This window comes from Bradyrhizobium sp. DOA1, assembly GCF_001593325.1.
Classification (GTDB): domain Bacteria; phylum Pseudomonadota; class Alphaproteobacteria; order Rhizobiales; family Xanthobacteraceae; genus Bradyrhizobium.
Map to the genome: position 1 here is coordinate 4,452,224 of NZ_JXJM01000001.1, position 57,671 is coordinate 4,509,894.

Consider the following 57,671-nt stretch of genomic DNA (forward strand, 5'->3'; position numbering starts at 1 on the left):
CGCCCCTGCGCGATCTCGAAGCCGCGACCTTCGCCGAGCAGGATGTTCTCGGCGGGCACGCGCACGTTCTCGTAGACGATCTCGGGGTGGCCGACCGGGGCGTCGTCATAGCCGTAGGTGAGCATGTCGCGGACGATGCGCACGCCCGGCGTATTCTTGGGCACCAGGATCATGGACTGCTGGCGGTGACGGTCGGGATCATCCGGCGCGGTCTTGCCCATCACGATCAGGATCTCGCAATCCTCGTTCATGGCTCCCGACGTGAACCACTTGCGCCCGTTGATGACGTAGTCGCCGCCGTCGCGCCGGATCTCGCACTGGATGTTGGTGGCATCGCTGGAGGCGACCTGCGGCTCGGTCATCGAGAAGCCGGAGCGGATGCGCCCTTCCAGCAGCGGCTGCAGCCAGCGCTGCTGTTGAGCGGGCGTGCCGTAGTTCGCCAGTACCTCCATGTTGCCGACGTCGGGCGCCGAGCAGTTGAAGACCTCCGGCGCCCAGAGGATGCGGCCCATGATCTCCTTCACGGGCGCATATTCGAGATTGGTGAGCCCGGGTCCGTGCTCGCCGGAGAGAAACAGGTTCCAGAGCCCCTGCTCCCGCGCCAGCCGCTTCAGGTCCTGAAGGATTTGCGGCGTCTTGTAGCGCGCGGCTTCCGGCTTGACCTGCTCGTAATAGAGATCCTCGACCGGTTCGACATGCGCCCGAATGAACTGGCGGACGCGGTGCTGGAGCTCGAGCGAGCGGGCGGAGTGTTGGAAGTCCATGGTGGTCTCCGGTTCGCGTTGGCTGACTGCACCTCTTCCCTTCTCCCCTTGCGGGAGAAGGTGGCGCGAAGCGCCGGATGAGGGGTCTCCATCGGCGCACTCGAAGCAGCTTGCTTTGCGGAGACATACCCCTCACCCGGCTCGCCGCTTTGCGGCGATCCACCCTCTCCCACAGGGGGAGAGGGTGCACCGTCTCCGCTGCACGTCAGGTCCCGCGCAGCAGCTCGCTCGCGATGACCCAGTCGTTGCCGTCGAACTGGAGCATGTAGCCGTCCTTGATCGGGCGGAAATCCTGCGGGGTGGTGTTGAGGGTGATGCCGGGCATCAGCAGCGAGAGCGGCACGTTCTTCATATTCGCCGCCTGCGCCATGATGTTCTCGCGCGTCAGATTGTCTTTGCACTGCTTCAGCAGCACCACCAGCGCCTCGGCGACGGTGTAGCCGTAGAGGCCGGCGACGTTGTTGACGTCGGCATTCGGCAGGCGCTTCTTCATGAAATCGATATAGGCCGTCATCGCCGGATCGTTCTTCGGCTCGGCGACGAACGGCTTGAGCGATCCGAGCGAGAGCACGCCCTTGCCGGCATCGAGGCCCGCCGGCACCATCACCGTCGCCTTGTTGGCGCAGCCGCTAGCCAGGAAGCGCGTCGGCTGCCAGCCGACCTCATGGGCCTTGCGGATCGCCTGCGCGCAGGCGCGCGGGGTCACCGAGTAGATCATGAAGACGTCGGCCTTGGTGTTGGCGAGCGTCAGCACCTGGGAATCGACGGTGGGATCGGCGACCTCGAAGCTCGATGCCATCGCGATCGCCTTGTCGGCGTCCGCACCGAGCGCTTCCTTGACGCCGCGCAGATATTCCTTGCCGGCGTCGTCGTTCTGGTAGAGCACCGCAAAGCGCGCGTTTGGGTTCTTGGCGCGGGCATAGGCGACGTCGATCGCGGCCTCGCTGGTGTAGTTCGGCGCCCAGGGCAGCGCCATCGACCACGGCATGTTGGCCGGATCGTTCCACTTCGAGGCCGAGCTGATCAGGAACAGCTGCGGCACCTTGTTGCTGTTGAGGTACTTCGCGATGGCTGAGCTCGGCGCGGTGCCCATGGTCGCGAAGATGAAGGCGACGCCCTCACCTTCGACCAGCCGCCGTGCCGCTTCCATGGTCTTGGGCGGCGAGAAGGCGTCGTCTAGCGAAAGCAGATTGAGCTTGCGGCCGTTGACGCCGCCCTTCTCGTTGACCTCGTCGAAATAGGCCGCGATCACCCGGCCGGTGATGCTGAGCGGCGAAGCCGGGCCACTATAGGGCATGGTATTGCCGATCTTGATCTCGGTGTCGCTGACGCCGGGACCGTAGGACTTTTGTGCGGCGGCGGGCGTGGACAGGCAGACGGCAGCGAGCGCTGCGGCCAGGACCAAAGCGGCTTTCATGGTTTCTCCCCGTGATCATCGCCGCACGAGACGATCACGCGGCGTGCTGCTTTTTGTCAGCGCGTCAGCTCACCGGAGTTCCACCAGTCGGTCTTGCGTCGAGTTGCTGATGGCTTTGCCTAGCCGCGCCGCTTCAAAGCAAAACCCAGGCTGATCCAGCCGGCGCCGGCCATGATCAGGTCGATGCCGAGAAACAGTCCGAGGATGTAGACACTGTTCACCGGCCAGCGAGCTACGATCAAGAGACCGAGCAGCAGCGTGACTGCGCCCGAGAGCGCGACCCACACCCACGGACTTTCCCGCTTCATGCTGAAGGCGAGAAACAGCCTGACGGCGCCAGAGGCAATCAGCGATGCGCCCAGAAAGAGCGTCAGCAGGACTGCCGCGAACAACGGGTTCGCGAAGGTCAGGAAGCCGGCGACCACGTAGAGCACGCCGAGCAAGGCCCAGATCAGGAACTTGCCCCAGCTCTTCATCTGGAACGCACCGATGATCTCGGCCGCGCCGGCGACGATCATCATGGCACCGACCACGATCACGCTCGCCACAGTCGCCATCACGACGCTGCCGAACGCGACAAAGCCGGCGACGACGTAGACGATACCGAGCGCGACGATCCAGCCCCATTTGGCATGCAGCGTCGCGCTGCCCGAGCCCAGGCCAAGACGCTGGGATGTATCCGAAGCACTTGTCATGACGCCACTCCTGCTGCGAAGCCCGGAGGCACAATCCAGGATAGCACGGGCCGTACCGGGACGATAGGCAGCAGAGCAGCCCCACCAGCAGCAACATTGACCCAAATCAAGATCGAATGCGGGTGTCAGGCCCGCGACCGCTCCATCTCGAGCTCAGCCTTCAGGTTGTCGAGATCGCGATAGATGGAGGCAACCGCCAGTACGCGTCCGGCCTTGCGGTATTTCAACAGGCAGTCCTTGGCGGAGATACTGCCGTCGATCGCGACGTCGTCAAAGCTCTCGGCGTGGCCGACATAGTTGATTGGCACGTCATAATGCTGCGACCAGAAGAACGGCACCGCGTCGAAGCGTTCGCGCCTGCCGATCATGTTGCGTGCCGCGGTCTGACCCTGCCGCTCCGCCACGACCCAGTGCTCGACACGGATGGTTTGTCGCGAATGCGGATCGGGCCAGCGCGCGATGTCCCCGGCGGCGAAGATGCCGGATATGCTGGTCTCCAGATACTCGGTTACGCTGACCCCACGATCGGCTGCGAGCCCCGCCTGCTCGGCGAGCGCAAGGCGCGGCTTGACGCCGATGCCGACCACGACGATGTCAGCCTCGATCACCGCGCCGCTCTTCAGCGTCGCCCGCATGCCGTCGAGACTTTCCACCGTGTCCTTCAAGTGAAAGAAAACGCCGTTCTCTTCATGCAGCGACCGGACGAAATCGCCCATCTCGGGGCCGAGCACCTTCTGCATCGGTCGCTCCTCGGGCGCGACCACGTGGACCTCCAGCTTGCGCGCCCGCAAGGACGCGGCGACTTCCAGGCCGATGAAACTGGCGCCGATCACCAGGGCGCGCTTCGCACTGTTCGCGGCCTTGATGATGGCGCGGCTGTCGGCGACGGACCGCAAGGTGTGGACATGCGGCTGGTCCGCGCCCGGAATCTGCAGTTTGACCGGCTCGGCGCCGGTCGCAAGCAGCAGCCGATCGAATGGCAGTCTGTCGCCATTGCCCAGCGTGACGCTTCGCCCCTTCGGGTCGATCGCGGAGACGGCTACGTTCAGCCTGAGATCGATGTCTGCATCCTGATAATAGTCCTCGCCGCGCAGCGGCAGCCAATCCTCCGGCGCATTGCCGGCGAGGTAATCCTTGGAGAGGTTCGGCCGATCGACCGGCATCGCGCCGTCATTGCTGAGCATGGTGATGGCCCCGGCGAAGCCCTCGCGCCGGAGCGTCTCGGCCGCCGCGAAGCCGGCTGCGCCGCCGCCGACAATGACGAATTTCTCCGGCGTCGGTGCGCTACGATGAGCTGATGTTGGTTTAGGCGCCTCGCGCTTGCGCTGCACGACGATCTTGTCCCCATCGCGCGAGACGTCCCAGACCGCCAGCGCATTCAAGGCCGGCGGGCGAGTGGCCTCGCCCGTCCGCAAGGAGAAGCAGGCGTGATGCCAGGGGCAGCGGATGGTGTCGCCGACCACCAGACCTTCGGCGAGCGGGCCGTGGTAATGGCTGCAAGATGGCTCGATCGCGAAGATCTCGTCGCCAGCCTGGACCAGGAGAACATTCTCTTCGCCGACATGGCCGAGCAATTTGCCGTCGTTGAACGCGGTCAGCGACACGCCTTTGGTCAGGTCGGGTCCGCTCGGCTTGTTGTCCTCGGCCATGGTGACGCCTCCTTGAACTCCGGCGGATCAATCGTCTGAATTGGCAAGCCCTAGCAGTTCCTGACGTGTCAGCGCATTGTCGCGGAACACGCCGAGCATACGGCTGGTCACGAGATCGGTCCCCGGCTTGTGCGCGCCGCGCGTGGTCATGCAGTGATGCGTCGCCTTGATGATGACGCCGACGCCTTCGGGGTTCAGCACGTCGTTGATCGTATTGGCGATCTGCGCGGTCATCTTCTCCTGGATCTGGAGGCGCTTGGCGTAGATGTCGACCACGCGCGCAAGCTTGCTGATGCCGACGACGCGCCCCCGCGGGATATAGGCGACCCAGGCGCGGCCGACGATCGGCGCGATATGGTGCTCGCAATGGCTTTCGAAGCGCACACCGCGCAGCACGATCATCTCGTCGTAGCCCTCGATCTCCTCGAACGTCTTTTGCAGGATCTCGGTCGGATCCTGCGCATAGCCTGAGAAATACTCCTCGAAGGCGCGTGCGACGCGATCAGGCGTTTCGCGCAGACCGTCGCGCGCGGGATCATCGCCGGCCCAACGGATCATGGTCCGGATCGCCTGCTCGACCTCCGCCCTGTCAGGCCGGTCGCTCGGCGCCTGCGCCACCGCAACACGTTCCAGCCGACGCGGTTGTGACTTCATCGAACGACCTCCCCTGCAACGGGCCGCAGACAATGGCGGCCCCACAGCTTGGACGGCTGCGATTGCAAAAGGTTCCCAGGATCGGGAAAAATCGAAAGGATCGGGCGTTGGCGGACGCGCTCCCCCTGGGACCTCAAGGTGAGGAGTCAGGCTATCGAAGATATGCCGGCCATCGTTCGGCACCTTTCCGAAGATCGAGCACAGCCTTTGCCCATTCGGCCGGCCGCTCCTGCGGCAGATTGTGACCGGCGCCCGCGAATACGCGACGCTCGAAGAAGCCCTCGAACTTGCGCGCATGATGCGCGGTGCCGGGATTGACGCCGTCGCTGTCGCCGTCGATGGCGATCGTGGGGACGCGGATTTGTGGCTGTGCGGCGAGCTTCGCCTCGATTCCCGCATAAGCGGGATCGCCATCAACCAGCGCATAGCGGTGCCGGTAGGAATGGATCACGACATCGACGTAATCAGGGTTGTCGAACGCAATCGCGCTACGCTCGAAGGTCGCGTCGTCGAACGTCCATTTCGGCGACCACATCGACCAGAGCTGGCGGGCGAAGCCGCGCCGGTTGCGCTCCAGCGCGCGGCGGCCACGCTCGTTGTGGAAGAGATATTGATACCAGAGCGCCGCCTCCTCCGGCGGCGAGGCCGGCTCCATGGATCGGGCGATGTTCTGGATGTTGTAGGAATTGCCGGAGACGAGTCCGATCACGCGCTCCGGATGGAGCGCCGAGACCACGCAGGCCGCGCGTCCGCCCCAGTCATAACCGCCGACGACGGCGCGCTCGATGCCGAGCGCGTCCATGAAGGCGAGAAGATCGGCTCCCAACGCCGCCTGCTCGCCGGAACGTAGCGTCTCGGGGAAGCGAAACCGTGTCGGCCCGTAGCCGCGTAGCCAGGGCACCAGCACCCGGGCGCCGGCCTGGGCAAGAATCGGTGCAGCCTCGGCATAGGCGTTCACGTCATAGGGAAAGCCGTGGCCCATGATGCAGGGCCAGCCGTCAGAGCCGCCATATTCGAGATAGGCGATGTCGAGGACATCGGTGGTGATGGATTTTGGTTGCATGCTTTGCTCACGATCTGATCGCGATGTAGCCCGGATGAGCGAAGCGACATCCGGGATCACGCATCGCCGGCCCCGGATATCGCTTCGCTCATCCGGGCTACGAGGTCCGCGAGAGCCTAGCCTATCTCTGCGGGCCGGACAGCGCGATATCGCGTTCGGCGCGGAACACGTTGCTGTAGAGATTGGCGATCCATTGCCGGCCGATCTCGGTCTTGTTGAGGTAGCCGATCTCGGTCTGGATGTGCGGTGCGACGCTGTTCCAATAGAATTGTGGATAGCGGTTCACGATGTCGGCGGGGGAGTCGTAGCCGAGTTGGCGGTTGATGCCGACCTCCTCGAACTCGTAATAGAGCGCATTGGCCTTGCGCAGATAGTTAGGATCGCCGAGCTGACCGATGAAGTCGGCCGCGCGCAGGATCGAGGCCTCGTCGTCATATTCCTGCCCTTCGCGGGCGGGAAAGCGCGTCCCCTCGATGGCGCGGGCGACGCGGTCCGGGTCTACCCCGCGAATGTGCCGCAGCCGCCGCGTCACATAGAGCTTCGAGCGATCGACATGATACATCATGAGACTCGCGTCCGATGCCCCGCGCGGCAGCGAGATCTTGGTGTCGGACGCGTCAATCACGAAGCCGTCAGAATCATCCTCCTCAAACAGGCCGCGTACATAGCCAATATCGTGGGCGAGGCAGGCGATCAGGACATGGACGTAATCCTCGGCCGAGAGATGGGTATGAAGGCTTCGGCCGCGGAGGATGGCCTGGGCGGCCAGCGTCACCAGCATCGTGTGCTCGATGTTGTGATAGAGCGCATCGCTGTTGCCGATGCATTCCATCGCGGTGCGCGTCGCGCTCTCGACGATGTTGGCAGAAGTCTCATCGTACCGGCGACGCATGAACTTTCCGAGGAATTCCTCCAGGGATTCAGCCGCCAGCCTCGGTAACGTCATCATGGATGCAGCCCCGCTCGTCGGTGGTGTCCCACGCCAGCTCCCGATGTTTCGTTCTTGTCCTCGGCGCAGCGGCCAGCATAGCCCATCTTGGGCCGAGGGACCAAATCCTGGAACGACAACACGAAAATATGTTGCAGGTGCGATCCGCCATATCGCGGTTGCAATAACGGCGCGATACAGCCTAAGGCGGCCTGTGTCCAGACCGCAAGATTGCGGTTATTCGACCAGCACCACGTCCACGGCGACGCCGAGCTTCTGTTTCGGCGAACCGACGATGATGCCGTCGATGGGCGAGACGTCGGAAAAATCGCGCCCCATTGCGAGCACGATATGGTCATCGGCGACCAGGAGATCGTTGGTCGGATCGAGATCGACCCAGCCGAGTTCGGCCCCGCACCACAGCGCGACCCAGGCATGGGTGGCGTCGGCGCCTTGCAGCCGCGCCTGGCCCGGCGGCGGAATGGTGCGCAGGTAGCCGCTGACATAGGCCGCCGGTAGACCGAGCCCGCGCAGTCCCGCGATCATCACATGGGCAAAGTCCTGGCAGACACCGTGACGCTTGTCGAAGACCTCGCCGAGCGGCGTCGAAATCACCGTCGCCTTGGGATCATAGCGAAACTCGCTGCGAATGCGACGCATGAGATCGACGGCGCAGGCGAGGATGCCCGCGCCGGGCGCAAAGCTCAAAGCCGCATAAGCACTGACCGGACGCAGCACCGGCACCAAGGGGCTCGCAAAGACATAGCCGACCGGCGAGGACGGCCCGAGGCTCGTGGCCTCGAAAGCGATATCGCGAATGGTCTCCCAGGCCGGGCTCGCGGCATCGCGCGCCGGCGGCTGGCGCGAGACGGAGACGCGCGAACGTGAATCGATCCGCAGATTGCGATGGGCGGCTTCGATCACCACGCTCTCGGTGAGCGTGCCGAAGAAATCGCGGCGGATAGTGCGCTCGGCCGGACGCGGACGGATCTCGACGCGGTGCGATATCAGCTCTTGGCCGCTGCCACTTCTCGGCTCCAGCCGCAGCGTGCAGCGGGCGAAGCTGACCGGGCTCTCATATTCGTATGTCGTGACGTGACGGATGTCGTAGATCACGCCAGCCCCGTCAGCTTTTCCGGCCGGCTGGCATTGGGGCCGTGCGGGAAGTAGTGCTGTCCGATCGCCTCGGCGAGGCTGAGCAGATCCTGCTCCAGCGCGAACAGCGTCTTGACCTCGAGTTTCTCGGCCTCCGCGGTCGCGAGCATCGCCTGCATCGCCACCGCAAGCCGCTGCGGCTTCTCGATCAGGCCGTGCTCCTTCAGGCTCGGCAGCGCGGCGATGTGCTCGTTCAGCGTCGTCACCTGGAACGCCACCGAACGCGGATTGTAGCCGTCGAGCACGGCGAGATCGCGCACCGGCGCCAGGATCGGCGCCAGCAGGTAACGCGAGCGATAGGTGATCTGGCAATCTACCAGCGTCAGCAGGATGTCGAGATCCTCGTCGCCGGCCTCGTCATAGGCGAATTGGCGCGTGAAGCGCGTGGTGTTGATGGCGCGCTCGATGCGGCGGCCGACGTCGAGAAAGCGCCAGCCGGCGGCGCGGTTCATGTTCTCCTGCGCAAGCCCTGCAAAGCTCGCCAGCTCCTGCAAGGTCAGCTCGGCCGCGCTCACGACGCTGTCGTCGTCCTCGACCTCGTAAGCGAGACGCTCGGCCATCTCGGTGATGACCTGCCAGGCATCGGGCGACAGGCGTTCGCGCAGCGAGGTCGCGGTACGCTGCGCCGCGCGCACAAGCGACAGCGCCGAGCCGAAATGCGTCTCGCTCTGCAGCGCTTCGGCAACGATGCGGCCCGGCGCGGTGCGCGAGGTCTGCGAGATCGCGCCCCAGGCCACCAGCAGGCGCTGGATGCGTTCGGCCGATTGCAGCGACGCGGCGGTGCCCTTATTAGGCCCGCTCGGCGAACCCAGCGCGCGCACCAGACGCAGCGTCGCCTCGGCGCGTTCGAGATAGCGGCCGAGCCAGAACAGATTGTCGGCGGCGCGGCTCGGCAGCACGCCGGCGATGCGGCGGATGCGCACCTTGTCGGTCGCCGGCAGCAGCGTCGCGGTCGAGACCTGTTTGTCCGAGACGACCCAGACATCGGCCGCGCGGGCGCCGTCGCCCATCGACACCGCGCGTGCATCGGCCTGCTCGGCGATCCGGCAGAAGCCGCCGGGCATGATGGCCCAGCCGTCGGGCGTGGCAGCCGCGAACACGCGCAGCACGAAGGGGCGCGGCGTGAGCTGGCCCTGTTCCCACACCGGCATGGTCGAGAGCCGCACCACCTCCTGGCCGACATAGTCCATGCCGCGCGCGGTGATGGCCTCGACCAGGCGCTGGCGCTCGCTCGGTTCGAGCTCGCTCGCGAGCACCGGACCGTTGCTGTCGAAGCCCGGCACGCCGCGCCGGTAGGCGCCTTCGATCGCGACCTCGTCGAGCCGCGCCAGCACTTCGTCTCGCGCGACGCGCTGACCGCACCACCAGGTCGCGATATGCGGCATCTTCAGCTCCTCGCCGAGCAGGCGGCGGCTGAGCGCCGGCAGGAAGCCGAGCAGCGCCCGCGCCTCCGGCACGCCCGAGCCCGGCATGTTGGCGACGACGACGCCGTCCTTGCGCAGGACATCGATCAGGCCGGGCACCCCCAACCGCGAGGAGGCATCAAGCTCGAGCGGATCGAGTGAATTGGAATCGACCCGGCGAAGCAGCACGTCGAGCCGCTTGAGACCGGCAACGGTGCGGATGTGGATGCGGTTCTCGCTGACGGCGAGATCATCGCCTTCGACCAGCAGGAAGCCGAGATAGCGCGCCAGCGTCGCATGCTCGAAATAGGTCTCGCTGAAGCTGCCGGGGGAGAGCACGCCGATGCGCGGCTCGTCGCGATCGGCCCGCGCACGCAGACTGTCGCGGAACGCCTCGAAGAACGGTGCGACGCGCGGCACGTTCATCGACTTGTAGAGATCGGAGAAGGCGCGCGAGAGCACGAGGCGGTTCTCCAGCGCGTAACCCGCGCCTGAAGGGGCCTGGGTGCGATCGCCGAGCACCCACCAGCGGCCGTCGGGGCCACGGCCGACGTCGGCGGCGTAGATCGAAAGATAGCGCCCGCCCGGTGGCAGCACGCCGCAGACGGGGCGGAGATATTCGGGGCTGCCCGCGATCGCGGCGGCCGGCAGCGCGCCCTCGGCGACGAGACGGCCCTCGCCATAGATGTCGCGGAGCACGAGCTCCAGCAATTCGGCGCGCTGGGTGATGCCGGCGGAGAGCTGCCGCCAGTCGGCTTCGTCGATCAGGAGCGGCAGATGGCTCACTGACCACGGCCGGTCGGCGCTGTCGCCGGGGGCGCGGTAGGTGACGCCGGCCTCGCGCAGATGACGGTCGGCCATGGCGAAGCGCCGCTCGACCTCGTCCGGCGCGAGCGCGCCGAACGCATCGAAGAAGCGGCTCCAGACCGCCCGCGGGGCGCCGTCGGGCCCGAGGAACTCATCGGGAATGCCGGGCAGGCGGCGATAGTCGCGGACCCATTGCGCGAGGCGGCGCTGGCCTTCACGCTGGCCTTTCGCCCTGCCCGCCTTGTCGTCCTGTTCGGCTGCGCCCTCGCCCATGCGCCTCTCCCTGCCCCACCATCATACTCATTGCAGGAGCGGGGTCCGCAAGTCGAGGGTCAGCGGAAACTCATTTGTGCGTTCCTCGGGCGGCGGCTGGATCGGCCCCGGCGTGTGGCCGTGGTCCTGGAAGCGCGCCAGCCGCCGCGCCTCGGCCTCGTAGGTGTTGACCGGCTTGGTGTCGTAGTTGCGGCCGCCGGGATGGGCGACGTGGTAGACGCAGCCGCCGAGCGAGCGGCCGTTCCAGCTATCGATGAGATCGAAGGTCAGGGGCGCATGGACCGGGATGGTCGGGTGCAGGCCCGAGGCCGGCTGCCAGGCCTTGAAGCGGACGCCGGCCACCGCCTCGCCCGAGCGTCCCGTCGAAGTCATCGGCAGGCGGCGGCCATTGCAGGTGACGATGTGGCGGCCCTCGACGAAGCCTTCCGCCTTGACCTGGAGCCGCTCGACGGACGAGTCGACATAGCGCACGGTGCCGCCGGCCGAGCCCTCCTCGCCGAGCACGTGCCAGGGCTCCAGCGCCTGGCGCAGCTCCAGCGTGACTCCGCCATGATGCACCCGGCCGAAGGCGGGAAAGCGGAATTCGAGCTGGGCCAGATACCATTCCGGCTCGAACGGGTAGCCGAACTGCTTCAGCTCGCCGAGCACATCGAGAAAATCGTCCCAGATGAAATGCGGCAGCATGAAGCGATCATGCAGTGCGGTGCCCCAGCGCACGAACTTGCCCTGTTGCGGCTCGCGCCAGAATTTTGCGATTAGCGCGCGGATCAGGAGCTGCTGCGCCAGCGACATGCGCGGATCGGGCGGCATTTCGAGCGCGCGAAATTCGACGAGGCCGAGCCGCCCCGTAGGGCCGTCAGGCGAATAGAGCTTGTCGATGCAGATCTCGGCGCGATGGGTGTTGCCGGTGATGTCGACGAGCAGATGCCGGAACAGCCGGTCCACCAGCCATAGCGGCGTCTGATAGCCTGGCGGCGGCACGTGCGAAAGCGCGATCTCGAGCTCGTAGATGCTGTCGTGGCGGGCCTCGTCGATACGCGGCGCCTGGCTGGTCGGCCCGATGAACAGGCCGGAGAAGAAATAGGACAGCGACGGATGGCGCTGCCAGTACAAGACCAGGCTCTTCAGCAGGTCCGGCCGGCGCAGGAACGGCGAGTCCTGCGGGCTCGAACCGCCGACCACGACGTGATTGCCGCCGCCGGTGCCGGTGTGGCGGCCGTCGACCAGGAAACGGTTGGCGCCGAGACGCACCTTCGCTGCGTCCTCGTAGAGGCCGGAGGTGATCTCGACGGCATCGCGCCAGCTCCTGGCCGGCTGGATGTTGATCTCGATGACTCCAGGATCGGGTGTCACCTTGATGACCTCGATGCGCGGATCGAACGGCGGCGGATAGCCTTCGACATGGACGGGGAGCTGCATCTCCTCGGCGGTGGCTTCGAGCGCCGAGACCAATTCGAGATAATCCTCGATGCGCTCGACGGGCGGCATGAAGGCGCAGAGCACACCGTCGCGGACTTCGATCGACATCGCGGTACGTACCGGGACGGAGGTGTTGAGATGCTCGGGCTCGAGCCGCGGCGGCGCTTCCGGACGCGCGGGAAGTGTGAACACCGGCAGCTTGCCCCGCGCCTCCATCGGGTCCTGCTCGACGACGTAGGGATATTGGTTGGGAGGGACGTAGCCGAGCGAGCCGATCGGCAGGCGCAAGCCGAGAGGCGAGTCGCCCGGCATCAGGAACAGATGGTTGCGCCGGAGCGGCCAGCGCTCGCTGCGCCAGCGCGGCGGGGCATTCCAGCGCTGGATCGGCAGCACGAAGCCGCGCGGCGTGTTGAGGCCCTGGTCGAACACCCGCGCCATCCGCGCGCGCGCTTCGGGATCCGACAGTTTGGAATCGGTCGGATCGACGTTGACCGGAAGCTCGGCCTCCTTCTGCAGCCAGTACGCGGGATCCTCATAGGCCGGCATGATGTAGCCGAGGTCGAGCCCGAGCCGCGCGGCGGTGCCTTCCATGAAGGCTTCGGCGTCAGTGACCTCCGGCCGTCGTGGGTGCGCGATCTTCGCGATGAGATCGGCGTTCTTCCAGATCGGCACGCCGTCCTTACGCCAGTACAGGCCGAAGGCCCAGCGCGGCAGGCTCTCGCCGGGATACCATTTGCCCTGGCCGTAATGCAGCAGGCCGCCGGGCGCAAAGCGCGTGCGCAGCCGGCGGATCAGATCGTCGCCGAGCGCGCGCTTGGTTGGGCCCACTGCTTCGGTATTCCATTCGCCGGCTTCGAGATCGTCGACCGAGACGAAGGTGGGCTCGCCGCCCATGGTGAGCCGCACGTCGGCGCTCGCGAGATCGCCGTCGACCTGCTCGCCGAGATCGTCGAGCCGCGCCCAGGATTCGTCGGAGAACGGCTTTGTGATGCGCGGCGCCTCGCGGATGCGCTTCACGCTCATGTCGAAGGCGAACTCGACCTCGGCAAAACCGGCGCCGCCGGAGATCGGCGCGGCGGAGCGATAATGCGGCGTTGCCGCAACCGGGATGTGCCCTTCGCCCGCGAGCATGCCGGAGGTCGCATCGAACCCGACCCAGCCCGCGCCCGGCAGATAGACCTCGGCCCAGGCGTGCAGGTCGGTGAAGTCGGTCTCCACCTCCGGCGGTCCCTCGATCGGATCGATGTCCGGACGGATCTGGACGAGGTAGCCGGAGACGAACCGCGCCGCGAGACCGAGATGACGCAGCGTCTGAATCAGGAGCCAGGCGGAGTCGCGGCACGACCCGGCGCCGGAGGCAAGCGTCTCCTCCGGCGTCTGCACGCCCGGCTCCATGCGGATGATGTAACGAACCTTCTTCTGCAGCTCGCGATTGAGCTCGACCAGGAAGTTGACGGTGTTCGGGGCTTCCTGTGGGATCGTATCGAGATATTGCGCGAACAGACGATCGGGCTTGATGGTCTCGAGATACGGCGCGAGCTCCGTCTCGAGATCCTTGGGGTACTCGAACGGAAAGCTGTCGGCATAGGGCTCGACGAAGAAGTCGAACGGATTGACCACCGTCATCTGCGCCGTGAAGTCGACCTCGAATTTCAGCTCGGTCGTCTTTTCCGGAAAGACGTAGCGCGCGAGCCAGTTGCCCTGCGGGTCCTGCTGCCAGTTCACGAAATGATTGGAGGGCGTGACCTTGAGCGAATAGCTCAGGATCGGCGTCCGCGTATGCGGCGCCGGCCGTAGCCGGATGGTCTGCGGGCCGAGGTCGATCGGGCGGTCGTATTTGTAGTGCGTGACGTGATGCAATGCGACGTAGATCGACACGGGGTGCGGTGCTCCAGCAGCATTTTTGAGCAGAACACCGCTAGTGACCTCGATCAAGCATTAACAACGGGCAGAGCGTGCCTACGGCACGGGCGAATAGTGAGTGGCGAATGACGAATAGACGTTCGAGCAGGCTATTCGCTACTCCCTATTCGCCATTCGCCCCACCTCACATCGTCGCGCCCAGCACCCAGGGCGCGAACTCGGCGCCGCCGAAATCGAAGCTCTCGCTCTTGGTCGGCTGGCCCGATGCGGTCTTGAGGATGAGCTCGAAGATGCGCTGGCCGCACTCCTGCACGCTCTCCTCGCCTTCGAGGATGGTGCCGCAATTGACGTCCATGTCCTCTTCCATGCGCTTGTACATCGGCGTGTTGGTGGCGAGCTTGATCGAGGGCGCCGGCTTGCAGCCAAACACGCTGCCGCGTCCTGTTGTGAAGCAGACGAGATTGGCGCCGCCGGCGACCTGGCCGGTTGCGGCCACGGGATCGTAGCCGGGCGTGTCCATGAAGACGAAACCCTTCTTGGTGATGGGTTCGGCGTAGCGTAGCACCTCGACGAGATTGGTGGTGCCGGCCTTCGCCATCGCGCCGAGCGATTTCTCGAGAATGGTGGTGAGGCCGCCGGCCTTGTTGCCGGGGCTCGGATTCGCATTCATCTCGGCGCCTTCACGCGTCGTGTATTCGTCCCACCAGCGCATGAGATCGACCAGCTTCTCGCCGACCTCGCGGCTGACGGCGCGGCGCGTCAACAAATGTTCGGCGCCATAGGTCTCCGGCGTCTCCGACAGGATCACGGTGCCGCCATGGCGCACGATGAGGTCACTGGCCGCGCCGAGTGCGGGATTGGCGGATACGCCGGAATAGCCGTCCGAGCCGCCGCATTGCAGCGCTACAGTCAGCTCGCTCGCCGGCACGCTTTCACGCGTGACCTTGTTGGCGTCGGCCAGCGCCTCGCGCACGAAGGCGATGCCCGCCTCGACAGTCTTGCGGGTGCCGCCGACCTCCTGGATGTCCATCGCGCGCAGGCGCCCGGCGAGCTTCTGCTCCTCCATCAGGCCGCCGATCTGGTTCACCTCGCAGCCGAGCCCGAGCACGATGACGTGGGAGAAATTGACGTGCCGCGCGTAGCCGCCGAGCGTGCGGCGGAGCAGCGCAAGCGGCTCGTTCTGCGTCATGCCGCAGCCGGTCTTGTGGGTCAGCGCGACCACGCCGTCGACGTTGGGGAAATCGGCGAGCGGATTGTCGCCGGTGAAGGGATTCTTCTTGAAGACGTCGGCGACCAGGCTCGCCACATGCGCGCTGCAATTCACCGAAGTGAGAATGCCGATATAGTTGCGCGTGGCGACGCGGCCGTCCGGACGGCGAATGCCTTCGAAGGTCGCCGGCAGGTCGAAGTTCGGCGTCGGCTTGACGTCGGCACAATACGCATAGTCCTTGGCGAAATCGCCCATGCCGCAATTCTGCGTGTGCACGTGCTGGCCCGGCGCGATGGCTTGAGTCGCAAAGCCGATGATCTGGCCGTAGCGCTTGACCGGCTGGCCCATTGCGATCGGCTTGATCGCGACCTTGTGGCCGGAGGGAATGCGCTCGACCGTGGTCACGCCGTCGGCGACCACCGTGCCCGGCGGCAGGCTCGCCCGCGCGATCAGCACGCCATCATCGGGATGCAGGCGGATGACAGGGCTGATGGTCATGGCAAATCTCCTTCGGAGGCGAATAGCGAATGGTGAGTGGCGAATGGAAAAAGGGGAGCAGCACTATTCGCTACTCCCCATTCGCCATTCGCAAGTGCTTAAGCCTTGCCGCCCGAATCCTTGCGGGTCGCATTCACCTGCATCTTGGCGTAGGTCGTCATCAGGCCGACCTCGTTCGAGAGCGTGACGAGCTTGAAGCCCATGTTAATGGCGCGCGCTGCGCCTTCGGCGCCGCTGCAATGGATGCCCGGGTTGAGGCCGCGCTTGCCGCACTCCTTGATGATCTTCTCGTAGATCGCGAGGATCTCCGGCTCACTGCGGTCGAGCTTCGGCTCGAGGCCGTAGGAGAAGCCGAGGTCGGACGGGCCGATATAGACGCCGTCGATGCCTTCGACGTCGAGGATCGCTTCCATGTTCTCGACTGCCGTCTTCGTCTCCATCATCGGCAGCAGGATGGTGTCGGCATTCGCGGTCTTCTGGTAGGAACCCGCGGTGCCGTACATGCCGGCGCGGATCGGGCCGTTGGAGCGCACGCCCTGCGGCGGATATTTCGAATAGGAGACCAGGTTCCTGGCTTCCTGCGGCGTATTGACCATCGGGCAGATCACGCCATAGGCGCCGCCGTCGAGGACCTTGCCGATGATGCCGGGCTCGTTCCAGGGCACGCGAACCATCGGCGTGACCGGATGCTTGTCCATGGCCTGGAAGCACTGGACCATCGACAGATAATCCTGCACGCCGTGCTGCATGTCGACGGTGACGCTGTCGAAGCCGCATTGCGCGATCATCTCGGCCGAGAAGCCGGAGGGTATAGCGAGCCACGCGTTGACCACGGCCTTGCCCGACTTCCAGATTTCCTTGACCTTGTTCGCCACGTTGCCTTCCTTCTTTGTTGTTTGGACCGTGTTATTTTGACCATCGTCACCATGACGAGCGCCGCGACAGCACGACCAGCTGTTACCGCGAACCGGGCCGCCGCGCTACGCTCGCAATGGCGCAAGACCTATGCGGTCGCGCTCTGGATGCTGACTTCGCTGATGCCGACCTCGCGGGCTGTGTTCACTATTGCCGCCCAGGTGTCATCCGGCAAGGGGATGCCGTTCCGGGTCCGATCGCTGCGGGTTTTCCGCTCGGGATCGCCGGGAATCAGCACCTGATCGACCCCAGCCATCGGCTTGGTGGCGCGGATGAAATCGACATAGCGCGAGACTTCGCCGTCGAACAGGTTGGAGGTGTCGACCACCTTCGGATCGACATAGAACGCCAGCATGCCGTTGGCAAAGCGTCGCCCGCCCGATGTCGCCCCGGTTCCGGTCAAGGCCCCGCCCAGGAGCTCGCACATGAAGGCTAGGCCCGAGCCCTTGTGCTCGCCGAAGGCGCGGATGGCGCCGGTGCCCTTGGTGTGATCGCGCGGCCCGTCAGGGGTGAACGGCCCGTAGAGCACGACCGGGTCCTCGCTCAAGGTCCCGTCGGAATCGACCAGCGCGCCCTTCGGCAGCTTCTTGCCGCCGCGGCTTGCGACCAGCACCTTGCCCTCGGCGACGACCGAAGTGGCAAAATCAAGCACGATCGGGTCTTGGCCTTCGCGCGGGATGCCGACGCAGTATGGCGCGGTCGACAGCCGCTTCTCGACGCCGCCGAACGGCGCCACCAGCAGCGAGCCCGCAGCGTTGACGAAATGGATCGAGATGAGACCTTCGGCCGCGGCCATCTCGGCCCAATCGCCGACACGGCCGATATGGCCGGCATTGCGCAATGCGACCGCGGCGAGGCCCGCTTTCCTGCACTTCTCGATGCCGATCCGGACCGCCTGTGGCGTCACGGTCTGGCCATAGCCGAACTTGCCGTCGACCACTGCGAGCGACGGCGTGTCGAGCACCACCTCCGCGTTCTGGTTGGGCACGACCGAGCCGGTCTTCTGCCAGCGGATGTAGACGGGCACTCGGATCACGCCGTGACTGTCGTGGCCGGTCAGATTCGCGGTGGTGAGATAGGTGGCGATGCGCCTGGCTTCTTCGGGTGAGGATTGCGCATGCGCGAAGACTTCGGTGACGAAGTCGATGAGCTTCTGGACCTGAATGGTGACCATGACGGCCTGCGTGCCTCCACTCGCGCCGATTTTTCAGAGATCGGCTTGGCAGCAAGTTGAGCGAAAAAGCGCACGAATGTCCATGGCCGTGGCCGCACGGGCGCGCATATCAGGTGTCACTCCTCGGCACTTGCCTCTTCGCTTGCGCCGAGGCCTGCGAGACTCTGTTCGAGCTCGCCAAGCATCTCCTGCAACTCGGCGAGCTTGCGTGCGCCAAAGCGTCGCGTGATCTCCGCATAGATCGCCTCCGAGGTCGGCGCCACCGAGGCCATCAGCTTCACGCCCTCTTTCGAGATCGAGACCATGCTGCGGCGCTGGTCCGCCTTCGCCGTCTTGCGCTCGATCAGATTGCGCGCCTCGAGGTCGCGCAGGATGCGCGACAGGCTCGGCCCCAGCAGGAACGCGGTGCGCGCGAGTTCCGTGACTTCGACCGCCTCGATGGAAGCGAGCGCGCGCAGAATGCGCCATTGCTGCTCGGTCAAGCCGTGCTCGCGCAGCGAGGGGCGGAATTGCCGCATTACCGCCTCGCGCGCCCGCAGCAGCGACATCGGCAGAGAGCGCGAGAAATCGCGCATCGGCACCTGCCGTGCGACAGGTCCGCCTCCATTCGCAGGATCAGCCGGTCTCTTCACCATGACGCCCTTTCATGCCGCCAAACGTTTGCACTGCAGCAAGCCGAATTTGTGTTTGACGCATTCACTTAACATGTTAAGTATCTCCGGGCACCACGATCTGTAAGATCACACGCCTTGGGATCACATGGCGCTTTCCAACGACGATATCCAAGCTTGCGCGGGACGTCTGCACCAGGCGGAGAAGACCCGCACGCAGATCCGGCAGCTCTCGCAGGACTTCCCTGACATCACCATCGTGGATGCTTACGCGATTCAGAAGGCCTGGGTCGACGTCAAGATCGCGGAGGGGCGCATCGTCAAGGGCCACAAGATCGGCCTGACCTCGAAGGCGATGCAGAGCGCGCTTGACATCGACGAACCTGACTCCGGCGTGCTGCTCGACGACATGTTCTTTGCCGATGGCGGGCTGGTGCCGACCGAGCGCTTCATCGCCACGCGTGTCGAGGCCGAGCTCGCCTTCGTCATGAGCAAGCGCCTGTCGGGTCCCGACTGCACCACGTTCGACGTGCTCAACGCCACCGACTTCGTCGTGCCGGCGCTGGAGATTTTGGACACGCGCATCGAGCGGGTCGACGCCAAGACCAAGGCCACGCGAAAGATCTTCGACACCATCGCCGACAACGCGGCCAACGCCGGCATCGTGCTCGGGGGACGGCCGATCCGGCCGCTGGATGCCGACCTGCGCTGGATCGGCGCGCTGTGCTTCAGGAATGGCCAGCTCGAGGAGACGGGCCTTGCCGCCGGCGTGCTCAATCATCCCGCGAACGCGGTGGCCTGGCTCGCCAACAAGATCGCGCCGCTTGGACTCGCTCTGGAGCCCGGACAGGTCGTGCTCGCCGGCTCCTTCATTCGTCCGATCGAAACCCGCAAGGGCGACACAATCCAGGCGGATTATGGCGCCTATGGCTCGGTGAGCTGCTACTTCGCCTGACAAATAAATCGGTCGGCGAATGAGAAGACAGGGAGTGAAACCGCGATGCCGCATTTCACCATCGAATATTCGGCCAATCTCGACGGCCGTCTCGACATGGCCTTGGTCTGCGAGGTCGTGCGCAAGGCGGCGGTCGAGACCGGCATCTTCCCGCTCGGCGGCATCCGCGTTCGCGCCATCCGCTGCGAGCACTATGCGATCGCGGACGCGCGTCAGGACTACGCCTTTCTCGACATGGTGCTGCGCATCGGCGAAGGCCGCGATCTACCGACGCGCCAGAAGGCCGGCGAGCATGTCTTCCAGGCGCTCTCAAAGCATCTCGATCCGGTCTTCGCCGCCAGCAGGTTCGCCCTGTCGTTCGACATGCAGATCAACGACAAGGACACCAGCTGGAAGCGCAACAACATCCACGACGTCCTGAAAGCGCAAGCATCCGCGGGCTGACGTTTCGGAAAGCCGCGGGCTCCGCGTTCTGCTGAACGGCACTGTCGAGGAACCTGAACTCCAATAGAAGTGGATAGCGCAATGACCACCCTCACCGGCGGCGAAGCGATCGTAAGCGGGCTCGTCGCCCATGGCGTCGACACCGTGTTCGGCCTGCCCGGCGCGCAGGTCTACGGCCTGTTCGATGCCTTCCACCAGGCCCAACTCAAGGTGATCGGCGCGCGGCACGAGCAGGCTTGCGGCTACATGGCGTTCGGCTATGCGCGCTCCAGCGGCAGGCCCGGCGTGTTCAGCGTGGTGCCCGGCCCCGGCGTGCTCAATGCCAGTGCGGCGCTGCTCACCGCCTTCGGCTGCAACGAGCCGGTGCTGTGCGTGACCGGCCAGGTGCCGACGTCATTCTTGGGCAAGGGCCGCGGTCATCTGCATGAGATGCCGGACCAGCTCGCGACCTTGCGCACCTATGTGAAATGGGCGGACCGGATCGAATATCCCGGCAACGCGCCGACGGTGGTGGCACGCGCGTTCCAGGAGATGATGTCGGGCCGGCGCGGCCCTGCCTCGGTCGAGATGCCCTGGGACGTCTTCACCCAGCGCGCCGACACCGCCGCCGCGCAGGTGCTGGAACCGCTTGCCGCGCCGCGGCCTGATCCTGATTTGATCAAGAAGGCGGCCGCACTGGTCAAGTCCAGCAGGGCGCCGATGATCTTCGTCGGCAGCGGCGCGATCGAAGCGCGCGAGGAGATCCTCGAACTCGCCGAAATGATCGATGCGCCCGTCGTCGCCTTCCGCAGCGGCCGCGGCATCGTCTCCAACGCGCATGAGCTAGGGCTCACCATGGCGGCGGCCTACAAGCTCTGGCCCACGACCGATTTGATGATCGCGATCGGCACCCGCGCGGAGCTGCCCGCCTCGGGCTTTCGCTGGCCGTATCAGCCGCAGGGACTGAAATCCATTCGGATCGACATCGATCCGGCCGAGATGCGCCGGCTCGCTTCCGATGCGGCCATCGTCGCCGACGCCAGGGACGGCACCGCCGATCTCGTCGCGGCCGTGAAGAAGGCCGGCTATGCCAAGAGCAGCGGCCGGCGCGGAGACATCCGCGAGGCTACGGCGTCGGCGCAAGCCGAGATCCAGCGCATCCAGCCGCAGATGGCGTATCTCAACATCCTGCGCGAAGTGCTGCCGGCGAACGCGATCGTCACCGATGAATTGTCGCAGGTCGGATTCGCCTCCTGGTACGGCTTTCCGGTCTACGAGCCGCGCACCTTCATCACGTCAGGCTATCAGGGCACGCTCGGCTCGGGTTTTCCCACCGCGCTCGGCGCCAAGGTCGCCAATCCCGACAAGCCGGTGGTCGCCATCACCGGCGACGGTGGCTTCATGTTCGGCGTGCAGGAGCTGTCGACGGCAGTGCAGTTCAACATCGGCGTGGTGACGCTGGTGTTCAACAACAATGCCTACGGCAATGTGCGCCGCGATCAGCGTCAGCATTTCGACGGCCGCGTGGTGGCGTCCGATCTCGTCAATCCGGATTTCGTCAAGCTCGCGGAGTCCTTCGGCATGGCCGCCGCGCGCGTCACCGCGCCGGAGCAGTTCAAGGCGGCGCTGGAAAAGGCGCTTAGCCATGGCGGGCCCTATCTGATCTCGGTCGAGGTGACCAGGGATTCGGAAGTCAGCCCGTGGGCGTTCATTCACCCGCCGAAGCCGTAGTGATCCTCATGGTGAGGAAGCGCGCCAGCGCCGTCTCGAACCATGAAGGTCCCCGCTGTAGCCACCCGGGCCTCTATCCTTCGAGACGCGCGCCAAGGGCGCGCTCCTCAGGATGAGGAGATGGACTAGCGCGTCCTGCGAAATGTCAGATTGATCCGCTTCCGTCCCAGCAGCGCATGCTCGCCATCGGCGAGCGATGCGACGCCGTGATAGGCGAGCCGGCTGGGCCCGCCCCAGACCACGACGTCACCATGCACCAGGCGGAAACGGCGCGGCTTGTCGCTGCGCGCGAGGCCGCCGAACAGGAAGGTCGCGGGCAGGCCCAGCGAGACCGACACGATCGGCGCGGAATAGTCGAGCTCGTCCTTGTCCTGATGCAGCGACAGCCGCGTGCCGGGCTCGTAGCGATTGACGAGGCAGGCATCGGGCGCAAAGGACTTGAAGCCGCCCTGCTCTGCCGCACGGCGGGCGAGGTCGCGGAGGATCGGCGGCATCGGCGGCCAGGGCGCACCGGTGCGCGGATCGATGGGATCATAGCGATAGCCGGTGTGGTCGGTGATCCAGCCGCGCTCGCCGCAATTGGTCATGGCCACCGACATCTGGTAGCCGCCGGGCGTGGTCATGCGCCGAAACGGCGATTGCGCGACAATCGCCCGCACCGCTTCGATCAACTCGCTTTCGATCGGCCGAACGAAGCCGCGCAGCAGCACGGCGCCGTCCGCGATCTTCTCGCGGGACGGCTGCGCCTCGGCCACGCTGTCGAACAAATCAGCCGTCAATGGCTCCGCTCATTTCGCATCGTGAAAGATCACACCCAGGGTGTGGCGCTGGCCCGATCGGATACGACTGACGCCGTGGCGCATGTTAACGCGGTAGGTGCCGCGTGTCCCCTGCACCGGGCGATGATGCACAGCGAAGGCGACGGCGTCGCCCTGCGCCAGCGGCACCACCTCGGCGCGCGACTGCATGCGCGGCCGCTGCTCGGTCAGCACGAACTCGCCGCCTGTGAAGTCTCGGCCCGGTTCGGACAGCAGGATCGCGACCTGGATCGGGAACACGTGCTCGCCGTAGAGGTCCTGATGCAGGCAATTGTAGTCGCCGGCCTCATATTGCAGCAGCAGCGGCGTCGGCCGCGCCTGCCCTGCCTCGTGGCAGCGCTTCAGGAATGCCGCGTGGTCCGCGGGATAGCGGATATCGATCCCCATCGCCTCGTTCCAGCGGTTGGCGACGCCCTGGAGGTGCGCATAGAGCGCTGGGCGTAGCTCGGCGATGAGATCAGGCAGCGGATAGTTGAAATATTTGTATTCGCCACGGCCAAAGCCATGGCGGCCCATGACGATGCGGCTGCGGAAGTGCGTGTCGTTCGGATAGAGTGCGGCAACGGCGCGGCACTGGTCCCGCGTCAGCAGGCCCTTCAGGACGGCGCAGCCCTGGGAGTCGAGCTCGGCCGTGATCTGGGGCCAGTCGAGGGTATCGACGAGGGTGGCGAGGTCGGCGAGCGGCGTTTGGGGCGATTTGCGTGCGATCATTGTCATGGCAATCACTTTTGCAGCCCGGCGTTCAACCCCGCCACCCGATTTCCGATGATTATGTCCTCCTCATGCGAGCCATCGGGTCCGCGCGAAGCGCGGCCCGATGACAGGCTCCGCGAAACAATCCAGGATCCCTCGCGGAACCAGTCTGGATTGCTTGTCGCAAGGGCTCCTCGCAATGACGCGGAGAGGCCTCAGCCCCTCACCGGCAGCGTCACCACGTCGTAGCCGTGCCTGATCGTGCGCTTCAGCACGGGGTCTTCAAGCTCGAAATCGAAGCGGTCCGCCGGGCGGATGCCGCCCTTGGCGGCGAAGGTGCCGCCGAACATGGCGCAGCCGTCGGGCAGCTTTCCGCCGGGGAAGCCGCCGCGCGCGATCAGGTCAGTGACCGGCAGCATCGCATCCAGCGTGCCCTCCTGGTAGAGCGCGCGCTCGCCCTTGCTGGTGGCGTAGGAGCGCAGGATCATCCTGTCCCAATGGCCGATGACGTCCTCGAGCTCCCACAGGGTGGAGGCGATCGGCTTGTCGCACATCTGCTTGGACACGGTGACGCTGTAGGCCTCGACCTTGCGGTCGGTGTGATCGGAGCCGCAGCCGACGAAGATGCGGCCCTGCCAGCCGATCAGCACGAACTCGACCTCGCCCGAGGAATCGCCGCCGGTGCATTCGATGCGGTCTTCCTGGGTCAATCGCCGCGCCGAGGCGCGGTAGTAGATCGGCGTCGAGGCCGGCGGAGCGATGCCCATCTCCTGCAGCTCTTTGATGTGCTTGTCGCGTGCGACGGGATCGCGGCCGGTCCAGCCGGCGATGACCATCTGGTCGATGGCCAGCGTCAGCGGCGTGGTGGTGTCCTGGGCGTCGACGGTGAAGGTCAGGTCAAACACGGATCACGGCCTCCATGCCGGCAGCAAGCTCGAAGATACGGCGGTCGGATCCGCCCGCCCCCGCCAGCATCAGGCCGACGGGAACGTCGCCCGCGCGATGACAGGGCAGCGAGATGGCGCAGCCGTCGATCAAATTGATCAGGCTGCAATTGCGAAGAGCGCGGATGTTCTCGCGGGTGAATGCCTGATCATCGGCGAGGTCGGCGATCTTCGGCGGCGTGTTGGGCGTGGTCGGCAGCACCAGCGCGTCATAGGACGCGATCCGCGCGTTGACGCGGGCGATCAGCGAGCGGCGTTCGTTGAGCAGGTCGATATAGTCGGCCGCGCTCTGCGCCTCGCCGCGCATGATGCGCACGGCAACCCTGGGATCATAGACGTCGCCCTTGGATGTGATGAGGTAGCGATGCCAGGCATAGCTTTCGGAGGCGGCAAAGCCACCCTTGGCATTCATCGGCCCAATGTCGTGGAATTCGGCCATCTCGACGCGCTCGATGATGGCGCCGTGATCGGCGAGTGATTTCAGCGCGCGCTCGAAGGTCGCGGCGACCTTCGCATCGAGATCGTCGAGCGCGATCGTGGTGGGCACCGCGAGCCGCATGCCCTTCACCGGACGCGGCCTGAGCGGAACGATCGGCTCGTTCGCGAGCACCGCGTCGAGTATGGCACAGCAGCTGACCGATCGTGCCAGCGGCCCGATGCTGTCGAGCGAAAACGACAGCGGCACCGAGCCGTCGAGCGGCACGCGGCTCTGCGTCGGCTTGTAGCCGACGATGCCGTTGAAGGCGGCCGGAATCCGGCAGGAGCCGCCGGTGTCGGTGCCGAGCGCGCCATGCGCCATGCCGTCGAGCACGGAGACTGCGGCACCCGAGGACGAGCCGCCGGGCACGTGGCCTTCGGCCCGGTTCCAGGCGCCCTTCGGCGTGCCGTAATGCGGATTAATGCCGATGCCGGAATAGGCGAACTCGGTCATGTTGGTGCGCCCGATCACGACGAAGCCGGCCTTGCGCAGGCGCGCCACCGTCACGGCGTCCTGCTCGGCCGGCGAGGAATCGTCAAGCGCGCGGGAGCCGGCGCGCGTCACCTGCCCGCTGATGTCGAACAGGTCCTTGATCGAGATCGGGATGCCGGCATAGCGCGAGGGCGCTGCCTTGGCTTTGCGAAGGCCGTCCATCGCATCCGCCGCCGCGAGCGCGCCCTCCTTGTCGACATGTATGAACGCGCGCTGGCCTTCGCCGGCGGGGTCGGCGATCCTGGCGATGCACGCCTCGACCAGCTTGCGGGAGGTCGTGCGGCCGCTTTCGAGGTCTTCGGCGAGCTTCGCCAGCGTCGGAAAATCGGGCATGTCTGTCTCACGGAATATTGGCCGCGCAATCTATAGCGCTGCCTCAGCGGGACACAAGCATTGTGCGCATGATGGCATGCATGCGCATTGCTGGACCGTTGACGCGCCATGGTCGATTGTCGCATCAAGATCGAAACAGCCGGGCGGAAAGCCTGTCTTTTTGGAGGAGCCGCCGAGATGGCCGAACCGCAGCGCGCGCGACCGAAACCGACGCCGGAGACCCAGCATTTCTGGGACGGCACGAAGGCGGGCGAATTGCGCCTGCAGCGCTGCGACGCCTGCGCGCATGTCTACTTCCCGCCGCGCCCGTTCTGCCCGTCCTGCGCCTCGCGCAAGGTTTCGGTGTTCAAGGCGAGCGGCAAGGGTTTTCTCTACAGCTACGTGATCAACCATCGTCCCGCCGCGCCGGGCTTCACGCCGCCTTACGCGATCGCGGTGGTCGAGCTCGCCGAGGGGCCGCGGATGATGAGCAACATCATCGACTGCCCGCAGACGCCGGAGGCACTCGAGCTCGACATGAAGCTCGAGGTGGCCTTTGAGCAACTCGACGACAAGATCACCCTCCCCGTCTTCCGTCCGGCGAAGGGGTAGACCATGCGCAGGAACCAGGTTGCCGTCATCGGCGCGGCTGAGACCACCGAGCTCGGTGTTATCGCCAACGCTTCGCAGCTCCAGCTCCACGCCGATGCGGCGCTCAATGCCATCGCCGATGCCGGGCTGAAGCTCTCGGATATCGACGGCTTCGCCACCGCGGTCGAGACGCCGCAGCAGGTCTGCCACTATCTCGGCATCAAGCCGACCTGGGTCGACGGCACCTCGGTCGGCGGCTGCTCCTTCATGCTGCACGTCCGCCACGCAGCTGCAGCGATCGAAGCGGGCCTGTGCAAGACCGTGCTGATCACCCATGCCGAGAGCGGCAAGTCGATGATCGGCAAATTGCCGCGCTCGACGCCAGCCGACAGCCTCAACGGCCAGTTCGAGGCGCCCTACGGCGTCTACGGTCCGCCGAGCATGTTCCCGATTCCCGTGCTGCGCTTCATGAAAACCTACGGCATCACGCACGAGCAGCTGGCTTCGGTGGCGGTGGTGCAGCGGGAATGGGCGGCGAAGAATCCGCGGGCGATGATGAAGGACCCGATCACGGTCGCGGACGTGCTCAACTCGCGCATGATCGCCTATCCGTTCCGGCTCCTGCAGTGCTGCCTCGTCACCGACGGCGGCGGCGCGCTGATCCTGACCTCGGCTGACCGCGCCAGGGATTTTCCGCGCAAGCCCGTCTACATCATGGGCACCGGCGAGAGCGTGGAGACGCCGATGGTCAGCCAGATGGAGACATTCAATTCCTCGCGCGCGTTCAAGACCGCAGGGCCGCTCGCGTTCAAGGAGGCCGGCATCGCGCACAAGGACGTCGATCATCTCATGATCTATGATGCCTTCGCGCATCTGCCGCTGTTCGGCCTCGGCGATCTCGGCTTCATGCCTTATGAGGAGACGGGCCGGTTCATCGCGGACGGCAACACGCGGCCCGGTGGCAAGCTGCCGCTCAACACCAATGGCGGCGGGTTGAGCTACATGCACTCCGGCATGTACGGCATGTACGCGCTGCAGGAGAGCGTGCGGCAGATGCGCGGGATTGCGCCGGCGCAGGTGCCGAACGCCAAGATTTCGGTGTGCCATGGCGTCGGCGGCATGTTCGCGGCGAGTGGCACGATCGTGTTTACGAACGAAAGGTAAGGCGGCGCGGAATTACCTAGCGGTCATTGCCGGGCTTGCCCCGGCAATCCATCCTCTTCTGATGATGGATGCGCGGGTCAAGCCCGCGCATGACAAGCTGGGTTAGCCGCAGCCGCAGAGACAACATAGAGAGGCTACCATGAGCAAATCACTGCAAGACAAGGTCATCATCGTCACCGGCGCAGGCCGCGGCATCGGGCGGGAGATCGCGTTGCTGTGCGCTGGCGAAGGGGCCAAGGTTGTCGTCAACGATCCCGGCGGGGCCGCCGACGGCGCCGGCGCGAACGCGGCACCCGCCGAGGAGGTGGTCGAGGAGATCAAGAAGCGCGGCGGCACGGCGGTTGCCAATTTCGAGTCGGTGGCGGAGGCGATCCCCGCCAGCAAGATCGTGAAGACCGCCACCGATCATTTCGGCCGGCTCGACGGCGTCGTCAACAATGCCGGCATCTTGCGCGACATGATCTTTCACAAGATGAGCGTGGAGGCGTTCGAGGCCGTTATCAAGGTGCACCTGATGGGCTCGTTCTATGTCAGCCACGCCGCGGCGCGGATCTTCCGCGAGCAAGAGTCGGGCTCCTTCGTGCACTTCACCTCGACTTCGGGCCTGATCGGCAATTTTGGCCAGGCCAATTACGCCGCCGCCAAGCTCGGCATCGTCGGGCTGTCGAAGTCGATCGCTCTCGACATGGGCCGCTTCAATGTCCGCTCCAATTGCGTCTCGCCCTTCGCCTGGACCCGCATGATTGGCACCATCCCGACCGAGACCGATGCCGAGAAGGCGCGCGTCGAGAAGATCAAGCAGATGGGACCCGAGAAGATCGCCCCGCTGTGCGGCTACCTGCTCGGCGATTCGGCCAAGGACGTCACTGGACAGATCTTCGGCGTGCGCATGAACGAGATTTTCCTGTTCAGCCAGAACCGGCCGATCCGCTCGGTGCAGCGGAACGAAGGCTGGACGCCGCAATCGATCGCGGAACACGGCATGCCAGCGCTGAAGGGCTCGTTCTACAAGCTCGACCGTTCGGCCGACATCTTCACCTGGGATCCCGTGTAAGATTTCGTCCAGCCGCATTTCCGGCATCCCTGCCCTGCGATCTCCGGTTGTCTCGGCCCGAGATTGCCCCGCTTTATGCCCGATTGCGGACAGATGGTGGCCTCCCAACGAAACTTTGGGAGGAAACCATGACAAGAACACTGACCAACCCCGACGACACCTCTATAGCCGGCGGCCTCGGCCGCCGCGCTCTCCTTAAAGGCACGGCGGCCCTCGCCGCCTCCACCGTCCTGGCCTCACAGGTCAATGCCCGCGACTTCGGCGCCAATGCCGAGCCGCAGCGTTATCCCGACCCCGACATCGTCGTCATTGACCCCAAGCGCTTCAAGGCCAAGGTCGGCAACACCGCGATCAAGCGGCTCTACACCGGCTGCCTGTGGGCGGAGGGGCCGGCCTGGAACGCGCAGGGACAATATCTCGTCTGGAGCGACATCCCCGCCAACCGGCAGCTGCGCTATCTCGACGATGACGGCCACATCTCCGAACAGTTCCACAAGCCGTCGAACGAGGCCAACGGCAACTCCTTCGACACCGAAGGACGCCAGCTCACCGCCGAACGCACGCGCCTCGTCCGTTACGAACACGACGGCTCGGTGACGACGCTCGCCGAGCAGGCCAATGGCAAGCCGCTCAACGGCCCGAACGACATGGTCGTGCATCCCAACGACAAGGCGATCTGGTTCACCGACCCCGGATATGGCGCGATCAGCATCTATGAAGGCAAGCTCGCCAAGACCGGCTCGCTCCAGCCGCATCAGAAGGAGGCCGTGTATCGCCTGGACACCCAGACCGGGCAAGTCGCGAAGGTCGCGGACGAGCCGTTCAAGCCGAACGGCCTCGCCTTCTCCCACGACTACAAGAAACTCTATGTCTGCGACACCGGCATCACGCATTATCCTGAAGCGAAAAACGTGGTGTGGTCTTACGACATCGACGGTGCCAAGCTGTCGAACCCGAAGAAGCTGATCGACATGACGCTCGACGGCAAGTCAGGCTTCCCGGACGGCTTGCGCGTCGACACCGAGGGCAACATCTGGGTCGGCGCCGGCTGGGTCGGTCCCGGCTATGACGGCGTTCAGGTGTTCGCACCAAACGACGGCGCGCGCATCGGCCAGATCCTGCTGCCGGAGACCTGCGCCAATGTCTGCTTCGGCGGCAAGAAGCGCAACCGCCTGTTCATGACCGCGAGCCAATCGCTGTATGCGGTCTACGTGGAGACGCAGGGCGCGCATTTCTGTTGAGATGAGCGAATAGTGAGTGGCGAATGGCGAGTAGACTCCATTCGCTACTCCCTATTCGCCATTCGCTCCTACCCCGTATTCCGCAACCCAGCCGAAATGCCGTTGATCGTCAACTGAATCCCGCGCAGCACCTGCTCGTCCGGGTTCTGCGCGCGATGCTCTTTCAACAATTCGACCTGCACGTGGTTGAGCGGATCGAGATAGGGGAAGCGGTGGCGCACGGAGCGCTCCAGCAGCGGGTTGCTCTGAAGCAGCCGGTCCTGGCCCATGATGTCGAGCAGCGTCTCGATGCAGGAATGCCATTCGCGGCGGATGCGGCCAAAAATCTTTTCGCGCAGGGCTTCGTCCGGCACGAGCTCGGCATAGCGCGAGGCGATCGCGATCGAGCTTTTCGCCAGCACCATGTCCATATTCGACAGCAGCATGCGGAAGAAAGGCCATTCCTTGTACAGTTCTTTCAGGAATGGCATGCCCTTGTCGGGATGCTCGGCGATCCACTGCTCGACCGCGCTGCCGAAGCCGTACCAGCCTGGCAACATCAATCGACACTGCGCCCAGGAGAACACCCAGGGAATCGCGCGCAGATCCTCGATCGCGCGGGTCTTCTTGCGCGAGGCCGGGCGGCTGCCGATGTTGAGCGTTGCGATCTCGTTGATGACGGTCGACGACCAGAAGTAGTCGACGAAGCCGTCGGTCTCGTAGACGAGGCCGCGATAAGCCCTAAAGGCGAGGTTCGAGAGCTCATCCATCGCGGTGAGATATTCGCGGCGCGGCGCGCTCTGGCGCGGATGCAGGAGGCTCGCTTGGAGCGTCGCCGCAGCGAGGATTTCCAGATTGTTGCGGCCGACCTCGGCGTTGGAATATTTCGACGAGATGATCTCGCCTTGCTCGGTGATGCGGATCTGGCCGTTCACGGCGCCGCCGGGCTGGGCGATGATGGCGTCATAGCTCGGGCCGCCGCCGCGACCGACCGAGCCGCCGCGGCCGTGAAACAGGCGCAGGCGTACGCCGTGGCGCTCGAACACGTCGACGAGGCCGATCTCGGCCTTGTAGAGCTCCCAGCCCGAGGTGACGAAGCCGCCATCCTTGTTCGAATCGGAATAGCCGAGCATGACCTCCTGCACGCTGCCGCGGCTGTCGACGAGCCGGCGGTAATCGTGCAGCGACAGCATGCGGTCCATGATGCCGCTGGAGGCCTGCAAATCCTCGATGGTCTCGAACAGCGGCACGATGTTGATGGCGCTGCGACCTGAGGGATGAACGAGGCCGACTTCCTTCAGCAGCACGGCGACCTCGAGCATGTCCGACATTCCCTTGCACATCGAAATGATGCATTGGGGAATCGCGTCCGAGCCGAACTTCGCATGCGCTTCCGCGGCGGCATGGAAGACGTTCAGCTCGCCCATGGTCTCGTCGCTGTACTTGACGAAGGGCGACACCAGCGCGCGCGTCGAGCGCAGCTCGTTGGTGAGCAGTGAGATGCGGGCTTCTTCTCCGAGCGCGAGATAGGACATGCCGGGATTAGCGGCGTCCATCAGCTCCGCGATGGTGCGCTCATGCACCGCCGAGTTCTGGCGGATGTCGAGCCGCGCCAGATGGAAGCCGAAGCAGTCCACCGCGCGGCGGAGCAGCCGCAGTCGGCCGCGGGCAATGACGCGGGCGTTGTTGGAGATCAGTGAGCGGTGCAGCACGTCGAGATCGGCCTGCAGCTCCCTGACGCTCTCGTACGGCTTGCCCTTGCCGACCGGCCGGCGCGTGATCTCGACCTCGAGCTTTTCGGCCGTCGCGGTGAGGCGCGCATAGATGCCCGACACAGCGAGGCGATAGGGCTCGCCGCTCCGGTGCGGCGAGGTATCCGGCGAGCGCTCCGCCAGCGTGCGCAGCTCCTCGGAGACGTCGGCGAGATGGGCTGCGATCGACAGCTCGGCGCCGAGCACGTGCAGCTCGTTGAGATAGAACTGCATCACCCGGCTGGACTGCAGCCGCAGCGTGCCGCGCATGACGTCGGCGGTGACGAAGGGATTGCCGTCACGGTCGCCGCCGATCCAGCTGCCCATGCGCAGGAACGAGGCGAGCTCGGTGGCGGCCGCCTCGCCGCCCTCCTCCAGCCGGTCCTCCAGCGCGTTGACCAGCCGCGGCACCTCGCGCAGGAACGTGTAGTCGTAGAACGACAGGCCATTGGAGACTTCATCGAGCACGGTGAGCTTGGTTCGGCGGAGCAGATTGGTCTGCCACAGCGTCAGCACCTCGCGGCGAAGCTGCTCGTCGCTGGCCTCGGCCTCTTCCGCCGTCAGCGCCACGCGCTCGCGGCGGTCGAGCAGGCTCGCGACCTCCATCTCGCGGTCCATGGTGCTCTTGCGGCGGACTTCGGTCGGATGCGCGGTCAACACGGGGCTGACCAGCGCGGTCCTAAAGAAGCTGCGCAGCGCATCGGGGCCGATGCCCGCTGCCTTGGCATGGGCAAGCGTCTCCGCCAGCACGCCGGCGTTCTTGCCCGTGCCGCGGGCGCGCATCTGGCGGATGTTGTTCTGGTCCTCGGCGATGTTGGCGAGGTGGGAAAAATAGCTGAAGGCGCGGACGATGCGCACCGTCTCAGAGATCGACATACCGTCGAGGATCTGCTCGAGCTCGCGGCGGGCAAGCCGGTCCTCGTCGCGGTGGAAGCGGATCGAGGTCTGGCGGATGCGCTCGACCAGGTCGAACACGTCGGCGCCCTCCTGGTCGCGCACGGTGTCGCCGAGGATGCGCCCGAGCAGGCGGATGTCGTCGCGCAGCCGCGTCTCCGCTTCGGTGGCCTGGACATCCTCGGGGCGGTTGGGCCGATGCTCGTTGGGATCCGATGGTATGGTCTGGAGGGACATGGCTCGCTCCTCTTGCAGAGCTCCCTGTGGCTCCCCGGCCTGTCAAGTGTGCGCTATTTTTCTATCGCAGTGCAAGATGAACTTGGGAGCGGTGCACATCGTCGCCGTGTCCCGGACGCGCTGCAACGCCTCTTGGCGTTGCTGCGCAGAGCCGGGACCCACGAGCTGCAGGACACACCGCCGAAACATGGGCCCCGGCTCAGCAGCGCACCACGCCGCGAAGACGCGGCGCGCTGCGCTGCGTCCGGGGCACGAGAGCTGTAAGCTCATCCGAAACACACGTCTTCGCGATCTCGCGGCGCGTTCCGCCCGAGCTTTGCTGTCCGTTTCGCCCTCATCGAGAAGAAAGGGCGCAGGGAAGGCCGGGCGCCGGCTGGCACCCGAAGGTCCGCACGCGACAAGAACGCACGCGGGGTTGACCACAGGTGTTGCCGGACGCCCGGCCTTCCCTGCGCAATGGTTTTACGGCTTATGGCGCGCTCTCCCCGGGGAGCGATGCACTATTGCCCCCGTCGAATTCGGTCAAACAGAATTTTTGCTCTATTGCTCTTGACCTTCATGTTGTGTGTTTCGCCATCGAGCAACCCGCGATGCTGTCGAAGCGAATGCCGCGCCATCAGTCCTCATCTTGGGGTCCGCGAAGGACGGGCCTCTCGAAGAGGCCACAGGCGAAATCGTTCGGTTCCAGGTTCGACCGTTCATCGAAAAAGACTTGTTTCGTCCGGCGAGCTTCCGATAGTGGAAGCAACGGGCCAAGGAGTGCCCGGGAGAAGCAAGGCAGTGAGCAAATCGCCGTTCCGGCGGATGATCGATGCACCGGACTTCTGGCGATTGTGGTGGGTTGGGCTGATCATCGCCACCGTACGCTGGGTGGAAACCGTCGCGGTCGGGGTCGTCGTCTACCAGCGCACCGACTCGGCGTTTCTCGTCGCCATGATGACCATGCTCCCTGTGCTTCCGATGGGGCTGTTCGGCGTGTTTCTCGGCGCGCTCGCGGAGCGCGTGGACCGCCGCCGGATGCTGTTCGTCGTCGTGCTGCTGATGGCCGGCATCTCCGCCGTCCTCGCAATGCTGAACGCGGCCGGGTGGCTCGAGATCTGGCACCTCGCACTCGCCAGCTTCATCAACGGCTGCGGCTGGTGCACGGACAACCCGGTGCGACGCGTGATGATCGGCGACGCCGTCGGCCGCGAGAAGATGAGCCTCGCCATGTCGCTCGACGTCGGCGCCAACAATGCCAGTCGCATGATCGGTCCGGTGGTCGGCGGAATCCTGCTCGCCGGAGCGGGGCTCCAGGGCGTCCTGTTCCTAAGCACGCTGATGTACTGCGCCGCGCTGGCGATCGTCCTGACGATCCGCGCACGCGCCGCGCACGCCGCGGAGACGCGGCCGGTGCTGGCGCGCATCGCCGAGGGTCTCGTCTTTGCGCGCAGCGACAAACGAATTCGCGGCGTGCTGATCGTGACCGTGATCTACAACGTCTTTGCCTGGCCGTTCACCAGCATGATTCCGGTGATCGGGCGCGACCGCCTGCATTTGGGCCCGGAGGGCGTCGGCCTGCTGGCGACCATGGACGGGATCGGCGCTTTCGCAGGCGCTCTGGTGCTGGCGCTGTGGCTCACCCCGAAATGGTACGGCCGGGCCTTTGTCGGTGGCGTGCTCTGCTACATGCTCACAGTGGTGATTTTCGCACTGGCACAGAGCCCGGCGCTGGCTGGTGCAGCGCTGATCCTGACAGGATTGGGCGGCGCCGGCTTTGGAACGATGCAGGCCACGCTGGTCTATCTTGCTTCGCCGCCGGAAATGCGCTCGCGCATCCTCGGGGTCCTCACCGTCTGCATCGGCATCGGTCCGCTCGGCTTCCTCTGGCTGGGCTGGCTCGCCGACCACATCGGATCCCACAACGCGACAGCGCTCACCGGGGCGCTTGGCCTGCTGGCCATGGCGGGGACATGGCATTGGTGGAAAGAGATTTGATCGTTGCGGAGCCTAAGCCGGCACGATCACCTTGCCGATCGGCCAGAGCGCAATCCCGGCGAGCTTAAGATGCGCCCAGGCAAAGGGAATGCCGATGATCGTGATCGCGAGGGCCAGCGCCGTCAGGAGGTGGCCGAGCGCCAGCCACCAGCCGGCCAGCACGAACCAGATGATGTTGCCGATCACACCGAGCGGGCCCGTGCCGATATCGCTCAACCCGGTGACCTCATAGCGGCTGACCGCCCGCGAGCCGAACGGCAGCAGCGTGTAGACGGCGATGTTGAACGCCGCCCGCGCCCAGGGCAGGCCGATGATGGTGATGGCCATGATGATCGCAGCGATCAGCCAGCCGAGCGCCATCCAGGCGCCGCCGATGAGGATCCAGAGCAGATTGAGCAGGATGGAAACGGGAGCCATGGCATGATCCAGAAGTCGATGATCCCGCCTATATAGGCACGAAATCTGTCTCTGCTAAGACGGCCGGCCAGGCACAACCGGCTACCGCCCCTGAAACTTCGGTTCGCGCTTCTCCATGAAGGCCTTCATGCCTTCGGCCATGTCCTCAGTCTTGAACAGCGGCAGAAGCTGCAGATAGACGTGGTGGACGTGATCTGAGAAGTTCTCGTTCAGGCCCATTCGCATCATGCGCTTGGAGGCCTGGACCGCGAGCGGCGCGTTGGCGGCGATCTCGCGGGCGACGGCAGTTGCGCGGTTCATCAGCTCGGCGTCCGGCACGACCTCGTTGGCGAGGCCCCATTCCAGGCAATCGCGCGCGCTCAGCGTTCGGCCGGTGAAGATCAGTTCGGAGGCCTTGGCCCAGCCGAGCATGCGCGGCAACAGCCAGGTGCCGCCGGATTCCGGCACCACACCACGTTTGACGAAGGCGGCAGCGAGCTTCGAAGACTCCGCCATGATGCGGATGTCGCAGCCGAGCGCAGTGTCCATGCCATAGCCGGCCGCGCCGCCGTTGACGGCGCAGATGGTCGGCTTGTCCATCGCCTGGAGCACCGTCGGCGGCGTATTGCGGAGGTTGATCGTCGTCGGCGAGGATGCGGCGCTGAGGCCGTTGCCGTCGCGCTCCTTGCGCAGGTCAAGCCCAGCGCAGAACGCCCTGCCCTTGCCGGTGAGGATCACGACGCGGACGTTCCTGTCCTCGTTGGCCTCGGTCAAAAGGCGCGCGAGATCATTCAGCATGGGGCCGGAGATCGTGTTCATGCGCTCGGGCGCGTTCAGCGTGATGGTCGCGATGTGGTCGGCGACTGTGTAGAGGACTTCGTTCGCGGCGTCGGTCATAACGAATGTCTCCTCATTCTTTATCTCGTAGGGTGGGCAAAGGCGCGTTTGCGCCGTGCCCACGATCTGTCTCCGTAAGCGGGTTTGGTGGGCACGCTCCGCTTTGCCCACCCTACGGGTCGTCGTCGAGTTGTCAGATCTTTCGTCCCGCCTGCTCCCAATAGGGATCGCGCAGGCGGCGCTTGAAGATCTTTCCGGAATCTTCGCGCGGCAGGCCGCTGCGGATCTCGATGTGCTTGGGCACCTTGTAGTCGGCCAGATGCGCCTTCAGTGCGGCGCGGACATCGGACGCAGCAAGCGTGATTCCGGGTTGCGGCTCCACCACCGCCATCAGCGCCTCGCCGAATTCGGCATCGGGGATGCCGAACACCGCGCAATCGTGCACGCCGGGCACGGCATGCAAGACCGACTCGATCTCAGCCGGGTAGATGTTGACGCCGCCCGAGATCACCATGTCGCGCTTGCGGTCGCAGATGAAGACGTAGCCGTCTTCGTCGATATAGCCGACATCGCCGGAGGTGATGAAGCCGTCGCGGTCGATCTCGGCCCGCTTCTCCGGCTTGTTGTGGTAAGTGAAATCGGCCAGCTCGGCCATGCGAGAGTAGATCTCGCCGATCTCGCCGACGCCGAGCACGCTTCCGTCCTCGCCGAGGAAGCGCAGTTCGGCGCCGGGCGAAATCTTGCCGACGGTGCCGGGCTTCTTCAGCGCATCCTCCGATGTTGCGAAGGTGACGGCGCTGGATTCGGTCGAGCCGTAGAATTCATAGATCACCGGCCCCCACCATTCGATCATGGCGCGCTTGACGTCGGCCGGGCACGGTGCTGCGGCATGAATGATGTGGCGCAGCGAGGAGACATCGTATTTCTTGCGCACCGCCTCCGGCAGCTTCATCAGGCGGATGAACATGGTCGGCACCATGAAGATGGTGTCAATCCTGTAGCGTTCGATCAGAACGAGAAACTCCTCGGCCTCGAAGCGCGGCATCAGCACCAGCGCGCCGCCGAGCTTGCCGGCGCGGATGCCGAACGAGTTGGGCGCGGAATGATAGAGCGGGCCCGGCAGCAGCGCGCGGGCGCCGGGCTTGAGCCCATAGATCATCGCACGCATGCGCTCACCGGCCGCCTGCTGCTCCGGCGTCGGCGCATTGCGGCGGACGCCCTTGGGATGGCCAGTCGTGCCCGAGGTGTAGATCATGTTCATCGGCTGCGGCACGACCGGGCCGTCATAGGGCTGGAATTGTGCGAGCCAGGATTCGAAATCCATCGCGAAGTCAGGGGGCGCCAGATGGTCGGGGTCGATCTTGTAGTTGGAGACGATTTCCGGCGGCGTCGGCACGCTAAGCACGGTGACATCAGCGGGAATTGCATCGCGCAAGGCATGGAGCATGTCGGCATGTCCGATCAGCACGGACGTGCCGGTATCGCCGAGGATGTAGTTGATCTCCTCAGGCTTGAAGTGCCAGTTGATCGGCACGCCGTAGGCCCCGAGCCGCATTGCGGCATAGGCGGCTTCCAGGAAGGCGATGTCGTTGCGCATCAGCATGCAGACGCAATGGCCGGGTTTGACGCCGATTTTGGCAAGGCCGGAGGCGATGCGGTCGGCGCGGTCGGCGACTTCGGCATGGGAACGGCGGCGTTCGCCGGAGACGATGCCGAGGAAGTTGGACGTTTCGCTCATTGTTGTTTTTCTTTGTTGCCAGCGACGGTGGCAGTTGGTCGTCATCACCGGGCTTGTCCCGGTGATCCACATCCTTGCTTTGTCGCTTGCATCAAGAACGTGGATGGCCGGGACAAGCCTGGCCATGACGGAGACATAATCAATCCGCAAATTTTGGCGCGCGCTTCTCTAGGTTCGCCCTCACCGCCTCGGTCTGGTTCGTACTGCCGATCAGCTTCTGCTGCTCGACGGACTCGGCGAGCAGTGCCGGACCCGGATCGACAGAGAGATTGTTGAGCATCCGCTTTGCGGCGCGGATCGCGTCGGGGCTCTTGCCGGCGATCTCGCGTGCGACTTCGAGAGCGCTCGCGCGCGGATCGTCGCAGATGCGCGTGGCGAGGCCGTAAGCCATCGCCTCCTGTGCGGAGAAGATGCGCCCGGTATAGGTGAGATCGCGCAGGATGTCGTCGCGCACGAGCGAGGCCAGGATCGGCGTGCCCGCCATGTCGGGGACAAGGCCCCATTTGATCTCCATGATCGACATGCGCGCATCGGCTGAAAGGAAACGCATGTCGGCGCCGAGCGAAAGCTGGAAGCCGCCGCCGAAGGCGACGCCGTGCACGGCCGCGATCACCGGAACCGGAAGCTGGCGCCAGCCCCACACCGCCTGTTGCGGAAAGTTCGCCTGGCCATGGGTGCGCTTGGTGAGGTCGCGATTTTCGCCACCCGGAATTCCGTTGCCGCCCTTCTCCTTCATGGCGGCAAAACGCCCCATGTCGAGACCGGCGCAGAAGGCGCGGCCCTCGCCGGAGAGGACCACGGCACGCACGCTCTTGTCCTTGGAAAGCCGCTCGGTTGCCGCGACAAGCGCCTCGAACATAGCCTGATCCAGCGCATTCATCTTGTCCGCGCGCACCAGCCGCACATCGGCGACGCCTTCCGAGATCGAGATCGAGACGCGATCTTCCATGGATGAATTCTCCCCTGTTCTTGTTCAGTGCCGCTTTACAGGACGCCGGCGGCCGGATTTAGTCAATCGACCAATTAACTGACAATCCGTACGGGAGAAACAGCCATGTTCAAGGAAAATCTTCTGGCCGGACGGCGCATTCTCGTGACCGGCGGCGGCACTGGGCTCGGCAAGTCGATGGCGGCGCGCTTCCTCCAGCTCGGCGCCGAGGTGCACATCTGCGGCCGGCGCAAGATCGTCTGCGACGAGACCGCGACCGAATTGATGGCCGAGTATGGCGGCCGGGTCACCAGCCACGGCGTCGACATCCGCAACGCGCTCGCGGTCGAAGAGATGATCGAGACCATCTTCCGCGAAGGTCCCCTCACCGATCTCATCAACAATGCGGCCGGCAATTTCATCTCTCGCACCGAGGAGCTCTCGCCGCGCGGCTTCGATGCGGTTGCCAACATCGTCATGCACGGCACGTTTTACGTGACCCATGCGGTCGGCAAGCGCTGGATTTCGGCAAAGCAGCCCGGCAACGTCGTCTCGATCACCACGACCTGGGTGCGCAACGGCTCGCCCTACGTGGTGCCTTCGGCGATGAGCAAGTCGGCGATCCATGCCATGACGATGTCGCTCGCGACCGAATGGGGCCGGCACGGCATCCGCCTCAACACCATCGCCCCGGGCGAAATCCCGACCGAAGGCATGAGCAAGCGCATCAAGCCGGGCGACGAGGCCGGCGCGCGCACCAAGGCGATGAACCCGATGGGCCGCGTCGGCACCATGGAGGAACTGCAGAACGTCGCCGTGTTCCTGATTTCCGGCGGCTGCGACTGGATCAACGGCGAGACCATCGCCATGGACGGCGCGCAGGCGCTGGCGATGGGCGGCAATTTCTACCAGCTCCGCGACTGGAGCGACGACGACTGGAAAGCCGCGCGCGAAAGCATCATGGCGCAGAACGAGAAGGACCGCGCGAAGCGGGGTTGATCACTCTGCAAAAAGAGACTTGAAGACATCGCTCCGCACGCCGCCGTCGTCCCGGCGAAGGCCGGGACCCATACGCACCGAAAGTGATTTGGCGAAGATCGGCCATAACCAGTCTTCGTCAAATTGCGTTGAGTGGTTATGGGTCCGGCCTGCGCCGGGACGACGGTGTTGAGAGAGCTGCGCGTTTCCCGCCCCCATCTTGTCTTCACCCGCGATTGACTTCACACTCCGCGGCATAAAAGAAAGATGTACGGGAGAGACATGTCCACACAGCCACTGGCGAATCTCGCCGACATGGTGCGCGAGCGCGCGAAGAGCCGCGGCGATGCCGTGGCCTACGAGTTCGAGGGCCGCCTCACCAGCTTTGCCGAATTCGACGTCAAGACCAACAAGGTCGCCAACGCCTTGATCGCGATGGGCGTGAAGAAGGGCGACCGCATCGCCTATCTCGGCAAGAACAGCGATCTCTATTTCGAGCTGTTGATGGGCGCGATGAAGGCCGGCGTGGTGATGGCGCCGGTGAACTGGCGGCTCGCAGGGCCGGAGGTCGCCTTCATCGTCGAGGATTGCAAGGCGCCGGTGCTGTTCGTCGGGCCGGAGTTCATTGCTCTCGTCCGCCAGATCAAGGACAAGCTACCCGGCGTACGCACCGTCATCACCACCGAGGGCGGCGCGCCGGAATGGCAGGATTTTGCGGCTTGGCGCGATGCGCAGAGCGGTGATGATCCGAAGGTGCCGATCGACACCAGGGATATCGCGATCCAGCTCTATACGTCAGGCACGACGGGCAAGCCGAAGGGCGCGATGCTGAGCCACGCGAACTTCCTCAATCTGGTGCAGACGGGCAATGCCGAGGACAAGCCGGAGTGGAACAGGTGGTCGACCGACGACGTCTCGCTGGTGGCGATGCCGGTCTTCCATATCGGCGGCTCCGGCTGGGGCGTGATGGGGCTCTATCACGGCGCCCGCGGCGTCATCGCGCGCGAATTCGACCCAACCAAGGTGCTGGACTTCTTCGAGCAGTCGGGCATCACCAAGCTCTTCATGGTGCCGGCCGCGATGCAGTTCGTGGTGCGGCAGCCACGCGCGAGATCGGTGGATTTCTCGCGGCTCAAATACATGCTCTACGGCGCCTCGCCGATACCGGCGGCCCTGCTGAAGGAATGCATCGAGGTCTTCAAATGCGGCTTCGTGCAGATGTACGGCATGACTGAGACGACCGGAACGATCGTCGCGCTGCCGCCGGAGGACCATGTCGAGGGGCTGGAGCGGATGCGGTCGGCCGGCAAGGCGCTGCCGGGCGTCGAGATCGCGATCCTCGACGTCGACGGCAAGCCGCTGCCGCCGCGGCAGGTTGGCGAGATTGCGACGCGGTCGGGCTCCAACATGGCGGGCTACTGGAACCTGCCGGAGGCGACTACCGCGACGCTGCGCAGCGACGGCTGGCTGCGCACCGGTGACGCCGGCTACATGGACGAGGACGGCTATCTCTACATCCATGACCGCATCAAGGACATGATCATCTCCGGGGGCGAGAACATCTATCCGGCCGAGGTCGAGAGCGCGCTGTGCGACCATCCCGATGTCGCGGAAGCCGCCGTGATCGGCGTGCCCGACGACAAATGGGGCGAAGCGGTGAAGGCCGTCGTGGTCATGAAGCCGGGCAAAGAGGCGAGCGCCACCGACATCATCAACTTCACGCGCGAGCGCATCGCCGGCTACAAGACGCCGAAGAGCGTGGAGTTCTTGCCGCAATTGCCGCGGAATCCGAGCGGCAAGATTCTGCGAAGGCAGTTGCGCGAGCCGTATTGGGCGGGGAAGGATCGACGGGTGAATTAGAAGGCGGTGCCGTAGGGTGGGTTAGCCGCAGGCGTAACCCACCACTTCACTTTTCACTCGAATAGAAGTTGGTGGGTTACGCTTCGCTAACCCACCCTACGAAGCCGGCGCATGCCTCAATGCTTCCCCGGCCCCATGTACCCGAACAAGAACCCCGCCACCTTGCGCATCTGGATCTCCTCGCTGCCTTCCGTGATGCGATACCTCCGGTGATGGCGGTAGATGTGCTCGAACGGCTTGTGGCGTGAATAGCCCATGCCGCCGTGGACCTGCATGGCGCGGTCGGCGGATTCGCAGCACAGGCGGTTTGCCCAATAGTTGCACATCGAGACGCGGTCGGAGAGCGTGCGCTCGATTTGCTCCTCGGTGAGCTGGTCCATCTCCCAGGCGGTCTTGCGGATCAGAAGGCGCAGCATCGCGGCCTGTGTCGCCAGCTCCACCAGCGGGAACTGGATCGCCTGATTTTCAGCGAGTGCCCTGCCGAACGGTTTTCGCTCGCGCGCGTATTTCACACTCTCATTGATGCAGTAGACCGCGGCGCCTAGCGAGCTTGCGGCCTGGCGGATACGGTTCTGGTGCACGAAGCATTGCGCCAGCGACAGGCCGCGGCCGACCTCGCCGAACTGCGCATCCTCCGGCACGAACACGTCGGTGAAGCTGACCCGGGGATGGTCGGTCGGCATGTTGAAGGTCCACATGTACTCCTCGACCTTCACGCCGTGGCTCTTGGCCGGAACCAGGAAGCAGGTGATCCCGCGGGCATCGCCGTCATTGCCGGCAGTGCGCGCGAACAGCGCGCAATGCGTGGCGACGTGCATGCCGGTCGTCCACATCTTCTCGCCGTTGATGATCCAGCCCTTGACGTTGTCGCGGGTCGCCGGGACCGCGCGCGTCTCCATGTGGGTCGCGTCCGAGCCGTGATGCGGCTCGGTGAGGCCGAAGGTGATGCGATACTTGCCCTTGATCGAGCCATCGATCATCGCCTTCTGGTCGTCGCGGCCGTAGCGGTCGAGCATGGTGACGACGGGGAAATTGCCGACGATGGAGTGCTCGTTCTGGAGGTCGTTGTGCAGGCCGAGACCCTTGGCGGCAAAATGCTCGCGGATCACCGCCATCCACAGGTTGGAGCCGTCCTTGCCGCCATATTGCCTCGGCACCGGGAAGCGAAGGTGCCCGGCGGCATCGGCGAGATCCTTCGCCTTGCGCAGAAGCGCTTCCCATTCGTGCCGCGGCAGGCCGCCATTCTCGAAATCGGTGCGCGCCCATTCACGGCGATGATCGAAGAAACGGATGTTGTCGTCGGCCTCTTCCAGCGGCTTGATCTCGCGTTCGATGAAACGGTCGAGCTCTCCGAGATAGGTGACGAGATCGGCAGGCAGCGAGAAATCCAAGGGTTCTCTCCCGAATGATTTTATCGTTTTGCGTTAAGGCGCTAGGCGCGTTTTGCTTCGCTTGATTAAGCGGAGAAGACCCTACGCAAGTCAAGCGAGGCGGACGTGTCGGACGCGCAAAAGCGTCCGCGCAATTCGATGGTGTTGCCGCGCTGACGCGCGTTAGTATGCCGCCAATATTCCTTCACGAGAAAATGCGGGAGCGCGCGATGGAGCTGAAGTTTTCGAAGGTGGAACGCAAGGGGCCGATCACGATCGTCACGCTGTCGCGGCCCGAGGTCTACAACGCGCTGCACACCGACGCGCATTTCGAGCTCCAGAAAGTGTTCGACGATTTCTCCGGAGATCCCGAGCAGTGGATTGCGATCGTTACCGGCGCCGGCGACAAGGCGTTCTGCGCCGGCAACGATCTGAAGTGGCAGGCGGCAGGCGGCAAGCGCGGCTGGGACAAGGGCGGCTTTGCCGGCCTCACCTCGCGCTTCGACTGCGACAAGCCAATCATCGCCGCGGTGAATGGCGTTGCCATGGGCGGCGGTTTCGAGATCGCGCTGGCGTGCGACCTCATCGTCGCCTCGGAGAATGCGACCTTCGCCCTGCCCGAGCCGCGCGTGGGCCTCGCTGCACTCGCCGGCGGCCTGCACCGGCTTCCGCGCCAGATCGGCCTGAAGCGCGCGATGGGCATGATCCTCACCGCGCGTCATGTCAGCGCCAAGGAAGGCCAGGAACTCGGCTTCGTCAATGAGGTGGTGCCGCAGGGCGAAGCGCTGTCGGCCGCGCTGCGCTGGGCGGAGATGATCACCAAGAACTCGCCGATGTCGATCCGGGCCTCGAAACAGGCGATCCAGAAGGGGCTCGGCGTGTCGCTGGAGCAGGCGATCGAGGAGCAGCGGGACTATCCGGCGGTGAAGGCGATGGTGGCTTCGCAGGATTACATCGAGGGGCCGAAGGCGTTCTCGGAGAAGCGGCCGCCGAAATGGGTGGGGAAGTAGGGCTCTAGTCATTCCGGGGCGCGCCGACAGGCGCGAGCCCGGAATTCATCGAGCGTCAGAGACGGTGGATGAATTGATTCCGGGCTCGTCCTTCGCGACGCCCCGGAATGACGGGGAGAGACCTACCCGCCTCGCCCCAGCTCCCGCTTGTACGAAGCATAATTCGGCTGATCGACGGCCAGCTTGTCCATCGTGGTTGCCCACAGATGCTCGGCGAGGCCGGGCGTTGCGAGATCCACCTCTCCTTTGGCGATGCGATCGGCGAGCACGCGGTTGAGCTCTGTCACCGAGCCGTCCGTGCCGAGCAGCACGCGCAGGCGCTCCACCTCCCTCGCATCGCTCCCCTGCTCCTGCGTCAATTGCCGCGTCACGAGATCGAGGATGTTGATGGCGACGCGCAGCTTGAAGGCCTGGTGGCCGGAGATCAACGGCGTGATGTCGCTGCGGAGGAAATCGGCGACCGCCTTGGTCAGCTCGATCGGGGTCGGTTCGTCCTGCATGGTCAGCTCCCGCGCGGCGCCAAGAGGCGCAGCAGATCGATCTCGGTCTCGGAGGCGCGGCGGCCGATCATGGCGCGCTCCATGGAATGGTCCGGCCCCTCGCGAAAGCGCTGCATCATGCCCCCGCACATGATGCCCCAACGCAGCGTTCCCATCACCTCCCAGAATTTCACGCGCGCAGGATCGACCTTGCGGCCTGCCGCCTCATAGCCCGCGAACAAATCCTCGCGCGTGCCAAAACCGCCGACCGGCTTGTCGATCTCGCCGAAGCGCCAGGAATTGACGCAGACCCAGCCGAGATCCTCCATGGGATCGCCGAGATGGGCGAGCTCCCAGTCGAGCACGGCGCGGACGCCGTCGGCACCGATGATGAGATTGCCGTTGCGGAAATCACCGTGCACCAGCGTCGTCTCGGCCGAAGGGCCCGGATCTTGATCGCGCAGCCAGCGCAGCGCCAGCTCGAACACGGGCTTGGGCCAGTTCAGGCTGCGATAGTCGCGCTCGAACTCGGCGATCTCCTGCGTCGCGCCCCTCTTGCGCAGCTCGGGCAATTGATCCTGCGGCAACCGGTGCAACCCGGCGAGCACGCCGCCGATCTGGCGCGCGAGCATTGGCCGCGCCTTTGCGTATTCCTCATCGCGCAAGATCTTGCGCGCGATGGTCTCGCCCTCGACCCGCTGCATGATGAAGCCGGTGCCGAGGTCGTCCTCCCGCGTCAGCACATGCATGACGCGCGGCGACGGCAGGCCGGCCTCAAACGCGAGCTGCATCAGCTGCGCTTCGGCGGCAAGACCCGCCGCGCGCGTCGGCGCAGCACCGTAGCCCTTCGGCGAGCGGCGCAGGATCGCGCCGATCGGCCCATCGGGATGCACGATGTCGAAGCGCCAGGTTTCCTGGCTGGCGCCGCCGGACAGTTTTGCGGCACCTGTGACGCCGGTCGCGCCCGGATACCAGCGCGCGACGCTGCGCGAGAGCTCCGCCTCGATCATTTGCCTTTGAACTGCGCGGGCCGCTTCTCCAGGAAGGCGCCGACGCCCTCGCGAAAATCCTGGGTGTCGCCGGCGCGAAGCTGGCACTGGAATTCGAGATTGAGCTGATCCTCGAAGGAGTTTTCCGGACTGTCCCAATAGAGCTTGCGGATCAGCGACAGAGCGACCGTGGGGCCGCTGGCGAGCTCGCGCGCGAGCTTCATCGCCTCCTCCATCAGCACGCCGTCATCATAGACGCGGTTGACGAGGCCCCATTCCAGCGCCTTCTCGGCCGGCAGCCGCTCGCCCATCAGCGACAATTCGATCGAGCGGGCCCGGCCGACGAGGCGCGGCAGGAGCCAGGTCGAGCCGCAATCCGGCACGAGGCCGATGCGGCGGAACGCTTGAAGAAAGTAGGAGGATCGCGCGCATAAGATCATGTCGCCGAGCAGCGCGAAGCTCATGCCGGCACCGGCCGCCGGGCCGTTGACCGCGGTCACGATCGGGCAATGCAGATTGCGGATGCGGCGCAGGAAGGGATGGAAGCCGGTCTCCAACGTCAGGCCGGCCTTGGTCTTCTTCGACTGGTTGTTGCGGCCCTGAAGATTGGCGCCGGTGCAGAACGCCCGCCCCGCGCCGGTCAAGACGACGCAGCGCACCTCGTCCTTCTTCTCCTCGATCGCATCGAGTGCTTCGGCGAGGCCCCCCAGCATGTCCACGGAGACCGCGTTCATCACCTCCTGATGGTCGAGCCTGAGGATCGCGACCGAACCATCGAGATCGAGCGTGACGTGTTTGAACTGCATGGTTTCCTCGTCAGTTGCCGGCCTGCGACAGTTTCGCAGACCGGAATTTGTTTTGCCGGGGCGCATATTTGATTTTTGGCGCGGTCTTGTCCATGGTGATCAGAGCATAGCAAGCAATCTTGCGCGCAGCGGCTGATGCGCCGCATGCCAGGATCACTTGCCAAGAAACTTGCCAAGAACTGACCAAGAAACTTGCCAAGAACGGGAAACGCGCCATGAACCTTTTCGACCTTTCCGGCCGCGCCGCCGTGATCACCGGCGGCAATGGCGGCATCGGGCTCGGCATCGCGCAAGCGCTTGCCGCCCAGGGCTGCAACGTCTCGATCTGGGGCCGCAATGCGGACAAGAACAAGGCTGCTGCCGCAAGCCTGGCCGGCCTGGCCGGCAAGGTCGAGACCCGCATCTGCGACGTCACCGATCCAGCCTCGGTCAATGCCGCCATGAAGGCGACGCTCGATTCCTTCGGCCGGGTCGACGGCTGCTTCGCCAACGCCGGCATCGGCGGCGGTGGAAGGCGGTCCTTCATCGAGCGCACCGAGGAGGAATGGCGCACGATGTTCGCCACCAATCTCGACGGTGTTTTCCACGCGTTCCAGGCGGCCGCGAAGCACATGACCGAGCGCGCCAATGCCGGCGATCCCTTCGGCCGGCTGGTTGCGACCTCGAGCCTCGCCTCGATCTTCGGCACCGCGCGCAACGAGCATTATGCCGCAACCAAGGCCGCCATCAACGCGCTGGTGCGCGCGCTCGGCGTCGAGCTGGCGCGCCACGGCGTCACCGCGAACGCGATCCTGCCCGGCTGGATCAAGAGCGACATGACCGCAGGCATCATGGCCAACGACAAGTTCGTCGCCAACGTGATGCCGCGCATCCCGGTGCGGCGCTTCGGCGAAGCCTCCGATTTCGGCGGCATTGCCGTCTATCTGATGAGCAAGGCGTCGTCGTATCATACGGCCGATACGTTCGTGATCGACGGCGGCTATACGGCATTCTGATCTTTCCAGTAGACCCGGATGGAGCGCAGCGCGATCCGGGACGGCCAAGAGCAAACAGACCTGGATTGCGCGACGCTCCATCCGGGCGATAAACTCTGAGGGAATGGGCAAATGTTCTCACATGTCATGATCGGCACCAACGACCTCGACAAGGCCAAAGGGTTCTACGACAAGCTGCTCGGCACGCTCGAGGTGCGACCGGCGATGGTTGATGGGCATCGCATTTTCTACATGACCAAAACCGGCGTGTTCTCGGTGTCGAAGCCGATCAACGGCGAGCCGGCCACCTGCGCGAATGGTGCCACGATCGGCTTTGCCTGCAACTCGCCGGAGCAGGTCGACGCCTGGCACGCGGCCGGCCTCGCGGCGGGCGCGAAATCGATCGAGGATCCGCCGGGCGTCCGCCAAGGCCCGGGCGGCAAGCTGTATCTGGCCTATTTGCGCGATCTCGACGGCAACAAGATTTGCGCGATGCATCGGCTGGCGAGCTGACGTAGACGTACCCACAGCTGTCATTCCCCGAAAGCGGGGAATCCAGTACGCCGCGGCTTCTCGATTCGATCCTCGCTGTCTCTGGAATACTGGATCGCCCGGTCTTCGCCGGGCGATGACAGCGGAGAATGAGGCGCGGCCGACGCCTCTTTGCCCCGCCCCATTCAAACAACATTTCAAACGCGCTCGCGAATTCCATCGCATGGCATGCTTGCGCGTGAAAATGCGCGCTCGCACTTTGGCGGCGCTGCGACTATTCTTGCGCCCAGCAATCTCAGCGATCCCCGGGAGGAACAATGACAAAACACACCTACATTCCCCGCACCACCAACTACACCCTCAATCCCGGCGACGAGCTCAACGACCTCCGCATGTCGGACCAGGTCCGGCCGCTCTATGATCACGTCAAGAAGTTCATCCGCGACACCGTCGAGCCGATGTCGATCGAGTTCGCCAAGGCCGGCGAAGGCAAGGAAGATCGCTGGAGCTTCACGCCGAAGCAACTCGAGGTGCTCGAGGTCGCCAAAAACAAGGCCAAGAAGGAAGGCCTCTGGAACTTCTTCCTGCCCGACGACGAGACCGGCCAGGGCCTGAAGAATCTCGACTACGCCTATATCGCCTCCGAGCTCGGTAAGAGCCCGCTGGCCTCGGAGAGCATGAACTGCTCGGCGCCCGACACCGGCAACATGGAGGTTCTGGAGCGCGTCGGCACCAAGGAGCAGAAAGAGAAGTGGCTGAAGCCGCTGCTCAACGGCGAGATCCGCTCGGCCTATGTCATGACCGAGCCGAACGTCGCCTCCTCCGACGCCAAGAACATCTCGACGACCGCCAAGCTGGTCGGCGACGAATGGGTCATCAACGGCGAGAAGTATTACATCTCCGGTGTCGGCGATCCCCGCTGCAAGATCCTCATCGTCATGGTGAAGACCAATCCGGATGCGGCGCCGAGCAAGCAGCAGTCGCAGATCCTGGTGCCGCGCGATACTGCGGGCGTCGAGGTGCTCGGTCCGATGTACGTGTTCGGCCAGGACCACGCCCCGCGCGGCCACATGCACATGCGCTTCAACAATGTCCGCGTTCCGAAGGAGAACATGCTGCTCGACGAAGGCCGCGGCTTCGAGATCTCACAGCTCCGCCTTGGGCCGGGACGCATCCATCACTGCATGCGCACCATCGGCAAGGCCGAGAAGGCGCTCGATCTGATGGTGCAGCGTGGGCTCACCCGAGAGGCCTTCGGCAAGAAGATTGCCCATCTCGGCGGCAACATGCAGATCATCGCGCAGGCGCGCTGCGAGATCGAGGCGATGCGGCTGATGGTGCTCAAGGCCGCCAAGGCGATGGACGTGCTCGGCAACAAGGAGGCCCGCGTCTGGGTGTCCATGGTCAAGGCCATGGTGCCCGAGCGTGCGTGCAAGATCATCGACCAGGCGATCCAGATGCACGGCGCCACCGGCATCTCGCACTGGACCCCGCTCGCCGAGATGTATCAGGACGTCCGTCATCTCCGCTTCGCCGACGGTCCGGATGAGGTGCACTGGATGGTGGTCGGGCGACATGAACTGAGCATGGCGTGATCGACGAGATGTCGTAGGGCGGATTGGCAAAGTGTAATCCGCCGTTTCCTTGCGAGATGGCGGATTACGCCTTCGGCTAATCCGCCCTACGAAGGCGTTCGACGGAAAGGAAAGTCCATGGACTACGCCGCCAGCGACCTGACGCCACGCGAGCGCTACAAGGTGCTGACCTCCTTCATCCTGCCGCGGCCAATCGCGTGGGTGACTACGTTGGGGCCGACCGGCGTGGTCAATGCCGCACCGTTCAGCTTCTTCAACGCATTCTGCGAGGATCCGCCCCTCTGCATGTTCGCGGCCAACCGCAAGCCTGATGGTGAGGACAAGGACACGTTCCTCAACATCCAGCGAACCGGCGAGTTCGTCGTCAACATCGCCGACGAGCCGCTCGCGAAAGCGATGCACGAGAGTAGCGGCGATTTTCCGTCTGATATCGGCGAGCCCGACTATCTCGGCCTGAAGCTCGCGCCCTCGACCAGCATCGCGGTGCCGCGGCTGGCGGACACGCCCTGGGCGATGGAGTGCAAGCTCTGGAAGCTGATCGACGTCAACGACGATCGTCGCCTGATCATGGGCGAAGGCATCCACTTCCACATCCGCGACGAGCTCTGGGATCCCGAGGCGATGCGGGTGCACATGGACCGCTATCACCCGATCGGCCGCATGTTCGCCGACCGCTACTGCCGCACCGATGACCGCGTGGTGTTTCCGGCGGCAGAAGGCGTGAAGAGGTCGTAGGGTGGGCAAAGGCGCATAGCGCCGTGCCCACGTCTTTTGTACGCATTATGCTAATTGGTGGGCACGCTTCGCTTTGCCCACCCTACGAGACTTCGATCGAATTCGACGTCTCTGCGCACGCAGGGCGAGGAAGAAGAGCTACCTCGCCGCCTCGAGCTTGTCCTGCGTCTTGGTCTCGAAATCGCTGGCGTCGTGGCGCTCGTGGAGCTGGCTGGCGGGATCGCCGGAGACGCGGTTGACCATGCGGCCGCGCTTCACGGCCGGACGCTGGGCAATCTGGTCGGTCCAACGCTGCACGTTCTTGTAATCCTGCACCGAGAGGAATTCGCCGGCGCCATAGACCAGCCCCTTGGCGAGCGCGCCGTACCATGGCCACACCGCCATGTCGGCAATGGTGTACTCCTTGCCCGCGAGATATTCGTTGTCGGCGAGCCGCCGGTCCAGCACGTCGAGCTGACGCTTGGTCTCCATCGCGAAGCGATCGATGGCGTATTCTATCTTGGTCGGCGCATAGGCGTAGAAGTGACCGAAGCCGCCACCGAGATAGGGCGCGCTACCCATCTGCCAGAACAGCCAGGACATGGCTTCGGTGCGGGTCTTGATGTCCTTCGGCAGGAAGGCGCCGAACTTCTCGGCGAGGTAGAACAGGATCGAGCCGGACTCGAACACGCGGATCGGCTCGGGCCCGGAGCGGTCCATGAGCGCTGGGATTTTCGAGTTCGGATTGATGTCGACAAAACCGCTGCCGAACTGGTCGCCGTTGCCGATCCTGATCAGCCAGGCGTCGTATTCGGCGCCTTTGTGACCGAGCGCCAGCAGCTCTTCCAGCATCACCGTGACCTTCACTCCGTTGGGCGTTGCCAACGAATAAAGCTGGAGCGGATGTTTACCAACGGGCAGCTCTTTCTCATGAGTGGGCCCGGCGATCGGACGATTAATGTTGGCGAATTGCCCGCCATTCTCCTTGTTCCAGGTCCAGACTTTGGGCGGCACGTAGGCGGGGGTGTCGGTCATGGGAGCTCCGGCGGAAAGATGCGCCTGCATTAATTAGGCCCCGCACGCCCGATGGCAAGGGCGGCGAAACGCATTGCCCGGCTGGGCAAATCAACGTTTCGGCATGGCACCCCCTTCCCGCCCGTCATTCCGGGCACCCGGAGGGCGGAGCCCCGGAATGACGGCGTCACCTAGGACGCCGCAGCCTGCGGCTGCTGCGCCCGTCCCATCACGAACCCGTCATACCCCTTCGCCGCGACCTCGTCGCAGATGCGGCGGTAGACGCCGACGCCGCCAATATAGGGCATGAAGATGCGCGGCTTGCCGGGGATGTTGGCGCCCATGTACCAGGAATTAGCCTGCGGATAGAGCGTACCGTGGGCGACTTCATTGACATGGGCGACCCATTTCTCCTCGGCCTCCCTCTCCGCCTCCATCGTGACAAGGCCGTGCTTGCGCATGTGAGTCAGGCAACCGGCGATCCAGTCGACGTGCTGCTCGATCGACACGATCATGTTCGACAGCACCGAGGGGCTGCCCGGGCCGGTGATGATGAAGAGGTTCGGAAAGCCCTCGCTCATCAGCCCGAGATAGGTCTTCGGTCCCTCCGCCCATTTCTGGTTCAGCGTCTGCCCGCCCGGGCCGATGATGTCGATCTTCGCGACCGATCCGGTCATGGCGTCGAAGCCCGTCGCCATCACCAGTGCGTCGACCTCATGATCCTTGCCGGCGACACGAACCGCGTTCGCGGTGATCTCCTCGATCGGGTTGGTCTTGATGTCGATCAGCGAGACGTTCGAACGGTTGAACGTCGCGAAGTAATCCGTGTCGATGCAGATGCGCTTGGTGCCGATCGGATGGCTGTTGGGCTGGAGCAGCTTCGCGGTTTCCGGATCCTTCACGATCTCGGCGATCTTGCCGCGCACGAAGTCGGCGGCGGTGTCGTTCGCGGAACGCTCGAGGCCGAGATTGTTGTAGACATACATGAAGGTCAGCCCGCCGTTCTCCCAGCGCTTCTCGTACTTTCCACGACGAGCATCGTCAGCGTCATCGAGCGCACCGCGATCGGGTTGCTCGGCATAGATGCCGTTGCGGGCGACTTCGCGGGCGAAGCGGCGGATCTCCGGATAGTTCTTGCGGAACGCGCTACGCTCCTCGTCCGTCAGCGCGGCATTACGAGCTGGGATCGAGAAATTCGCCGTGCGCTGAAACACTGTGAGATGTTTGGCCTGGGCGGCGATGACGGGCGCCGACTGGATGCCGGATGAGCCCGTGCCGATCAGGCCGACGCGCAGGCCGGTGAAGTCGACATCCTCGTGCGGCCAATTTCCGGTATGGTAGACGGAGCCCTTGAAATCATCGAGCCCCTTGATATCGGGCTTGCGCGCGTTCGAGAGGCAGCCGGTGGCGAGCACGACGAACTGGGCTTGAACCGTCTTGCCGTTGGAGGCCGTCACCGACCAGCGCTGTGCGCGCTCGTCGAACATGGCGCGCTCGACGCGGGTTTTGAACTGGATGTCACGACGCAGATCGAAACGGTCAGCGACGTGGTTGGCATACTTCAATATCTCGGGCTGCGGAGCATAGCGCTCGCTCCAGTCCCACTCCTGCTGGAGCTCCTCCGAGAACGAGTAGGAATATTGCATGCTCTCGACGTCGCAGCGCGCGCCGGGATAACGATTCCAGTACCAGGTGCCTCCGACACCGTCGCCCTGCTCATAGACGCGCGCCGAGAAGCCGAGCCCGCGCAGGCGATGCAGCATGTACATGCCGGCAAAACCAGCGCCGACGACGACAACGTCGTAGGCCTCGCTTGCGCGGACGGGGCTCGATTGCGCTGACGACATCGGTTGGCGCTCCCACGTTGTTCTGTTGTTGTGCGCCAGCATTCGCTCACTGCTGCAAAAGCGCAAGAGGCTAATCGAAGCCTCCTGCCCTGCTTATTTTACGCGACGGAATGGCTGCCGCCGCGCGCGGCGTCTACACGCAAGATGCTCCGCCGAATCCGGCATGGCATCGTGCGCGACGATCGGCTAGCGTCGTTTCGCTTCGCCCACCAAGGCAACGAGAACGCGAAGGCCGCCGGGAGAGAGCCATGAAATCGCCGATCTGCGACATGCTGGGAATCGAGTTCCCGCTGCTGGCCTTCAGCCATTGCCGCGATGTCGTCGCCGCCGTCAGCCGCGCCGGCGGCTTCGGCGTGCTCGGCGCCACCGTGCACACGCCGGATACGCTCGAACGCGAGCTGAAGTGGATCGACGATCACGTCGACGGCAAGCCTTACGGCATCGACGTGCTGATCCCCGAGAACATCTCGACCGCGGGCGAGAAGGATGTCACCTGGAAGAGCCTGGAAGCGCGGGTGCCGCAGGCGCATCGCAGCTACACGCGTGATCTCCTGAAGAAATACGACATCGAGCTCACGACGACGGAGGTCGCGGCCGACCAGCCGCAGCCGTTCGACGGGAAAACGGCGCTGGAGCTGCTCGAAGTCTCCTTCAATCATCCGATCCGCCTGATCGCCAATGCACTCGGCGTGCCGCCCAAGGCTATGATCGAGATGGGCAAGAAGCACGGCGTGCCGGTCGCAGCCCTGGTCGGTGCCAAGGAGCACGCACTGCGCCAGGTCGCGGCCGGCGTCGACATCCTCGTGGTGCAGGGCACCGAGGCCGGCGGCCATTGCGGCGAGGTCTCGACCATGGTGCTGGTGCCGGAGGTGATCAAGGCGATCAAGAAGATCCGCGACGTGCCGGTGCTGGCGGCCGGCGGCATCATGACGGGACGGCAGATGGCGGCCTGCATGGCGATGGGCGCGGCCGGCGCCTGGACCGGTTCGGTGTGGCTGGCCACGGTCGAGGCCGAGACCACGGAGATCTTTCGCGAGAAGATGATCGCGGCGTCCTCGCGCGACGCCGTGCGTTCGAAGGGCCGCACGGGCAAGCCGGCTCGGCAGCTCCGCTCGGTCTGGACCGATGCCTGGGACCGTGCGCCGGACAGCCCGGGCGCATTGCCGATGCCGCTGCAAAGCATCATCAGCCGCGACGCCTTCCATTCGATCGACCGCGCCGCCGCGAGTGGCAACGCCAGGGCGCGCGACCTCGTGAGCTATTTCGTCGGCCAGGGCGTCGGGTTGATCGACAGCGTGAAGTCGGCCGGCGCAGTGGTGCAGGAATTCAAGGAAGAGTTTGCCGAAGCCGTCGAGCACATGAATGCGCTGGTGGCGGAGTGAATGCCCCTAGCCCATCCTTCGAGGCTCGTCCGACGGCGCCATGCGCCGCCGGACTCGCACCTCAGGATGACGTCGTCCCCGTAGCCGTCACCCTGAGGTGGCCGCTTCTTCAGCGGCCCTCGAAGGGCGGCGGCGTGCCCAGGATATGAAACGAAGCAAGAAGAAATGACCAATATCCCCGAAGAACGCACCCCCGTCATCGTCGGCATCGGCGAGATCGTCGACCGCCCCAAGGAGATCACCGAGGGCCTCGAGCCGCTCGACCTGCTCGAACAGGCGCTACGGCGTGCCGAGGCCGATGCCGGCGCAAAGCTGCTCGACGAGGTGGAATCGCTCGACGTCGTCAACTTCCTGAGCTGGCGCTATCGCGATCCGGAGAAGCTGTTGGCGCACCGCCTCGGCATTTCGCCGGCGCATTGCTATTACGGTCCCGTCGGCGGCGAGAGCCCGATCCGCTTCATCCACGAGGCCGCCAAGCGCATCGCGCGCGGCGAGTGTGTGGTGGCCGCGGTCTGCGGCGCCGAGGCGCAATCGACTGCGACCAAGGCCGAACGCGCCGGGGTCAAGCTGCCATGGACGCCGTTCGCCCACGATGTCGAGGAGCCCAAGCGCGGCGCGGCATTCCAGAAGCCGCTGGCGGTGAAGCTCGGCGTGTTTCGCCCGGTCACCGTCTATCCGTTCTATGAAGCGGCTTCGTCGGCGCAGTGGGGCCAGACGCCGCGCGAGGCGATGGCGGAATCAGGGACGCTGTGGTCGCGCTATTCTGAAGCCGCCGCGCAAAATCCAAACGCCTGGCTGAAGCGGCGCTACACCCCTGAAGAGATCACGACGCCGACCGCGGACAACCGTCTGATCGCTTGGCCCTACAACAAGCTCATGGTCGCCAATCCCAGCGTCAACATGGGCGGCGCGCTGCTGCTCACCAGCCTCGCCAAGGCACGCGAGGCCGGCATTGCCGAGGACAAGCTCGTCTACCCGCTTGGCGGTGCCTCGGCGGAGGAGCCGCGCGATTATCTCCTCCGCGACCAGTTCTATGAGAGCCATCCGCAGAACGCCGTGCTGAACGCGGTGATGGATCTCGCTGGGGACGACGGCAAGAAGTTCGACGCGATCGAGCTCTACAGCTGTTTTCCCTGCGTGCCCAAGATGGCACGGCGAACGCTGGGCTTAGGTGCCGACGTGCAGCCGACCGTGACGGGCGGCCTCACCTTCTTCGGCGCGCCGCTCAATACCTACATGACTCATGCCGCCTGCGCGATGGTCCGGCGTGTGCGGGATGGCGCCAGCCTCGGCCTGCTCTACGGCCAGGGCGGCTTCGTCACCAAGCATCACGCGCTGGTGGTGTCGAAGACCCCGCCGCGCGAAGCGCTGGCGCAGGAAACCAGCGTGCAAGGCGAAGCCGACCGCAACAAACGCGCAGTGCCGGAGTTCGTGACCGAGGTAAACGGCAAGGGCAAGGTCGAGAGCTTCACGGTGCTCTACGGCCGCGGCGGCGATGTCGAGCACGGCGTGGTGATGCTGCGCACGCAGGATGGCCGGCGCACGCTGGCGCGGATTCCGGCGGGCGACAGTGCGACGTTGGCGCATCTGCTCGACATCGATCGCACGCCGGTCGGTTCGCTTGGCGAGATCACGATGGCTGCGGATGGCGTGCCGGAGTGGCGGGTGGCGTAGATCTCGTAGGGTGGGCAAAGGCGCTCCTGCGCCGTGCCCACCTTGCTTTTCCGATAAAGCAAGATGGTGGGCACGCTTCGCTTTGCCCACCCTACGAGACCGTCCTAACTCCGTGGCGCCTGCTTCTCCGATGCCGTTGCCGGCTTGCCTTTGCCGCCAACGACACGCACCGCATCGCCGTCCGACAGGCCGTCTGGCGGCGCCGTGATGACGCGGTCTTCCGCTGCGATGCCCGAGGCCAGCTCGATCTCGCGGCCGAGATCGCGGGCGATGGTCACGGTCTTGAACAGCACCTTGTCGTCCGGTCCGACGGTCGCAACGCGCAGGCCGCTGCTGTTGAAGATCAGCGCGCTGGCGGGGATGCTGAGCGGCGCGGAGTCGCGCTGCAGGTTCAGCTTCACGCTGGCGTAGCCGCCGGGCATCAGCTCGCCGGAGGAATTGTCGAGCCCGAGCTGCATGCGCGTCGTGCCGGAGGCGACATCGACGGCCTGCGAGGAAGCCTCCACGGTCGCCTGGAAATTCCGGTTCGGGTATTCGGGCAGCGTGATGGTGGCCTTGGCCCCGATCTTGATCGCCGGGACATAGTTCTGGGGCACGTTGACGTAGACGCGCAGCTTGCTGATGTCGGAGACCACGAACATCGCCGGGCCCGAGCCGCCGCCGGCATTGATCAGCGCGCCGACGTCGGTATCGCGTGCGGTGACAACGCCGTCGAACGGCGCGGTGATCTTCTTGTAGCCGGCCAGTGCTTCCAGCCGCTCGACATTGGCCTTGCCCGAATTGACGGCCGCGTTCTTGTTGGAGAGATCCGCCGTCCGCTCGTCGATCTCCTGCGCCGAGACGAAGTTCGAGGCGACAAGCGTCTTGCGCCGGTTCAGCGTCGCTTCCGACAGCCGTGCACTGGCCTGCTGGCTGGCGAGGTCGGCGCGGGCTTGCAAGAGCTGCTGGTCGAGGTCCGGCGCTTCGATCTCGGCAATCACCTGCCCGGCCTTGACGCGGGCGCCGATGTCGGCGTTCCAGCTCTTCAGGTAACCCGACACGCGCGCAAAAATCGGAGCGCGGTAATAGGCTTCCAGCCGGCCGGGCAGATCGAGGGTGGCGTGGAGCGCCTTGGCATTGGGTTGGGTCACCGCGACGGTGGGAATGGCCTGATCGTCGGTCCATTCCTTCAGCTTGGTGCCCTGCTCCTCGCGGGCGCGGATGCCGGTGCCCACGACGAGGCCTGCCGCAATCAGCGCCACCACGCCGAAGATGCCCAGTTTCCGGTGCGACACCGGGGAGCGGGGTTCAGTGGGCGACATGCGCGGTCTCCAATAAGGCGGCGGCCTTGGCGCCTTGCTTCTTGTGTACCATGCTGAACACCACGGGAACGAACATCAGCGTGGCGAAGGTTGCAAAGATCAGGCCGCCGATCACGGCGCGGCCGAGCGGCGCGTTCTGCTCGCCGCCTTCGCCCAGCCCCAGGGCCATCGGCGCCATGCCGATGATCATGGCGAGCGCAGTCATCAGCACCGGACGGAACCGGACGAAGCCGGCTTCGAGCGCGGCCGCAATGGGATCGCCGAGCTCCTCGTAGCGCTCGCGCGCGAAGGAGATCACGAGCACGCTGTTGGCCGTGGCAACGCCCATGCACATGATGGCGCCGGTCAGGGCCGGCACCGACAGCGTCGTCTCGGTCATGAACAGCATCCAGACGATGCCGGCGAGCGCAGCCGGCAGGGCCGTGATGATCACGAACGGATCGGACCAGGACTGGAAGTTCACGACGATCAGGAAGTAGATCAGCACGACGGCACCGAGCAGGCCGAACAGCAGGCCGGTGAAGGCACTGTTCATGGTCTGCACCTGGCCGAGCAGCACGACGGAGGAGCCCTTCGGCACGTCCTTGGCGGTATCGGCGATGAGCTGGCGGATATCGGCCGCGACCGCACCGAGATCGCGGCCCGTGGTCGTGGCAAAGATCTGCACCATCGACTGGATGTCGTATTGCGAGACCACCGCACTCGAGGTCGAGCGCTTGATGTCGGCGATGCCGCCGAGGATCGGCGATTGCGAATTGCCGGCCGCGGTGATCGGCAGCGTCTGCAGCGCGCTGAGTGAATCGATCTGATACTGCGGCGTCTGCATCACGATCGAGTAGGACACGCCGTTGTCGGGATTGAGGTAGTAGGTCGGCGCCACCTGCGAGGAGCCGGCGAGGTTGACCACGAGGCTGTTGGTCACGTCGCGCTCGGTCAGGCCGACATATTGCGCGCGGGTACGATCGACGTCGATGTTGAAGGTCGGATTGTTCGGCGATTGCTGGATACGCGCGTCGGCAACGCCGGGAATCTTGCGGACCTTCGCCAGCAGGCTG

The 57,671-nt window shown here is 64.9% G+C and carries 49 protein-coding genes (1 of these 49 cut by a window edge); 17 read left to right on the top strand and 32 right to left on the bottom strand.

Features of this window, described 5'->3' with window-relative positions; translation table 11 throughout:
• From SE91_RS20925 to hpaR, 14 genes are all read right to left on the bottom strand, one after another.
• A partial coding sequence (locus SE91_RS20925; protein ID WP_197489573.1) for an acyl-CoA dehydrogenase family protein occupies positions 1–764 on the bottom strand: 764 nt, incomplete at its 3' end.
• A gap of 205 nt (positions 765–969) precedes the next feature.
• The gene (locus SE91_RS20930) at positions 970–2,181 is read right to left on the bottom strand and encodes an ABC transporter substrate-binding protein (RefSeq protein WP_061848932.1); all 1,212 of its coding nucleotides are present in this window, start codon (positions 2,179–2,181) and stop codon (positions 970–972) included.
• A gap of 119 nt (positions 2,182–2,300) precedes the next feature.
• The gene (locus SE91_RS20935) at positions 2,301–2,876 is read right to left on the bottom strand and encodes an HdeD family acid-resistance protein (RefSeq protein WP_061848933.1); all 576 of its coding nucleotides are present in this window, start codon (positions 2,874–2,876) and stop codon (positions 2,301–2,303) included.
• 125 nt (positions 2,877–3,001) lie between these two features.
• On the bottom strand, positions 3,002–4,525 hold the full coding sequence (locus SE91_RS20940; RefSeq protein WP_061848934.1) for an FAD-dependent oxidoreductase: 1,524 nt from the start codon (positions 4,523–4,525) through the stop codon (positions 3,002–3,004).
• 27 nt (positions 4,526–4,552) lie between these two features.
• Positions 4,553–5,179: a GTP cyclohydrolase I FolE gene (gene folE / locus SE91_RS20945; protein WP_060735506.1), complete on the bottom strand. Its 627-nt coding sequence runs from the start codon at positions 5,177–5,179 to the stop codon at positions 4,553–4,555.
• Positions 5,180–5,330: 151 nt separating this feature from the next.
• On the bottom strand, positions 5,331–6,242 hold the full coding sequence (locus SE91_RS20950; protein WP_061848935.1) for an alpha/beta fold hydrolase: 912 nt from the start codon (positions 6,240–6,242) through the stop codon (positions 5,331–5,333).
• Positions 6,243–6,363: 121 nt separating this feature from the next.
• Positions 6,364–7,191 carry an HD domain-containing protein gene (locus tag SE91_RS20955; protein ID WP_061848936.1) on the bottom strand — a complete coding sequence of 276 codons (828 nt, stop codon included), beginning with the start codon at positions 7,189–7,191 and terminating at the stop codon, positions 6,364–6,366.
• Between the two features lie 216 nt (positions 7,192–7,407).
• Entirely contained in the window at positions 7,408–8,286 is an 879-nt protein-coding gene (locus SE91_RS20960; protein ID WP_061848937.1) for a transglutaminase family protein, read from the bottom strand.
• Complete coding sequence (locus SE91_RS20965) at positions 8,283–10,808, bottom strand: circularly permuted type 2 ATP-grasp protein (RefSeq protein ID WP_061848938.1); 2,526 nt, start codon at positions 10,806–10,808, stop codon at positions 8,283–8,285. Before SE91_RS20965 ends, SE91_RS20960 begins: the two co-directional genes overlap by 4 nt.
• 27 nt (positions 10,809–10,835) lie before the next feature.
• Complete coding sequence (locus tag SE91_RS20970) at positions 10,836–14,105, bottom strand: transglutaminase family protein (protein ID WP_061848939.1); 3,270 nt, start codon at positions 14,103–14,105, stop codon at positions 10,836–10,838.
• A gap of 169 nt (positions 14,106–14,274) precedes the next feature.
• Complete coding sequence (locus SE91_RS20975) at positions 14,275–15,798, bottom strand: UxaA family hydrolase (protein ID WP_061848940.1); 1,524 nt, start codon at positions 15,796–15,798, stop codon at positions 14,275–14,277.
• A 98-nt stretch (positions 15,799–15,896) separates the two neighbouring features.
• Positions 15,897–16,673 carry an HpcH/HpaI aldolase family protein gene (locus tag SE91_RS20980; RefSeq protein WP_008549964.1) on the bottom strand — a complete coding sequence of 259 codons (777 nt, stop codon included), beginning with the start codon at positions 16,671–16,673 and terminating at the stop codon, positions 15,897–15,899.
• Positions 16,674–16,801: 128 nt separating this feature from the next.
• Positions 16,802–17,887 (bottom strand): malate/lactate/ureidoglycolate dehydrogenase, encoded by a 1,086-nt coding sequence (locus SE91_RS20985; protein WP_060735499.1) that lies wholly within the window; start codon positions 17,885–17,887, stop codon positions 16,802–16,804.
• A 116-nt stretch (positions 17,888–18,003) separates the two neighbouring features.
• Positions 18,004–18,522, bottom strand: a complete 519-nt coding sequence (hpaR, locus tag SE91_RS20990) for a homoprotocatechuate degradation operon regulator HpaR (protein ID WP_008549980.1) — start codon at positions 18,520–18,522, stop codon at positions 18,004–18,006.
• A 124-nt stretch (positions 18,523–18,646) separates the two neighbouring features.
• On the opposite strand from hpaR, the gene hpaH reads away from it, so the two are divergent.
• The 3 genes from hpaH (at position 18,647) to SE91_RS21005 (ending at position 21,607) form a co-directional block, all read left to right on the top strand.
• Positions 18,647–19,453 (top strand): 2-oxo-hept-4-ene-1,7-dioate hydratase, encoded by an 807-nt coding sequence (gene hpaH / locus SE91_RS20995; RefSeq protein WP_061848941.1) that lies wholly within the window; start codon positions 18,647–18,649, stop codon positions 19,451–19,453.
• Between the two features lie 45 nt (positions 19,454–19,498).
• Complete coding sequence (locus tag SE91_RS21000; protein WP_061848942.1) at positions 19,499–19,897, top strand: 5-carboxymethyl-2-hydroxymuconate Delta-isomerase; 399 nt, start codon at positions 19,499–19,501, stop codon at positions 19,895–19,897.
• An 81-nt stretch (positions 19,898–19,978) separates the two neighbouring features.
• The gene (locus tag SE91_RS21005; protein WP_061848943.1) at positions 19,979–21,607 is read left to right on the top strand and encodes a thiamine pyrophosphate-dependent enzyme; all 1,629 of its coding nucleotides are present in this window, start codon (positions 19,979–19,981) and stop codon (positions 21,605–21,607) included.
• Positions 21,608–21,732: 125 nt separating this feature from the next.
• On the opposite strand, the gene alkB is transcribed toward SE91_RS21005, so the two are convergent.
• From alkB to SE91_RS21025, 4 genes are all read right to left on the bottom strand, one after another.
• Complete coding sequence (gene alkB, locus SE91_RS21010) at positions 21,733–22,386, bottom strand: DNA oxidative demethylase AlkB (RefSeq protein WP_061848944.1); 654 nt, start codon at positions 22,384–22,386, stop codon at positions 21,733–21,735.
• Between the two features lie 9 nt (positions 22,387–22,395).
• Positions 22,396–23,142, bottom strand: coding sequence for a 2OG-Fe(II) oxygenase (locus SE91_RS21015; protein ID WP_061848953.1), 747 nt, complete (start codon positions 23,140–23,142; stop codon positions 22,396–22,398).
• 191 nt (positions 23,143–23,333) lie between these two features.
• Positions 23,334–24,023 carry a DUF2848 domain-containing protein gene (locus SE91_RS21020; protein ID WP_061848954.1) on the bottom strand — a complete coding sequence of 230 codons (690 nt, stop codon included), beginning with the start codon at positions 24,021–24,023 and terminating at the stop codon, positions 23,334–23,336.
• Positions 24,016–25,365 (bottom strand): amidase, encoded by a 1,350-nt coding sequence (locus SE91_RS21025; RefSeq protein ID WP_061848955.1) that lies wholly within the window; start codon positions 25,363–25,365, stop codon positions 24,016–24,018. The genes SE91_RS21020 and SE91_RS21025 overlap by 8 nt, the downstream gene beginning before the upstream one ends.
• 177 nt (positions 25,366–25,542) lie before the next feature.
• Here SE91_RS21025 and SE91_RS21030 point away from each other — a divergent pair, with 177 nt between their 5' ends.
• From SE91_RS21030 to SE91_RS21045, 4 genes are all read left to right on the top strand, one after another.
• Entirely contained in the window at positions 25,543–25,956 is a 414-nt protein-coding gene (locus SE91_RS21030) for a Zn-ribbon domain-containing OB-fold protein (protein ID WP_061851226.1), read from the top strand.
• A gap of 3 nt (positions 25,957–25,959) precedes the next feature.
• Positions 25,960–27,099: a thiolase C-terminal domain-containing protein gene (locus SE91_RS21035; RefSeq protein WP_061848956.1), complete on the top strand. Its 1,140-nt coding sequence runs from the start codon at positions 25,960–25,962 to the stop codon at positions 27,097–27,099.
• A 139-nt stretch (positions 27,100–27,238) separates the two neighbouring features.
• On the top strand, positions 27,239–28,153 hold the full coding sequence (locus SE91_RS21040) for an SDR family NAD(P)-dependent oxidoreductase (protein ID WP_061848957.1): 915 nt from the start codon (positions 27,239–27,241) through the stop codon (positions 28,151–28,153).
• Positions 28,154–28,281: 128 nt separating this feature from the next.
• Positions 28,282–29,394, top strand: a complete 1,113-nt coding sequence (locus SE91_RS21045; protein ID WP_061848958.1) for an SMP-30/gluconolactonase/LRE family protein — start codon at positions 28,282–28,284, stop codon at positions 29,392–29,394.
• A gap of 68 nt (positions 29,395–29,462) precedes the next feature.
• Here SE91_RS21045 and ppc read toward each other — a convergent pair whose 3' ends face one another.
• Positions 29,463–32,255 (bottom strand): phosphoenolpyruvate carboxylase, encoded by a 2,793-nt coding sequence (gene ppc, locus SE91_RS21050; protein WP_061848959.1) that lies wholly within the window; start codon positions 32,253–32,255, stop codon positions 29,463–29,465.
• A gap of 780 nt (positions 32,256–33,035) precedes the next feature.
• Between ppc and SE91_RS21060 the strand changes: the two genes are divergently transcribed.
• A complete protein-coding gene (locus SE91_RS21060; protein ID WP_197489490.1) occupies positions 33,036–34,232 on the top strand; it encodes an MFS transporter in 1,197 nt (398 codons plus the stop codon).
• Positions 34,233–34,244: 12 nt separating this feature from the next.
• Here the strand turns inward: SE91_RS21060 and SE91_RS21065 are convergent, their stop codons facing one another.
• The 4 genes from SE91_RS21065 to SE91_RS21080 form a co-directional block, all read right to left on the bottom strand.
• Positions 34,245–34,649, bottom strand: a complete 405-nt coding sequence (locus tag SE91_RS21065; RefSeq protein ID WP_061848962.1) for a YccF domain-containing protein — start codon at positions 34,647–34,649, stop codon at positions 34,245–34,247.
• Between the two features lie 81 nt (positions 34,650–34,730).
• Positions 34,731–35,525, bottom strand: a complete 795-nt coding sequence (locus tag SE91_RS21070; protein WP_061848963.1) for an enoyl-CoA hydratase/isomerase family protein — start codon at positions 35,523–35,525, stop codon at positions 34,731–34,733.
• A 133-nt stretch (positions 35,526–35,658) separates the two neighbouring features.
• On the bottom strand, positions 35,659–37,203 hold the full coding sequence (locus tag SE91_RS21075) for an acyl-CoA synthetase (protein WP_061848964.1): 1,545 nt from the start codon (positions 37,201–37,203) through the stop codon (positions 35,659–35,661).
• Positions 37,204–37,342: 139 nt separating this feature from the next.
• On the bottom strand, positions 37,343–38,152 hold the full coding sequence (locus SE91_RS21080; RefSeq protein ID WP_061848965.1) for a crotonase/enoyl-CoA hydratase family protein: 810 nt from the start codon (positions 38,150–38,152) through the stop codon (positions 37,343–37,345).
• A 105-nt stretch (positions 38,153–38,257) separates the two neighbouring features.
• Between SE91_RS21080 and SE91_RS21085 the strand changes: the two genes are divergently transcribed.
• A complete protein-coding gene (locus SE91_RS21085) occupies positions 38,258–39,130 on the top strand; it encodes an SDR family oxidoreductase (protein WP_061848966.1) in 873 nt (290 codons plus the stop codon).
• 261 nt (positions 39,131–39,391) lie between these two features.
• Positions 39,392–40,969, top strand: a complete 1,578-nt coding sequence (locus SE91_RS21090; protein ID WP_060735491.1) for a fatty acid--CoA ligase — start codon at positions 39,392–39,394, stop codon at positions 40,967–40,969.
• 116 nt (positions 40,970–41,085) lie between these two features.
• Here the strand turns inward: SE91_RS21090 and SE91_RS21095 are convergent, their stop codons facing one another.
• A complete protein-coding gene (locus SE91_RS21095; RefSeq protein ID WP_061848967.1) occupies positions 41,086–42,360 on the bottom strand; it encodes an acyl-CoA dehydrogenase family protein in 1,275 nt (424 codons plus the stop codon).
• A 209-nt stretch (positions 42,361–42,569) separates the two neighbouring features.
• Here SE91_RS21095 and SE91_RS21100 point away from each other — a divergent pair, with 209 nt between their 5' ends.
• Entirely contained in the window at positions 42,570–43,349 is a 780-nt protein-coding gene (locus tag SE91_RS21100; RefSeq protein WP_061848968.1) for an enoyl-CoA hydratase-related protein, read from the top strand.
• 122 nt (positions 43,350–43,471) lie between these two features.
• On the opposite strand, the gene SE91_RS21105 is transcribed toward SE91_RS21100, so the two are convergent.
• The 4 genes from SE91_RS21105 to SE91_RS36415 are packed head-to-tail and all read right to left on the bottom strand — an operon-like array spanning position 43,472 to position 45,840.
• Positions 43,472–43,849, bottom strand: a complete 378-nt coding sequence (locus SE91_RS21105; RefSeq protein ID WP_060735490.1) for a DUF6285 domain-containing protein — start codon at positions 43,847–43,849, stop codon at positions 43,472–43,474.
• A 2-nt stretch (positions 43,850–43,851) separates the two neighbouring features.
• On the bottom strand, positions 43,852–44,838 hold the full coding sequence (locus SE91_RS21110; protein WP_060735489.1) for a phosphotransferase family protein: 987 nt from the start codon (positions 44,836–44,838) through the stop codon (positions 43,852–43,854).
• Complete coding sequence (locus tag SE91_RS21115; RefSeq protein WP_060735488.1) at positions 44,835–45,623, bottom strand: enoyl-CoA hydratase/isomerase; 789 nt, start codon at positions 45,621–45,623, stop codon at positions 44,835–44,837. The genes SE91_RS21110 and SE91_RS21115 overlap by 4 nt, the downstream gene beginning before the upstream one ends.
• Positions 45,624–45,633: 10 nt before the next feature.
• The gene (locus SE91_RS36415) at positions 45,634–45,840 is read right to left on the bottom strand and encodes a hypothetical protein (RefSeq protein ID WP_144441287.1); all 207 of its coding nucleotides are present in this window, start codon (positions 45,838–45,840) and stop codon (positions 45,634–45,636) included.
• Here SE91_RS36415 and SE91_RS21120 point away from each other — a divergent pair.
• The 4 genes from SE91_RS21120 to SE91_RS21135 all read left to right on the top strand — a co-directional run bounded on the left by SE91_RS21120 (position 45,839) and on the right by SE91_RS21135 (position 49,419).
• On the top strand, positions 45,839–46,618 hold the full coding sequence (locus tag SE91_RS21120) for an SDR family NAD(P)-dependent oxidoreductase (protein ID WP_008550082.1): 780 nt from the start codon (positions 45,839–45,841) through the stop codon (positions 46,616–46,618). The genes SE91_RS36415 and SE91_RS21120 overlap by 2 nt on opposite strands.
• Positions 46,619–46,729: 111 nt before the next feature.
• Complete coding sequence (locus SE91_RS21125) at positions 46,730–47,110, top strand: VOC family protein (protein ID WP_061848969.1); 381 nt, start codon at positions 46,730–46,732, stop codon at positions 47,108–47,110.
• A gap of 296 nt (positions 47,111–47,406) precedes the next feature.
• Positions 47,407–48,684 (top strand): acyl-CoA dehydrogenase family protein, encoded by a 1,278-nt coding sequence (locus SE91_RS21130; RefSeq protein WP_061848970.1) that lies wholly within the window; start codon positions 47,407–47,409, stop codon positions 48,682–48,684.
• 117 nt (positions 48,685–48,801) lie between these two features.
• Positions 48,802–49,419, top strand: coding sequence for a flavin reductase family protein (locus SE91_RS21135; protein WP_061848971.1), 618 nt, complete (start codon positions 48,802–48,804; stop codon positions 49,417–49,419).
• Between the two features lie 138 nt (positions 49,420–49,557).
• Here SE91_RS21135 and yghU read toward each other — a convergent pair whose 3' ends face one another.
• Positions 49,558–50,433 (bottom strand): glutathione-dependent disulfide-bond oxidoreductase, encoded by an 876-nt coding sequence (gene yghU / locus SE91_RS21140; RefSeq protein ID WP_060737640.1) that lies wholly within the window; start codon positions 50,431–50,433, stop codon positions 49,558–49,560.
• Positions 50,434–50,603: 170 nt separating this feature from the next.
• Positions 50,604–52,259, bottom strand: a complete 1,656-nt coding sequence (locus SE91_RS21145; RefSeq protein WP_061851227.1) for a flavin-containing monooxygenase — start codon at positions 52,257–52,259, stop codon at positions 50,604–50,606.
• A gap of 248 nt (positions 52,260–52,507) precedes the next feature.
• Here SE91_RS21145 and SE91_RS21150 point away from each other — a divergent pair, with 248 nt between their 5' ends.
• Positions 52,508–53,641: a nitronate monooxygenase gene (locus SE91_RS21150; RefSeq protein ID WP_061848972.1), complete on the top strand. Its 1,134-nt coding sequence runs from the start codon at positions 52,508–52,510 to the stop codon at positions 53,639–53,641.
• Positions 53,642–53,806: 165 nt separating this feature from the next.
• The gene (locus tag SE91_RS21155; RefSeq protein WP_061848973.1) at positions 53,807–55,315 is read left to right on the top strand and encodes an acetyl-CoA acetyltransferase; all 1,509 of its coding nucleotides are present in this window, start codon (positions 53,807–53,809) and stop codon (positions 55,313–55,315) included.
• Between the two features lie 104 nt (positions 55,316–55,419).
• On the opposite strand, the gene SE91_RS21160 is transcribed toward SE91_RS21155, so the two are convergent.
• Both SE91_RS21160 and SE91_RS21165 read right to left on the bottom strand, forming a co-directional pair.
• The gene (locus SE91_RS21160; RefSeq protein ID WP_061848974.1) at positions 55,420–56,616 is read right to left on the bottom strand and encodes an efflux RND transporter periplasmic adaptor subunit; all 1,197 of its coding nucleotides are present in this window, start codon (positions 56,614–56,616) and stop codon (positions 55,420–55,422) included.
• Positions 56,603–57,671, bottom strand: partial view of an efflux RND transporter permease subunit gene (locus tag SE91_RS21165; RefSeq protein ID WP_061848975.1) — the 3' portion only. Its footprint extends 2,111 nt past the window's final position; 1,069 of the gene's 3,180 nt are visible here — the last part of the coding sequence; the start codon falls outside the window, past its right edge — the gene reads right to left on this strand; it ends in the stop codon at positions 56,603–56,605. Before SE91_RS21165 ends, SE91_RS21160 begins: the two co-directional genes overlap by 14 nt.

Coding starts and splice junctions, on each gene's coding strand:
- SE91_RS20930 (WP_061848932.1), bottom strand. CDS start 2,181: ATGAAAGCCGCTTTGGTCCTGGCCGCAGCGCTCGCTGCCGTCTGCCTG.
- SE91_RS20935 (WP_061848933.1), bottom strand. CDS start 2,876: ATGACAAGTGCTTCGGATACATCCCAGCGTCTTGGCCTGGGCTCGGGC.
- SE91_RS20940 (WP_061848934.1), bottom strand. CDS start 4,525: ATGGCCGAGGACAACAAGCCGAGCGGACCCGACCTGACCAAAGGCGTG.
- folE (WP_060735506.1), bottom strand. CDS start 5,179: ATGAAGTCACAACCGCGTCGGCTGGAACGTGTTGCGGTGGCGCAGGCG.
- SE91_RS20950 (WP_061848935.1), bottom strand. CDS start 6,242: ATGCAACCAAAATCCATCACCACCGATGTCCTCGACATCGCCTATCTC.
- SE91_RS20955 (WP_061848936.1), bottom strand. CDS start 7,191: ATGATGACGTTACCGAGGCTGGCGGCTGAATCCCTGGAGGAATTCCTC.
- SE91_RS20965 (WP_061848938.1), bottom strand. CDS start 10,808: ATGGGCGAGGGCGCAGCCGAACAGGACGACAAGGCGGGCAGGGCGAAA.
- SE91_RS20975 (WP_061848940.1), bottom strand. CDS start 15,798: ATGACCATCAGCCCTGTCATCCGCCTGCATCCCGATGATGGCGTGCTG.
- SE91_RS20985 (WP_060735499.1), bottom strand. CDS start 17,887: ATGGTCACCATTCAGGTCCAGAAGCTCATCGACTTCGTCACCGAAGTC.
- hpaR (WP_008549980.1), bottom strand. CDS start 18,522: ATGGTGAAGAGACCGGCTGATCCTGCGAATGGAGGCGGACCTGTCGCA.
- hpaH (WP_061848941.1), top strand. CDS start 18,647: ATGGCGCTTTCCAACGACGATATCCAAGCTTGCGCGGGACGTCTGCAC.
- SE91_RS21000 (WP_061848942.1), top strand. CDS start 19,499: ATGCCGCATTTCACCATCGAATATTCGGCCAATCTCGACGGCCGTCTC.
- SE91_RS21005 (WP_061848943.1), top strand. CDS start 19,979: ATGACCACCCTCACCGGCGGCGAAGCGATCGTAAGCGGGCTCGTCGCC.
- SE91_RS21015 (WP_061848953.1), bottom strand. CDS start 23,142: ATGACAATGATCGCACGCAAATCGCCCCAAACGCCGCTCGCCGACCTC.
- SE91_RS21025 (WP_061848955.1), bottom strand. CDS start 25,365: ATGCCCGATTTTCCGACGCTGGCGAAGCTCGCCGAAGACCTCGAAAGC.
- SE91_RS21030 (WP_061851226.1), top strand. CDS start 25,543: ATGGCCGAACCGCAGCGCGCGCGACCGAAACCGACGCCGGAGACCCAG.
- SE91_RS21035 (WP_061848956.1), top strand. CDS start 25,960: ATGCGCAGGAACCAGGTTGCCGTCATCGGCGCGGCTGAGACCACCGAG.
- SE91_RS21040 (WP_061848957.1), top strand. CDS start 27,239: ATGAGCAAATCACTGCAAGACAAGGTCATCATCGTCACCGGCGCAGGC.
- SE91_RS21045 (WP_061848958.1), top strand. CDS start 28,282: ATGACAAGAACACTGACCAACCCCGACGACACCTCTATAGCCGGCGGC.
- ppc (WP_061848959.1), bottom strand. CDS start 32,255: ATGTCCCTCCAGACCATACCATCGGATCCCAACGAGCATCGGCCCAAC.
- SE91_RS21065 (WP_061848962.1), bottom strand. CDS start 34,649: ATGGCTCCCGTTTCCATCCTGCTCAATCTGCTCTGGATCCTCATCGGC.
- SE91_RS21070 (WP_061848963.1), bottom strand. CDS start 35,525: ATGACCGACGCCGCGAACGAAGTCCTCTACACAGTCGCCGACCACATC.
- SE91_RS21075 (WP_061848964.1), bottom strand. CDS start 37,203: ATGAGCGAAACGTCCAACTTCCTCGGCATCGTCTCCGGCGAACGCCGC.
- SE91_RS21080 (WP_061848965.1), bottom strand. CDS start 38,152: ATGGAAGATCGCGTCTCGATCTCGATCTCGGAAGGCGTCGCCGATGTG.
- SE91_RS21085 (WP_061848966.1), top strand. CDS start 38,258: ATGTTCAAGGAAAATCTTCTGGCCGGACGGCGCATTCTCGTGACCGGC.
- SE91_RS21090 (WP_060735491.1), top strand. CDS start 39,392: ATGTCCACACAGCCACTGGCGAATCTCGCCGACATGGTGCGCGAGCGC.
- SE91_RS21100 (WP_061848968.1), top strand. CDS start 42,570: ATGGAGCTGAAGTTTTCGAAGGTGGAACGCAAGGGGCCGATCACGATC.
- SE91_RS21105 (WP_060735490.1), bottom strand. CDS start 43,849: ATGCAGGACGAACCGACCCCGATCGAGCTGACCAAGGCGGTCGCCGAT.
- SE91_RS21110 (WP_060735489.1), bottom strand. CDS start 44,838: ATGATCGAGGCGGAGCTCTCGCGCAGCGTCGCGCGCTGGTATCCGGGC.
- SE91_RS21115 (WP_060735488.1), bottom strand. CDS start 45,623: ATGCAGTTCAAACACGTCACGCTCGATCTCGATGGTTCGGTCGCGATC.
- SE91_RS21120 (WP_008550082.1), top strand. CDS start 45,839: ATGAACCTTTTCGACCTTTCCGGCCGCGCCGCCGTGATCACCGGCGGC.
- SE91_RS36415 (WP_144441287.1), bottom strand. CDS start 45,840: ATGGCGCGTTTCCCGTTCTTGGCAAGTTTCTTGGTCAGTTCTTGGCAA.
- SE91_RS21125 (WP_061848969.1), top strand. CDS start 46,730: ATGTTCTCACATGTCATGATCGGCACCAACGACCTCGACAAGGCCAAA.
- SE91_RS21130 (WP_061848970.1), top strand. CDS start 47,407: ATGACAAAACACACCTACATTCCCCGCACCACCAACTACACCCTCAAT.
- SE91_RS21135 (WP_061848971.1), top strand. CDS start 48,802: ATGGACTACGCCGCCAGCGACCTGACGCCACGCGAGCGCTACAAGGTG.
- yghU (WP_060737640.1), bottom strand. CDS start 50,433: ATGACCGACACCCCCGCCTACGTGCCGCCCAAAGTCTGGACCTGGAAC.
- SE91_RS21145 (WP_061851227.1), bottom strand. CDS start 52,259: ATGTCGTCAGCGCAATCGAGCCCCGTCCGCGCAAGCGAGGCCTACGAC.
- SE91_RS21150 (WP_061848972.1), top strand. CDS start 52,508: ATGAAATCGCCGATCTGCGACATGCTGGGAATCGAGTTCCCGCTGCTG.
- SE91_RS21155 (WP_061848973.1), top strand. CDS start 53,807: ATGACCAATATCCCCGAAGAACGCACCCCCGTCATCGTCGGCATCGGC.
- SE91_RS21160 (WP_061848974.1), bottom strand. CDS start 56,616: ATGTCGCCCACTGAACCCCGCTCCCCGGTGTCGCACCGGAAACTGGGC.